The 55,741-nt window shown below is 72.0% G+C and carries 52 protein-coding genes (1 of these 52 cut by a window edge); 25 read left to right on the top strand and 27 right to left on the bottom strand.

Annotated features, from left to right (window positions below):
- Together ABTX60_RS34585 and ABTX60_RS34580 are read left to right on the top strand one after the other, a co-directional pair.
- On the top strand, positions 1–1,945 hold the 3' portion of the coding sequence (locus ABTX60_RS34585; RefSeq protein WP_352100980.1) for an NHLP family bacteriocin export ABC transporter peptidase/permease/ATPase subunit. 281 nt of this gene lie to the left of the window's left edge; only the last 1,945 of its 2,226 coding nucleotides appear in the window; its start codon lies off the left edge, out of view; the stop codon is at positions 1,943–1,945.
- A 1-nt stretch (position 1,946) separates the two neighbouring features.
- Positions 1,947–4,772, top strand: coding sequence for an NHLP bacteriocin export ABC transporter permease/ATPase subunit (locus ABTX60_RS34580; protein WP_352100979.1), 2,826 nt, complete (start codon positions 1,947–1,949; stop codon positions 4,770–4,772).
- A gap of 4 nt (positions 4,773–4,776) precedes the next feature.
- Here ABTX60_RS34580 and ABTX60_RS34575 read toward each other — a convergent pair whose 3' ends face one another.
- Together ABTX60_RS34575 and ABTX60_RS34570 are read right to left on the bottom strand one after the other, a co-directional pair.
- Positions 4,777–5,304 (bottom strand): SRPBCC family protein, encoded by a 528-nt coding sequence (locus ABTX60_RS34575; protein ID WP_352100978.1) that lies wholly within the window; start codon positions 5,302–5,304, stop codon positions 4,777–4,779.
- Positions 5,305–5,309: 5 nt separating this feature from the next.
- The gene (locus ABTX60_RS34570; RefSeq protein ID WP_352100977.1) at positions 5,310–5,651 is read right to left on the bottom strand and encodes an ArsR/SmtB family transcription factor; all 342 of its coding nucleotides are present in this window, start codon (positions 5,649–5,651) and stop codon (positions 5,310–5,312) included.
- 176 nt (positions 5,652–5,827) lie between these two features.
- Between ABTX60_RS34570 and ABTX60_RS34565 the strand changes: the two genes are divergently transcribed.
- The 6 genes from ABTX60_RS34565 (at position 5,828) to ABTX60_RS34540 (ending at position 10,801) form a co-directional block, all read left to right on the top strand.
- Entirely contained in the window at positions 5,828–7,336 is a 1,509-nt protein-coding gene (locus ABTX60_RS34565) for an MFS transporter (RefSeq protein ID WP_352100976.1), read from the top strand.
- Positions 7,337–7,495: 159 nt separating this feature from the next.
- Positions 7,496–8,503: a Ppx/GppA family phosphatase gene (locus tag ABTX60_RS34560; protein ID WP_352100975.1), complete on the top strand. Its 1,008-nt coding sequence runs from the start codon at positions 7,496–7,498 to the stop codon at positions 8,501–8,503.
- A gap of 45 nt (positions 8,504–8,548) precedes the next feature.
- On the top strand, positions 8,549–8,749 hold the full coding sequence (locus tag ABTX60_RS34555; RefSeq protein ID WP_352100974.1) for a hypothetical protein: 201 nt from the start codon (positions 8,549–8,551) through the stop codon (positions 8,747–8,749).
- Between the two features lie 179 nt (positions 8,750–8,928).
- Positions 8,929–9,936, top strand: a complete 1,008-nt coding sequence (locus ABTX60_RS34550) for an iron-containing redox enzyme family protein (RefSeq protein ID WP_352100973.1) — start codon at positions 8,929–8,931, stop codon at positions 9,934–9,936.
- A 21-nt stretch (positions 9,937–9,957) separates the two neighbouring features.
- On the top strand, positions 9,958–10,614 hold the full coding sequence (locus ABTX60_RS34545) for a HemK2/MTQ2 family protein methyltransferase (protein WP_352100972.1): 657 nt from the start codon (positions 9,958–9,960) through the stop codon (positions 10,612–10,614).
- On the top strand, positions 10,595–10,801 hold the full coding sequence (locus ABTX60_RS34540; protein WP_352100971.1) for a CDGSH iron-sulfur domain-containing protein: 207 nt from the start codon (positions 10,595–10,597) through the stop codon (positions 10,799–10,801). Before ABTX60_RS34545 ends, ABTX60_RS34540 begins: the two co-directional genes overlap by 20 nt.
- 165 nt (positions 10,802–10,966) lie before the next feature.
- On the opposite strand, the gene ABTX60_RS34535 is transcribed toward ABTX60_RS34540, so the two are convergent.
- The gene (locus tag ABTX60_RS34535; protein WP_352100970.1) at positions 10,967–11,401 is read right to left on the bottom strand and encodes a protease inhibitor; all 435 of its coding nucleotides are present in this window, start codon (positions 11,399–11,401) and stop codon (positions 10,967–10,969) included.
- 326 nt (positions 11,402–11,727) lie between these two features.
- On the opposite strand from ABTX60_RS34535, the gene abmR reads away from it, so the two are divergent.
- The 3 genes from abmR (at position 11,728) to ABTX60_RS34520 (ending at position 14,297) form a co-directional block, all read left to right on the top strand.
- The gene (abmR, locus tag ABTX60_RS34530; RefSeq protein WP_352100969.1) at positions 11,728–12,285 is read left to right on the top strand and encodes an ATP-binding transcription factor AbmR; all 558 of its coding nucleotides are present in this window, start codon (positions 11,728–11,730) and stop codon (positions 12,283–12,285) included.
- Between the two features lie 61 nt (positions 12,286–12,346).
- The gene (locus ABTX60_RS34525) at positions 12,347–13,051 is read left to right on the top strand and encodes an alpha/beta fold hydrolase (protein ID WP_352100968.1); all 705 of its coding nucleotides are present in this window, start codon (positions 12,347–12,349) and stop codon (positions 13,049–13,051) included.
- A gap of 76 nt (positions 13,052–13,127) precedes the next feature.
- Positions 13,128–14,297: a lactate 2-monooxygenase gene (locus tag ABTX60_RS34520; protein WP_352100967.1), complete on the top strand. Its 1,170-nt coding sequence runs from the start codon at positions 13,128–13,130 to the stop codon at positions 14,295–14,297.
- A 58-nt stretch (positions 14,298–14,355) separates the two neighbouring features.
- Here the strand turns inward: ABTX60_RS34520 and ABTX60_RS34515 are convergent, their stop codons facing one another.
- The 3 genes from ABTX60_RS34515 to ABTX60_RS34505 form a co-directional block, all read right to left on the bottom strand.
- A complete protein-coding gene (locus tag ABTX60_RS34515; RefSeq protein ID WP_352100966.1) occupies positions 14,356–15,981 on the bottom strand; it encodes an RICIN domain-containing protein in 1,626 nt (541 codons plus the stop codon).
- Between the two features lie 328 nt (positions 15,982–16,309).
- A complete protein-coding gene (locus ABTX60_RS34510; RefSeq protein WP_031110699.1) occupies positions 16,310–16,687 on the bottom strand; it encodes a hypothetical protein in 378 nt (125 codons plus the stop codon).
- A 3-nt stretch (positions 16,688–16,690) separates the two neighbouring features.
- Positions 16,691–16,936, bottom strand: coding sequence for a hypothetical protein (locus ABTX60_RS34505; protein ID WP_030845137.1), 246 nt, complete (start codon positions 16,934–16,936; stop codon positions 16,691–16,693).
- Between the two features lie 175 nt (positions 16,937–17,111).
- Here ABTX60_RS34505 and ABTX60_RS34500 point away from each other — a divergent pair, with 175 nt between their 5' ends.
- A complete protein-coding gene (locus tag ABTX60_RS34500; protein ID WP_352100965.1) occupies positions 17,112–18,044 on the top strand; it encodes a sigma-70 family RNA polymerase sigma factor in 933 nt (310 codons plus the stop codon).
- 48 nt (positions 18,045–18,092) lie between these two features.
- On the opposite strand, the gene ABTX60_RS34495 is transcribed toward ABTX60_RS34500, so the two are convergent.
- From ABTX60_RS34495 to ABTX60_RS34485, 3 genes are all read right to left on the bottom strand, one after another.
- The gene (locus ABTX60_RS34495; RefSeq protein WP_352100964.1) at positions 18,093–18,884 is read right to left on the bottom strand and encodes an alpha/beta fold hydrolase; all 792 of its coding nucleotides are present in this window, start codon (positions 18,882–18,884) and stop codon (positions 18,093–18,095) included.
- 76 nt (positions 18,885–18,960) lie between these two features.
- Positions 18,961–21,204, bottom strand: coding sequence for a glycoside hydrolase family 9 protein (locus tag ABTX60_RS34490; protein ID WP_352100963.1), 2,244 nt, complete (start codon positions 21,202–21,204; stop codon positions 18,961–18,963).
- A gap of 149 nt (positions 21,205–21,353) precedes the next feature.
- Positions 21,354–24,449, bottom strand: coding sequence for a glycoside hydrolase family 2 TIM barrel-domain containing protein (locus tag ABTX60_RS34485; RefSeq protein WP_352100962.1), 3,096 nt, complete (start codon positions 24,447–24,449; stop codon positions 21,354–21,356).
- A 256-nt stretch (positions 24,450–24,705) separates the two neighbouring features.
- On the opposite strand from ABTX60_RS34485, the gene ABTX60_RS34480 reads away from it, so the two are divergent.
- Positions 24,706–27,093: a SpoIIE family protein phosphatase gene (locus ABTX60_RS34480; protein WP_352100961.1), complete on the top strand. Its 2,388-nt coding sequence runs from the start codon at positions 24,706–24,708 to the stop codon at positions 27,091–27,093.
- A 233-nt stretch (positions 27,094–27,326) separates the two neighbouring features.
- Entirely contained in the window at positions 27,327–28,586 is a 1,260-nt protein-coding gene (locus ABTX60_RS34475) for an SLC13 family permease (protein ID WP_352101014.1), read from the top strand.
- 12 nt (positions 28,587–28,598) lie between these two features.
- Here the strand turns inward: ABTX60_RS34475 and ABTX60_RS43340 are convergent, their stop codons facing one another.
- Together ABTX60_RS43340 and ABTX60_RS34460 are read right to left on the bottom strand one after the other, a co-directional pair.
- Positions 28,599–31,157, bottom strand: coding sequence for an RICIN domain-containing protein (locus ABTX60_RS43340; protein WP_502992458.1), 2,559 nt, complete (start codon positions 31,155–31,157; stop codon positions 28,599–28,601).
- 372 nt (positions 31,158–31,529) lie between these two features.
- Positions 31,530–32,384 carry a helix-turn-helix domain-containing protein gene (locus ABTX60_RS34460; RefSeq protein ID WP_352101012.1) on the bottom strand — a complete coding sequence of 285 codons (855 nt, stop codon included), beginning with the start codon at positions 32,382–32,384 and terminating at the stop codon, positions 31,530–31,532.
- Positions 32,385–32,621: 237 nt separating this feature from the next.
- Between ABTX60_RS34460 and ABTX60_RS34455 the strand changes: the two genes are divergently transcribed.
- Positions 32,622–33,464 carry a phytanoyl-CoA dioxygenase family protein gene (locus tag ABTX60_RS34455; protein WP_352100960.1) on the top strand — a complete coding sequence of 281 codons (843 nt, stop codon included), beginning with the start codon at positions 32,622–32,624 and terminating at the stop codon, positions 33,462–33,464.
- A gap of 18 nt (positions 33,465–33,482) precedes the next feature.
- On the opposite strand, the gene ABTX60_RS34450 is transcribed toward ABTX60_RS34455, so the two are convergent.
- From ABTX60_RS34450 to ABTX60_RS34430, 5 genes are all read right to left on the bottom strand, one after another.
- Positions 33,483–34,451, bottom strand: a complete 969-nt coding sequence (locus ABTX60_RS34450; protein WP_352100959.1) for an aldo/keto reductase — start codon at positions 34,449–34,451, stop codon at positions 33,483–33,485.
- A 119-nt stretch (positions 34,452–34,570) separates the two neighbouring features.
- Positions 34,571–35,107 (bottom strand): flavoprotein, encoded by a 537-nt coding sequence (locus ABTX60_RS34445; protein WP_352100958.1) that lies wholly within the window; start codon positions 35,105–35,107, stop codon positions 34,571–34,573.
- A gap of 27 nt (positions 35,108–35,134) precedes the next feature.
- On the bottom strand, positions 35,135–35,593 hold the full coding sequence (locus tag ABTX60_RS34440; protein ID WP_352100957.1) for a nuclear transport factor 2 family protein: 459 nt from the start codon (positions 35,591–35,593) through the stop codon (positions 35,135–35,137).
- A 176-nt stretch (positions 35,594–35,769) separates the two neighbouring features.
- The gene (locus ABTX60_RS34435; protein ID WP_352100956.1) at positions 35,770–35,967 is read right to left on the bottom strand and encodes a ferredoxin; all 198 of its coding nucleotides are present in this window, start codon (positions 35,965–35,967) and stop codon (positions 35,770–35,772) included.
- 12 nt (positions 35,968–35,979) lie between these two features.
- Positions 35,980–37,176, bottom strand: a complete 1,197-nt coding sequence (locus ABTX60_RS34430; RefSeq protein WP_352100955.1) for a cytochrome P450 — start codon at positions 37,174–37,176, stop codon at positions 35,980–35,982.
- A 351-nt stretch (positions 37,177–37,527) separates the two neighbouring features.
- Here ABTX60_RS34430 and ABTX60_RS34425 point away from each other — a divergent pair, with 351 nt between their 5' ends.
- The gene (locus tag ABTX60_RS34425; RefSeq protein WP_352100954.1) at positions 37,528–38,160 is read left to right on the top strand and encodes a LysE/ArgO family amino acid transporter; all 633 of its coding nucleotides are present in this window, start codon (positions 37,528–37,530) and stop codon (positions 38,158–38,160) included.
- 103 nt (positions 38,161–38,263) lie between these two features.
- Entirely contained in the window at positions 38,264–38,713 is a 450-nt protein-coding gene (locus tag ABTX60_RS34420; RefSeq protein WP_352100953.1) for a nitroreductase family deazaflavin-dependent oxidoreductase, read from the top strand.
- Between the two features lie 87 nt (positions 38,714–38,800).
- Here the strand turns inward: ABTX60_RS34420 and ABTX60_RS34415 are convergent, their stop codons facing one another.
- Positions 38,801–39,721 (bottom strand): cation diffusion facilitator family transporter, encoded by a 921-nt coding sequence (locus ABTX60_RS34415; protein WP_502992459.1) that lies wholly within the window; start codon positions 39,719–39,721, stop codon positions 38,801–38,803.
- A gap of 139 nt (positions 39,722–39,860) precedes the next feature.
- On the opposite strand from ABTX60_RS34415, the gene ABTX60_RS34410 reads away from it, so the two are divergent.
- Together ABTX60_RS34410 and ABTX60_RS34405 are read left to right on the top strand one after the other, a co-directional pair.
- Positions 39,861–40,886, top strand: coding sequence for a glutathione S-transferase family protein (locus ABTX60_RS34410; RefSeq protein ID WP_352100951.1), 1,026 nt, complete (start codon positions 39,861–39,863; stop codon positions 40,884–40,886).
- A gap of 34 nt (positions 40,887–40,920) precedes the next feature.
- Positions 40,921–41,217: a DUF4235 domain-containing protein gene (locus ABTX60_RS34405; protein ID WP_031108703.1), complete on the top strand. Its 297-nt coding sequence runs from the start codon at positions 40,921–40,923 to the stop codon at positions 41,215–41,217.
- Between the two features lie 263 nt (positions 41,218–41,480).
- Here ABTX60_RS34405 and ABTX60_RS34400 read toward each other — a convergent pair whose 3' ends face one another.
- Together ABTX60_RS34400 and ABTX60_RS34395 are read right to left on the bottom strand one after the other, a co-directional pair.
- Entirely contained in the window at positions 41,481–41,873 is a 393-nt protein-coding gene (locus tag ABTX60_RS34400) for a VOC family protein (protein WP_175436367.1), read from the bottom strand.
- Positions 41,874–41,952: 79 nt separating this feature from the next.
- Positions 41,953–42,417 carry a pyridoxamine 5'-phosphate oxidase family protein gene (locus ABTX60_RS34395; RefSeq protein ID WP_352100950.1) on the bottom strand — a complete coding sequence of 155 codons (465 nt, stop codon included), beginning with the start codon at positions 42,415–42,417 and terminating at the stop codon, positions 41,953–41,955.
- A gap of 305 nt (positions 42,418–42,722) precedes the next feature.
- Here ABTX60_RS34395 and ABTX60_RS34390 point away from each other — a divergent pair, with 305 nt between their 5' ends.
- A complete protein-coding gene (locus ABTX60_RS34390) occupies positions 42,723–43,754 on the top strand; it encodes a 7-epi-alpha-eudesmol synthase (RefSeq protein ID WP_352100949.1) in 1,032 nt (343 codons plus the stop codon).
- Positions 43,755–43,800: 46 nt separating this feature from the next.
- Here the strand turns inward: ABTX60_RS34390 and ABTX60_RS34385 are convergent, their stop codons facing one another.
- The 6 genes from ABTX60_RS34385 to ABTX60_RS34360 all read right to left on the bottom strand — a co-directional run bounded on the left by ABTX60_RS34385 (position 43,801) and on the right by ABTX60_RS34360 (position 49,389).
- Positions 43,801–45,051, bottom strand: coding sequence for a cytochrome P450 (locus ABTX60_RS34385; RefSeq protein WP_352100948.1), 1,251 nt, complete (start codon positions 45,049–45,051; stop codon positions 43,801–43,803).
- Positions 45,048–45,650 (bottom strand): GTP-binding protein, encoded by a 603-nt coding sequence (locus ABTX60_RS34380; protein WP_104784387.1) that lies wholly within the window; start codon positions 45,648–45,650, stop codon positions 45,048–45,050. The genes ABTX60_RS34385 and ABTX60_RS34380 overlap by 4 nt, the downstream gene beginning before the upstream one ends.
- Entirely contained in the window at positions 45,631–46,002 is a 372-nt protein-coding gene (locus tag ABTX60_RS34375) for a DUF742 domain-containing protein (RefSeq protein ID WP_030845180.1), read from the bottom strand. Before ABTX60_RS34375 ends, ABTX60_RS34380 begins: the two co-directional genes overlap by 20 nt.
- Positions 45,999–46,409, bottom strand: a complete 411-nt coding sequence (locus ABTX60_RS34370) for a roadblock/LC7 domain-containing protein (protein WP_003994857.1) — start codon at positions 46,407–46,409, stop codon at positions 45,999–46,001. Before ABTX60_RS34370 ends, ABTX60_RS34375 begins: the two co-directional genes overlap by 4 nt.
- On the bottom strand, positions 46,406–48,160 hold the full coding sequence (locus tag ABTX60_RS34365; protein ID WP_352100947.1) for an ATP-binding protein: 1,755 nt from the start codon (positions 48,158–48,160) through the stop codon (positions 46,406–46,408). Before ABTX60_RS34365 ends, ABTX60_RS34370 begins: the two co-directional genes overlap by 4 nt.
- 284 nt (positions 48,161–48,444) lie before the next feature.
- Positions 48,445–49,389 (bottom strand): GlxA family transcriptional regulator, encoded by a 945-nt coding sequence (locus ABTX60_RS34360; protein ID WP_352100946.1) that lies wholly within the window; start codon positions 49,387–49,389, stop codon positions 48,445–48,447.
- 71 nt (positions 49,390–49,460) lie between these two features.
- Between ABTX60_RS34360 and ABTX60_RS34355 the strand changes: the two genes are divergently transcribed.
- Positions 49,461–50,411 carry an NADP-dependent oxidoreductase gene (locus ABTX60_RS34355; RefSeq protein ID WP_352100945.1) on the top strand — a complete coding sequence of 317 codons (951 nt, stop codon included), beginning with the start codon at positions 49,461–49,463 and terminating at the stop codon, positions 50,409–50,411.
- A 21-nt stretch (positions 50,412–50,432) separates the two neighbouring features.
- Here ABTX60_RS34355 and ABTX60_RS34350 read toward each other — a convergent pair whose 3' ends face one another.
- Both ABTX60_RS34350 and ABTX60_RS34345 read right to left on the bottom strand, forming a co-directional pair.
- Complete coding sequence (locus ABTX60_RS34350) at positions 50,433–51,539, bottom strand: NAD(P)-dependent alcohol dehydrogenase (protein ID WP_352100944.1); 1,107 nt, start codon at positions 51,537–51,539, stop codon at positions 50,433–50,435.
- 23 nt (positions 51,540–51,562) lie between these two features.
- On the bottom strand, positions 51,563–53,017 hold the full coding sequence (locus ABTX60_RS34345) for an aldehyde dehydrogenase family protein (protein ID WP_352100943.1): 1,455 nt from the start codon (positions 53,015–53,017) through the stop codon (positions 51,563–51,565).
- A gap of 114 nt (positions 53,018–53,131) precedes the next feature.
- Between ABTX60_RS34345 and ABTX60_RS34340 the strand changes: the two genes are divergently transcribed.
- The 4 genes from ABTX60_RS34340 to ABTX60_RS34325 all read left to right on the top strand — a co-directional run bounded on the left by ABTX60_RS34340 (position 53,132) and on the right by ABTX60_RS34325 (position 55,645).
- A complete protein-coding gene (locus ABTX60_RS34340; protein WP_352100942.1) occupies positions 53,132–53,569 on the top strand; it encodes a MarR family winged helix-turn-helix transcriptional regulator in 438 nt (145 codons plus the stop codon).
- A 205-nt stretch (positions 53,570–53,774) separates the two neighbouring features.
- On the top strand, positions 53,775–54,152 hold the full coding sequence (locus ABTX60_RS34335; protein WP_352100941.1) for an anti-sigma factor antagonist: 378 nt from the start codon (positions 53,775–53,777) through the stop codon (positions 54,150–54,152).
- Between the two features lie 105 nt (positions 54,153–54,257).
- On the top strand, positions 54,258–54,920 hold the full coding sequence (locus ABTX60_RS34330) for a DUF4230 domain-containing protein (protein ID WP_352100940.1): 663 nt from the start codon (positions 54,258–54,260) through the stop codon (positions 54,918–54,920).
- A gap of 179 nt (positions 54,921–55,099) precedes the next feature.
- Positions 55,100–55,645 carry a VanZ family protein gene (locus ABTX60_RS34325; RefSeq protein WP_352100939.1) on the top strand — a complete coding sequence of 182 codons (546 nt, stop codon included), beginning with the start codon at positions 55,100–55,102 and terminating at the stop codon, positions 55,643–55,645.
- Positions 55,646–55,741: the final 96 nt, after the last annotated feature.

Here is a 55,741-nt window from a genome sequence, read left to right as displayed (position 1 = left end):
GATGGACCTGGCCGCCCTCGCCGAGGTGAAGTCGCCGGCCATCCTGTTCTGGGAGTTCAACCACTACGTCGTCTACGACGGGATAGGCCGGCGTTTCGGCCGCCGCGGCGTCTTCATCAACGACCCGGGCAAGGGCCGCCGCTTCGTCCCCATGGAGGACTTCGACGGCAGCTTCACCGGCGTCGTGCTGGTGATGGAGCCCGGCGAGGACTTCACCCGGGGCGGCCGCAAGCCGGGCGTCCTGGGCGCGATGCCCGCACGGCTGCGCGGCACCGCGGGCACCATGCCCGCCGCGGTGCTGGCGAGTCTGCTGCTGGTGGCGGTCGGCGCGGCGGTGCCCGCGCTCAGCCGCACCTACATCGACGAGTTCCTGATCGGTAACCAGACCTCGCTGCTCGGCGTGCTGTTCGCGTCGATGGCGGCCTGCGTGCTGCTCACGGTCGTGCTGACCTGGCTCCAGCAGGCCAACCTGCTGCGCGGCCGCATCATCTCCTCCACTCTCTCCAGCGCCCGCTTCCTGCGGCACCTGCTGCGGCTGCCGGTGACCTTCTTCTCCCAGCGCAGCCCGGCCGACCTGGTGCAGCGCCTGCAGTCCAACGACGCGGTGTCCGAGACCCTGTCCCGCGATCTCGCCGCGGCGGGCGTGGACGCGGTCGTGGTCGTGCTGTACGCGGTGCTGCTGTACACCTACGACCCGCAGCTGACCTTCGTCGGCATCGGCGTGGCCCTGCTGAACATCGTGGCCATGCGGGTCGTCATCCGGCTGCGGGCGACGCGCACGGCGAAGCTGCGAGCGGACACCGCACGTCTCACCAACACGGCGTACACCGGACTTCAGCTCATCGAGACGATGAAGGCGACCGGCGGCGAGGACGGCTACTTCCGCAAGTGGGCCGGGCAGCACGCCACGACCCTGGAGGAGCAGCAGCGGCTCGGCGTGCCGAGTGCCTGGCTGGGCGTGGTCGCGCCGACGCTCGCCACCCTCAACAGCGCGCTGATCCTGTGGATCGGCGGCATGCGGGCGGTCGAGGGGCACATCTCGGTCGGTCTGCTGGTCGCCTTCCAGGCCCTGGTCACCCGCTTCACGGCCCCGCTGACCCGGCTGAACGGTGTCGCGGGCCGCATCCAGGACTTCGCCGCGGACGTGGCCCGGCTGAAGGACGTGGAGAACTTCAAGACCGACCCGCTCTACGGCCGCCCCGGCTCGGGCGAGTCGACGCGCCGTCTGCAAGGCCATGTCGAGCTGGAGAACATCACGTTCGGCTACAGCCCCCTCGACAAGCCCCTGCTGACCGGCTTCGACCTGACGGTCGGACCCGGTCAGCAGGTGGCGCTGGTGGGCGGGTCGGGCAGCGGCAAGTCGACGGTGTCCCGGATGATCTCCGGGCTGTACGCGCCGTGGGAGGGCGTGATCCGTATCGACGGGCAGCGCATCGAGGACATCCCGCGCGGGGCGCTGGCCGCCTCGGTCTCCTTCGTCGACCAGGACGTGTTCCTCTTCGAGGGCACGGTCCGCGACAACGTGGCGCTGTGGGACCCGTCGATCCCCGACGACGCGGTGGAGGACGCGCTGCGCGACGCCGCCCTGTACGACGTGATCACCCGCCGTCCGGGCGGCATCCACAGCAAGGTGGAGCAGGACGGCCGCAACTTCTCCGGCGGGCAGCGCCAGCGCCTGGAGATCGCGCGGGCGCTGGTGCGCCGACCGAGCATCCTGGTGCTCGACGAGGTCACGAGCGCGCTGGACGCGGAGACCGAGCTGGTCGTGATGGACAACCTGCGCCGGCGCGGCTGCGCCTGTGTGGTGATCGCGCACCGGCTCAGCACGGTGCGCGACAGTGACGAGATCGTCGTCCTGCAGCACGGCACGGTCGTGGAGCGGGGACGGCACGAGGACCTGGTGGCCCGCGGCGGAGCGTACGCGGCACTGGTCAGGGAGCGGTGAGATGACGGCCGTTCACGAAGGGCACGACGGCGACCTCGTGCTGGGCGCCTTCGGGCAGCTGGGCTCGCGCATCGACTGCGCCGGGTTCAACCGGCTCGACCTCGAAGGCCCGCAGGTGCTGTGGCTGGTCGCGTCCGGTGCCGTGGACCTGTTCGCGGTCGACGCGGGGCAGCAGGGTCACTGGCACCATCTGGGCCGGCTGGAGGCGGGCTCGCTGGTGCTCGGCCCGGTGCCCGGTCCGCAGCACACCCTGGTGGCCCGGCCGCTGCGGGACTGCGTGGTGCACCGCATCGGCCTGCGCGAGCTGTACCAGCCCGCGAACACGGCGACCTGGTCGTACGACGAGTACGGCAACCCGCAGTACGTGCCGCCGACGACGAGTCCGCTGGAGTACGCGCTCGCCCTCGGGGTCGGCCGCAGCCTGTCCATCCTCTTCCAGGCGCCGATGGCCACCGAACGGGCCGCCGCGCCCACCGACGACGACGTGTTCTGGATGCAGGTGCCGCCGGGCAGCGTGCAGTACGGCTCGCTGTACGGCGCGGAGGCCGCGGCCGACCTGCTGATGGACCCCGCTCTGTGGCAGTCGATGGTCGACCAGCAGTACCGGCTGCTGACCACGCTGGACCGCTGGATCGAGCAGCTGGAGCGCACCCACGAGACGCGCACGGCCGAGGGCATCAAGGCCGGTGAGGCGGTGCGTGCCCAGGCCGACCAGACGCTGCTCGCCTCGATCGGCAAGCGCTCCTCGAAGCGCACGACCTCGGCCGACGCGGACGCCACGTACGCGGCCTGCAAGCTGGTCGGGCAGGCGGCCGGGATCCGGATCACCGAGCCGACCCAGAAAGGCACCGGCGGCGACCGCCTCGACCCGGTCGAGCAGGTCGCCCTCGCCTCCCGCGTGCGCACCCGGGCCGTCCGGCTCGACGGCCGCTGGTGGCGGGACGACGTGGGGCCGCTGGTCGGCCAGCGGGCCCTGTCGGGCGCGCCGGTGGCGCTGCTGTGGCGGCGCGGCGGCTATGTCGCGGTGCATCCGTCGACCGGGCGTGAGACGCCGGTCGAGAAGGCCAACGCCGACGAGTTCGAGCCGCGCGCGGTGATGTTCTACCGTCCGCTGCCGGAGCGCGGGCTCGGCCCGCTGGGGCTGCTGCGGTTCTGCATGCAGGGCATGCGCGGCGATCTGACGGGCCTGCTCCTCAGCGGTCTGGTCACGGTGGCGATCGGCGCGCTGGTGCCGGTCGCGACCGGCAAGGTGCTGGGCGAGTTCGTGCCGAAGGCGCAGACCGGCCTGATCGTGCAGGTGTGCCTCGCGGTGATGCTGAGCAGTGTGGTGGCCGCGGCCTTCATGCTGTTGCAGAACCTCACCATCCTGCGGATCGAGGGCCGGATCGAGGCCACGCTCCAGCCGGCGGTGTGGGACCGGCTGCTGAGACTGCCGACGAGGTTCTTCACCGAGCGCTCCACCGGCGAACTGGCCAGTGCGGCCATGGGCATCAGCTCGATCCGCCGGCTGCTGGCGGGAGTCGGCCCGACGGTCGCCCAGTCGGTGACGGTCGGCGCGATGAACCTGGGGCTGCTGTTCTGGTTCAGCGTGCCGATGGCGATGGCCGCGATCGGCATGCTGGTGGTCATCGCGTCCGTGTTCCTGGCGCTCGGGCTGTGGCAGGTGCGCTGGCAGCGGCGTCTTGTGGTGCTCGCCAACAAGCTGAACAACCAGGCGTTCCAGACGCTGCGGGGATTGCCCAAGCTGCGGGTGGCCGCCGCCGAGAACTACGCGTACGCCGCGTGGGCGTCGGAGTTCGCGCGCAGCCGTGAGCTCCAGCAGAAGGTCGGCCGCATCAAGAACCTCACGACGGTGCTGGGCGCGGTGTACCTGCCGCTGTGCACCCTGCTGATGTTCATGCTGCTGGCCGGTCCGGCCAGGGGCTCGATGTCGGCGGCGGCGTTCCTCACCTTCAACACCTCGGTGACGATGGTGCTGACCTCCGTCACCCAGTTGACGGGCTCGTTCGTCTCGGCGGTGGCGGCGCTGCCGCTGTTCGAGGAGATCAAGCCGGTGCTGGACGCGACACCCGAGGTGCGCACGGCGAGCACCCGGCCGGGTCCCCTGACCGGGGCGATCGAGGCCCGGCGGGTGTCGTTCCGTTACGCGGACGACGGTCCGCTGGTCCTGGACGACGTGTCCTTCGAGGCACGGCCGGGCGAGTTCGTCGCAGTCGTCGGCCCCAGCGGCTGCGGGAAGTCGACGCTGCTGCGGCTGCTGATCGGCTTCGACCGGCCCGTGTCGGGCAGCGTGCTGTACGACGGGCAGGACCTTGCGGCCCTGGACCAGTCGGCGGTGCGCCGTCAGTGCGGTGTGGTGCTCCAGCACGCGCAGCCGTTCAACGGCTCGATCCTGGACGTCATCTGCGGCACCGAGCCGTACACGCCGGAGGAGGCGATGGCGGCGGCGGAGATGGCGGGTCTCGCCGAGGACATCAAGCGGATGCCGATGGGCCTGCACACCATCGTCGCGGGCAGCGGAGCCGTCTCCGGCGGCCAGCGCCAGCGGCTGATGATCGCCCAGGCGCTGATCCGCCGGCCGCGCATCCTCTTCTTCGACGAGGCGACCAGCGCGCTCGACAACGAGACGCAGCGCACGGTCATCGAGAGCACCAAGGCCCTCAACGCCACCCGGATCGTCATCGCGCACCGGCTGTCGACCGTGATGGACGCCGACCGGGTCGTGGTGATGGAGGACGGCAAGGTCATCCAGCAGGGCCCGCCCGCCCAGCTCCTCGCGGACACGAACGGGCGGCTGCACGAGCTGGTGCGGCGTCAGATGGCGTGAGCCGTCAGTCCTGTCCGGGCACCGGCGCGCCGGAGGGCAGACCAGCCGCGACATAGGCGGCGTAGAGGTCCTTCCAGGGTGCGCCGGGACCGGTGTGCGGACCGGTGGTCCGCTCGCCGCGTGCCCGGGCGTCCAGCATGGTCAGGCACACCTCCCAGCCGGCGCCGTTGCGGGCGGCGGTGTCCTCGGCGGCGAGGACGTTGGTGAGGGTGAAGCGGGTGCGTTTGCCGTCGGTCTCCGCCAGGTCGAAGTGGAGTTCGTCCCCGCCCCAGTCGAACGACAGGTGCCGGGGCGGGTCGACGGCGAGGACCCGGCCGGTGGAGTCCTCCATGTGCGGGTCACCGCTGAACCTGATCGCGCCGCCGGGGCGCAGCTCGATCTCGGCACGGGAGGGGAACCAGCGCTCCAGTTCGTCCGGGTCGGTCACGAACTGCCAGACGCGGTCGACGGGATGGTCGTAGACGCGGCTGAAACGGACGGCGGGGCGGCCGTCCTCCAGGGTCACATAGGTGCCGGTGAGGTCCGTGGTCACGGTGATCAGTCCTTCGCAGCGGACGGTTCGGGGGTGTCCGGCGTCTCGTCGAGGCGGCGGCCCAGCGCGTCGAGGCTCTTGCCCCACAGCGCGCGGTACGGGGCGAGCCAGGCGTCCAGGGCGGCGATCGGGCCGGGGTCCAGGGCGTAGACGCGGCGCTGGGCGTCCTGTCGCACCCGGACCAGACCCGCCTCGCGCAGCACCTTCAGGTGCTTGGAGGTGCTCGGCTGACTCAGTCCGCACGCCTCGACGATCTCACCGACGGGCCGGGGCCGCTCCAGGAGCAGGGCGACGATGGCCCGCCGGTGGGGGTCGGCGAGTGCGGTCCAGAGGGCGGCGTCGGACATGACCCCAATATGCCTCTGCCGTTATATGCGCGTCAAGGAATATGAGCGGTCACCGGGCATGCCTGAGCGAAACGTTGCCGTTTCGCTCGGGCTGGTCTAGTCTCGATGTGTACGAAACCGTTTCGTTTACGTACTCATTACCTTCCTCGTACGCCGTCCCTGAAACGGGTCCTCCCATGCCACAGACATCCCTCACCGACAGCGCGCCCGAGAGTGCCGCCGCCCGGACGACGCCCCCCGCGGCCTCGCCGAAGCGGTGGTGGATCCTCGCGGTCGTGGCCCTCGCCCAGCTGATGGTGGTGCTGGACGCCACCATCGTGAACATCGCCCTGCCCTCGGCCCAGGCCGACCTGCACTTCTCCGACGGCGACCGGCAGTGGATCGTCACCGCGTACGCGCTGGCGTTCGCCTCCCTGCTCCTGCTCGGCGGCCGGATAGCCGACCTGTTCGGCCGCAAGCCGGCCTTCCTCGTCGGCATCGTCGGCTTCGCCGCGGCCTCGGCGCTCGGCGGCGCCGCGACCGGCTTCGAGATGCTGGTCTTCGCCCGCGCCCTGCAGGGCGTCTTCGGGGCGTTGCTCGCACCGGCCGCGCTGTCGCTGCTGAACACCACGTTCACCGACGCTCGCGAGCGCGCCCGCGCGTTCAGCGTCTACGGCGCCATCGCCGGTGCCGGCGGCGCGGTGGGCCTGCTCCTCGGCGGCATCCTGACCGACGCCCTGGACTGGCGCTGGACGCTGTACGTCAACGTCGTCATCGCCGTGGCCGCGTTCGCGGGCGGCTGGCTCCTGCTGAGCAACCGCCGCGACGCCACGACCGCCAAGCTGGACGTGCCGGGCACGATCCTGGTCGCCGGCGGCCTGTTCTCCGTCGTCTACGGCTTCTCCAACGCGGAGACGCACGACTGGGGCTCGCCGCTCACCTGGGGCTTCCTGATCGCCGGCGCCGTGCTGCTGGCCGCCTTCACCTGGTGGCAGACCCGCGCCGCCCACCCGCTGCTGCCCCTGCGCATCCTGCTCGACCGCAATCGCGGTGCTTCCTTCCTGGCCGTGCTGATCAGCGGCGCGGGCATGTTCGGGGTGTTCCTGTTCCTCACCTACTACCTGCAACTCCACCTGGGCTTCAGCCCCACGAAGACCGGCGTGGCGTTCCTGCCCATGGTCGGCGCCCTGATGGTGATGGCCCAGCTGGGTACCACCGTGCTGCTGCCGCGCCTCGGCCCGAAGACCGTCGTCCCGCTGGGCTTCGCCGTCGCCACCGCCGGCATGGCCTGGCTGACCGGTATCGGCGCCGGCTCCTCCTACGCGAGCGCGGTGCTGCCGCAGCTCGTCGTGATCGGCCTGGGTCTCGGCCTGGTGATGCCGTCGGCGATGCAGCTGGCCACGGGCGGCGTCGCGGCCGAGGACGCCGGCGTGGCCTCCGCCACCGTCAACGCCATGCAGCAGGTGGGCGGTTCGGTCGGCACGGCGCTGCTGAACACCCTCGCCGCGAGCGCGGCGACCGACTACCTGGCCGGCAAGGACCCGAGCAGCAGGCTCGTACGCGCCCAGGCCACGATCGAGAGCTACACCACCGCCTTCTGGTGGTCGGCCGGGTTCTTCGCCGCGGGTGCGCTGATCACCCTGGTCCTGCACCGGCGCGGGGTGCCCCAGCAGGACCCGGAAGCGGCGCCGGTCGTGCACATGTGACCGACCGGGAGCGCCGGGGACCGTCGTGCGCAGGGCCACGGCGGTCCCCCTTCCTTGTCCCTTCTCCGCTGCCCGGCTCCCCTGCCGCCGGTGGCGCGTCCTCGCCGGTCCGCCGCCCGCGATCTGTTGGGCGGGCCGGGAAGTGGGTACCCACCGGCCATGCGAATGAGCGTGGTGGACGTGGGATCGAACACGGTCAGACTTGTGGTCGCGGACGCGGCGGACGGGGTGCCGCTGCCCGTGCACACCGCCAAATGGCGACTCAGGCTGTCCGAGCAGGTCACACCGGGGGGTCCCATCCCGGAGCAGGCCGTGGCACAACTCGTCGACGCGGTGGCCGAGGCCGACAGGACGGCCGCCCGGTGGGGTGCGGCGAGCCCGCCGGCCTTCGCGACCGCCGTGGTGCGCAACGCGCCGAACCGGCGCGAGGTGCTGCGCGCCGTCCGCGCCCGAACGGGCGTCGACCTGTGCACCCTGCCGGGCGAGGTCGAGGCCGAACTGACGTTTCTCGGGGCCCGGCGCTGGATGGGCTGGCGGTCGGGGCCGCTCGCGCTGCTCGACATCGGCGGCGGCACGCTCGAAGTCGCTTTCGGACGCGGCAGGTTGCCGGACTTCGTGGCGTCGCTGCCGCTGGGGGCGCGGCGGTTGACGCATGAGTTCTTCGAGGACGAGGACCCGCCGTCGCCGGAGCGGGTGCGGGCGCTGCGCCGCAAGGTCCGCCACCAGTTGCGGGACGTCGCGGCGCGGATCCGCTGGGAAGGCCCGCGCACCGCGGTCGCCACCTCCCGCACCTTCCAGCAGCTGGGGCGGCTGTGCGGCGCGGCGCCCGGACGCCACGGCCCGTTCGTGGACCGGCAGATGCACCGCTCCGACCTGCGGTCGGCGATCGCGCGGCTGGCCGCCCTGCCCGCCGCGGAACGCGCGCACCTGCCCGGCATCTCCGCGCCCCGCGCCGCCCAGAGCCTGGCGGGAGCGGTGGTCGGCCACACCGCGCTGAAGCTCACCGGCATCAAGGCCGTCACGGTCTGCCCCTGGGCGATCCGCGAAGGCGTACTGCTGCGCCACATCGAGGACGGCCCCTCCTGGTGGGCGGAGGTCGCCCTGCGCAGCGAGGAGACCGCCCCCGCCGAGCCGGTGCCGCTGCGCATAGCCGGCACCGGAAGCTGAACACCCCACCGTGACCGGACGAACCGTACAGGGAGAGGAGACCCCGTGACCCAGCACAAGGACCACGACCACGCCGATGACCAGCACGGCAAGCCGACCGAGACGGCACTCGAAGAGGTGCTGCGCGAGGTCGAGGACGCCGAGAACCGCACCCGGGACTCCGCCGGGGAACGCCGCCACCGGGGCGAGGCCGGGGAGGCCATCACCCCCAACACGCGTGCGCAGGAGGAGTCCGAGGGGGACTGACGGAAACCGGGCGGTCTCGGGCTACCGGGGAGGCGGCCCGAGCGCCCGCCCCGGCAGGGCTCGCGCCGGGGAGATTCTCCGCCATGGCCACCCGGGCGGGCCGTGATCTTGCCGATCGCTCCCCTGAGCAGGCGCCACTCGGCGGGTGACCTCGGCCGCCGGGTGGGTACCCGTCGCGCATGGAGCACGAAGGACCACGACTGCCCACCCCGCGCGGCCCGCTGAGCAGGGGCGTCGAAGCGTATCTGCGGGGCGCGGGCCGACTGCCCCGCCTCGAGGAGGTCGCCCGCGCCGAGGTGTACGGCGACGATCTTCAGCTCGCCCTGTACCTGTGCTACGAGCTGCACTACCGCGGATTCGCGGAGGTCTCCCCGGAGCGCGAGTGGGACCCGGACCTGCTGCGCGTCCGCGCGGCCATGGAGCACCGCTTCCTGTCCGCGCTGCGCACCGACGCACACGTCCACGACAGCGTGGACGAGGCACTGGCCGGATTGCTGGTCGAGCCCGTCGAGGGCACCGGCGTCAGCCACTTCCTGCGCGACGAGGGCGAGCTGTGGCAAGTGCGCGAGTACGCGGCCCAGCGCTCCCTGTACCACCTCAAGGAGGCGGACCCGCACGCCTGGGTCCTGCCGCGGCTGTCGGGCCGCGCGAAGGCGGCGATGGCGGCGGTGGAGTTCGACGAATGGGGCGGCGGCCGCGCGGAGCGTGTCCACGCCCGCCTGTTCGCCGACCTGATGGCGGACCTGGGCCTGGACACCGCGTACGGCCGCTATCTCGACGCGGCGACCGCCGAGGCCCTGGTCACCGTGAACATGATGTCCCTCTTCGGGCTGCACCGGGCCCTCAGGGGCGCCCTGGTCGGTCATTTCGCGACGGTCGAGATCACCTCGTCTCCGGGGTCGCGGCGGCTCGCCGAGGCGATGCGCCGCACCGGCGCGGGACCCGCCGCCGAACACTTCTACGACGAGCACGTCGAGGCCGACGCGGTCCACGAGCAGGTGGTGCGCCACGACGTCATCGGCGGGCTTCTGGAGCGCGAGCCGTATCTCGCCCCGGACATCGCCTTCGGCATCGACGCCACCGAGTTCGTCGAGGAACGCTTCGGCGCCCGGCTGCTCACCGACTGGCGTGCCTCCCGTTCGTCACTGCGTGCGCCGCTTGCCCAGGAAGCAGCTCATATCTCCTGATGGCCGGGGTACTCGGCGTCCGTGATTGCACTGGTACCCCCGGGCGTGTACGCCCCGCAGGAGGACACCGAGCTGCTGGCCGGTGCCCTGTCCGACGAGCCGCTGCCCCCGGGCGCGGAAGTCCTCGACGTGGGCACCGGCAGCGGCGCCCTGGCCCTTCAGGCCGCGCGCCGGGGCCATCGTGTGACCGCCGTGGACGTGTCCTGGAGCGCCGTGTGGGCCGCGCGCCTGAACGCCCGGCTCGCGCGGCTCCCGGTCCGCATCCGGCACGGGAACCTCTTCGAGCCCGTGCGCGGACAGAGGTTCGACCTGATCCTGGCCAACCCGCCGTACGTGCCGGCGCCGGACGGCCATCACAGACCGCCGCGAGGCGCGGCCCGGGCCTGGGACGCGGGCGCCGACGGGCGCCTGGTCGTCGACCGCATCTGCCGGGAGGCGCCCGGTCTGCTGCGGCCGGGCGGGGTGCTGCTGCTCGTGCAGTCGGCGCTCAGCGGCCCGGACCTCACCGTCGGGCAGTTGCGCACGGCCGGTCTGAAGGCCGCGGTGACCCGTCGGCACCGGATCGCGCTGGGGCCCGTGTTGCGCGGCCGGGAACGCTGGCTGCGGGAGCGGGGGCTGCTGCCCGCCGCCGATGACAAGGAAGAGCTGGTGGTCGTCCGTGCCGAACTCCCCGTCTGACCGGCCCGCCGAGCCGCGCCGCGTCACCGTCCAGCGCAAGGGCCCTCTGCTGATGGAGGGCCCGGTGGAGGTGGAGCTGGAGGACGGCTCCGTCGTCACCTCCGACCGCTTCCGCGTGGCTCTGTGCACGTGCCGCCGCAGCCGCCGCTACCCGTGGTGCGACACGAGCCATCGCGACCGGGCATAACTCCCCGGGACACACAAAAACCCAGGGGCCGGCGGGCAGCCCCACACTGCCCGCCGGCCCCCTTGTGCGAGATCGCGGCTCCTCGTGACAACGGCCCGGCTCCCCAGCCACGGCCCGCTGTGCTTCACGGTTCCAGCGCGATCCCGGTCTGTGGGCTCAGCCCTCTCAGAAGGAGAAGACGCCCGTCCCATGGGCGTTCTTCATGCAGTCGTTGGAGAAGGTGCGCTCGTAGGAGACGCGCTTGCCCTGCCACACGCCGTCGACGGTGACGACGACGGGGTCGTACTGCCTGGTGCACATCACGCCGTCCCTCGCGGTCAGGGCGTCGAAGTCGCCGCCCACGCCGCGCAGTTCCGCGCAGGCCGCCCCGGCCGCCGGGTGCGTGCCGGCGGCCGTCGGGGCACAGGTCAGAGTGACCGCGCGTTCCGGAGTCGCTGCGATCGCGCTCTCGCCGTGACCCACCGTGAGGACGAGGGCCGACGGGGCGTAGAGCGCGGTGGGGGCCTGACCCGGAGAGGCGAGCGCGGCCCCGGAGAGGGGTCCGCAGACGGCGGTGGCCGTCATGCCGATGGTCATGGCCCAGCGCGCGGTGGTCCGCATTGTGTGCATCCTTCCGCATCGATTACAGGGTGTGCCGTCCGGAGCTCGGTCGGTGCCCGGAGCGGCGAGCGCGAGTCTGCCGAGTCCGCAGCGGAAACACACATCGACCCCACGGGTTTCAGTAACCTTGCGTGTTGAATCAGTGGCGTGAAGTTACGGAATCGGAACGGGTGAAGCCCGTAACCGCACGGTTCCCGGGGGTGCGAAGCGGCCAGATGGCCGAATTCCGCGCGTTCGTTAATAGGCCTGAAACATTCCGATTCCGCTCTCGGCCGACTGCTTCGTGACCCCTTGTGTTCATGGACGGGTCGAGTAATCGTCATTACATGATTACCAACGAGCAGAGAGAGAAGCTCCGCGGCTGGTTCGCCGGCCGCCTGCCCGATGACCTCTTCGAGGAACTGACCGAGATCACGGTCGACCGCGAGGAGATCACCGTCATCGGCCGCATCCCCGCACCGCGGCTGGCCGGGGGCGCCCCGGCCACCGAACGGGACGCGGCCCTGGAGAGCCGGGCGCAGGAGTTCCGGGAGCGCACCCGTGAGGACCGGATGGCCGTGGCCCGGGAAGCCGAGCACCGGTTCGGCCGCAAGGTGTCCTGGGGTGTGGAGTGCGGCGGACGGCGGACGCTCTTCACACACGTCGCCGCGCCGGTCATGACGAGGCTGCGCCAGCCGGAACGCCAGGTACTCGACACCCTGATCGCCGGCGGCGTCGCCCGCAGCCGCAGCGACGCGCTCGCCTGGTGCGTGCGCCTGGTGCAGCGTCATACGGACGACTGGCTCGCCGAGTTGCGCGACTCGCTCGAACACGTGCAGCGCGTCCGGGCCCAGGGTCCGGACACCGAGCCGGACCACACCTCCGGCGCGGACGACCAGGAGTGACACAGGACCGACAGCCCGGCGTCCGAGCGGCGTTGTCGTACCCCTTGGTTACGTTGCCCGCATGAGCGACTTCGTGATGGTGGCAGGCACATGGCTCGGGGCGTGGGCATGGGACGAGGTGGCCGAGGAGCTGCGCGGCGCCGGGCACACGGTCCATGCGGTGACGCTGTCGGGCCTCGCCGAGCGGCGGAACACACAGCCGGCCGGGCAGCGGACGCACGTGCGGGACATCGTGGAGGAGGTGGAGCGCCTCGATCTGGGGGACGTCGTCCTGGTCGGGCACAGCTACGCGGGCATCCCGGTCGGGCAGGCCGCCGAGCGGATCGGCGACCGGCTGCGGCGCGTCGTGTTCGTCGACGGGAACGTGCCGGTGGACGGGGAGTCGTTCCTGTCGGGCTGGCCCAGTGACCACGTACGGCGGGCGATCGACGGCCACGACGGCCACGCCGGGTACTGGCCGCCGCTCGGCCCGGAGGACTACGCGGGGCAGGGGCTGACGGACCAGCAGATCGCCCGGATCGTGGGCGGCTCGACCCCGCACCCCGGCATGACGCTCACCGAGCCGGCCATCCTGGCGGGCCCCCTCGACGCGCTCCCGGCCACGTACGTGAAGTGTCTCCTCGACGGGGACGAGCCGATGCCGGCCGTGGCCGCCCTCCTGAAGAGCGACAGCTGGGAGCTGGTGACGCTGGACACCGGGCACTGGCCGATGTTCTCGCAGCCGAGCGCACTGGCCCGCGTCCTGCACGCGGCGGCCCGACCCTGATCCGCCGGGCCGCATACCGCTCGGTATCGTCGCCCGTACGGCGGTCTCGACGCGGAGACGAGAGGCGGGGCGTACGGTGGGCAAGCACTGGGCGGACTTCCAGTACGAGATCTATCTGCACGGGATGACGGGCGCCGTACCGCGGCTGCCCACCGACCTGACCCGGCTGGAGGAGCTCACCGAGCAGCGGCTCGGGCCCGGCCCCGTCGGTTATGTGGCGGGCAGCGCCGGCAACGGCAGTACGGCCCGCGCCAACCGGGCGGCCCTGGAGCGCCGCCGGATCGTGCCGCGCATGCTGCGGGACGTGCACGAGCGGGACCTGTCGGTCGAGGTGCTGGGCCGTGCCCTCCCGGCCCCGCTCGCCCTGGCCCCGGTCGGTGTGCTGTCGATCATGCACCCGGACGCCGAGTCCGCCGCGGCCCGGGCCGCGGCCGCGCAGGGCGTCCCGTACATCCTGTCGTCCGCGTCCAGCACGCCCATGGAGCAGGTCGCCGAGACGATGGGCGACGCCGAGCGCTGGTTCCAGCTGTACTGGCCGAAGGACCCGGAGGTGGCGCGCAGCTTCCTGAACCGGGCGAAGGCGGCCGGCTTCACCGCCCTGGTCGTCACGCTGGACACGCCGCTGCTGTCGTGGCGGCCGCGCGATCTCGACCAGGCCTATCTGCCGTTCCTGCACGGTGTGGGCACTGCCAACTACTTCTCGGACCCGGCGTTCCGGGCTGGTCTCGCGAGGCCGGTGCACGAGGATCCGAACGCGGCCGTGATGCACTTCGTCGGGATGTTCTCCGACCCGGCCAAGAGCTGGCCGGACCTGGCGTTCCTGCGGGCGAACTGGGACGGACCGATCGTCCTCAAGGGCGTCCTGCACCCGGACGACGCGCGCTTGGCCGCCGACGCCGGCATGGACGGTGTGGTCGTCTCCAACCACGGCGGCCGTCAGGTGGCCGGCGCCGTCGCGGCGGCCGACGCGCTCCCGCGCGTGGCCGAGGCGGTGGGTGACCGGCTCACCGTCCTCTTCGACAGCGGCGTCCGCACCGGCGACGACATCTTCAAGGCCCTCGCCCTCGGCGCCCGCGCGGTCCTCGTCGGCCGCCCCTACGTCTACGGCCTCGGTCTCGACGGCCGGTCCGGTGTCGAGCACGTCATCCGCTGCCTGCTCGCCGAACTCGACCTGACGCTCGCCCTGTCGGGCCATGCGACGCCGAGCACGATCGGCCCGGCCGACCTCGTCGAGGATCCGGCATGAGGGGTGGGCCGCGCGGCGCGTCCGCCGCGCGGCCCCGCTCAGGCCCCGGGGCCCGTCGTCACGCGGTCCGGCCGTCGGTCAGTGTCACCTGGCGGGCCGCCGGATCGTCCTGTTCCTCGATCGACAGGGAGCCGGACGTCGTCGGCAGGGGTTCGGCCTGCCATCGCTGGGCGTCGGAGGAGCGGTCGCGGACCTTGACGACGATGTCGGCGTCCGGGTCGTCGCCGGCGGGGGTGAGGGCCAGCTGCTCGTCCCAGCGGGGCAGCAACTCCCCCTGCACGGTGAGGTCGTAGCGCACGTCTGCGCCCCGCTCGGCATCCTCGTCGGCGCAGGTGCCGAGGACGACGACACCGGCGTCCTTGTGGGAGTCCAGGCACAGTCCGGGATCGGCGACGCTGCGCAGCAGCCCGTCGTCCTCGTAGGTCCACTGCTGGGTCCACACCGTCGAGCACTCCGCGAGTTTGATGCCCGAACCCTCCTTCGGCAGGTCGCGGATGTCGAGGCACAGATCGGCACCGGTGTTGCGCAGCCGCGTCACCCCCTGGGCCGCGGGCAGCCCGGCCTTGCCGGGTGGCGTCATCGAGGAGGAGCCCTTGCCGCCGGCGGCGCTGTCGGAGCCGGCCGGGTCGGCCTCCCCGCCGTCGTAGGACGACGCGCTGATGATGAGGATCGTCGCCAGCACGCCGGCCGACACCGCGCCGACGCCCGAGAGCAGTGCCCGCGAGGAGCGCAGCGCCTCCGGAACCCCTCGGACGGGCACGGGGAGCCGGGACAGCAGCCCGTACCGCCCGCCGCCCCGCCGTCCCCCGCCGCGCCGGTTCGTTCGAGCGCCCCGCGTGCCGTGGGCGGCACGTCCCGGGCGCGAGTCGAGGTAGCGGCGGGCGCCCCAGCCGAGCACCGCCTCGGCGATCAACGGCCCCAGCGGGCCCTCGAAATGGCTCAGTTGTTCTGCGGCGTTCCGGCAGTAGCGGCACTCGTCCAGGTGCTGCTGGACGTCCGGCAGGAGTGCGCCGCCCCGGCGGATCGGTACGTCGAGGAGGCGGTTGTAGAACCGGCAATCATGGGTCGGTGCGAGTTCGCGATGGGCCTGTACACAACCTCGACGGAATGTGTCCCGCGCCTGTTCGAGGGCCGCCGCCGCGATGTCGGTGTCCATGCCCAGCAGTCCGGCCGGGACGCTTAAAGGATCTGCTTCGACCTCGACGTGCCAGAGCAAACAGCGCGAGTCCGCGGGAAGTGCCTGGAATGCCCGCTCCGCGAGGGTTCGATTTTCGGGCGTCATGGACGTCGCCGCGCGCATCCCGCGCCCTCCGGCCGGTTTCTGCAAGGCGGGCAGAACGGCCGATATTCGATCGTCGGCGGACCACTCGCGGATCGTGTCGCGCACGGTCACCAGCAGCGCCGGGCGCAGCGCGACGGCGGACTCCCCGAACGCGAGGCGGTTGAGGGTCCGATGGAAGGCGGTCCCGGTCACCATCGCGGCGACCTGCGCCGACGAGGCGAGACAGATGACCGCGTAGTCGTGCACCGGCTGGTGGTGCCGCGCCATCAGCAGCGCCACGGAATGGGCGGCGACCTCGCCCTCCGGACTGCCTCTCAGTGGGGCGGCGAGTGATTCATCGGATTCCCCCGGATCCCCGCCGGGCGGGGGATACGGAGGACGAGGGGGGTGGGGGGTGGGCACTGAGATGGTTCCTTCCCACGCATGTGACACACAGACGTTCTGTCGCCGAAAAAGGAGGCCCGGTTGGTGCGTTCCTCTTTTGGCACAGCGCGGGAGGTGAGAATTCACCGACGGCGAATCGGACGCGGTCCACAAAGCACGTGCGACACCCGGCCATTCCCCCCGCACGCGCGTTTCACTCTTGCACAACCCCCACACGGCCAACAAGGCGCCCGGACAACATCCCCACCATTGACAGAAAGTCAGAAACGGGGAACGGATGCGCACGTATCGCACCTGTTTTCGACATTTTCCTGTGGCCTGTGAACCGGGCACCGGGCCCGCTTCCTCAGATCTGCCAGGAGCGCAGCCGGTCCGCGGCGCCGTAGACGTCGGTGGTGCCGGACAGCAGGTCGCGGGCGAGGTCGACGAGGGCGCCGTAGGGCGGGTCGATGCCGACGCCGCTGACGAACATGTACGCCACGGCGGTCGCGCAGGCGAAGCGGGCGTTGGCCGAGGGCAGTGGCCTGAGCACGGTGATGGTGTGCAGCAGCGCGGCGGCCCGCCAGGCCGGGTCGGAGTTCACCCCGAGGCGCGGCGGGTCGACGCGATGCCGGGCGACGGCGGCGACCAGCGCGGAGAAGTCGTTGACGGTGGGCTGGTCCGGCAGCACCTCTTCGTGGCGCTGCAGCAGCCAGGGCACGTCGATGTGGATCACGGGCGCCATGGGTCAGGCGGCCCGCCCTTCGCCCTTGGCGGGCGGCTCGTCGTCGGGGAACGCGGCGGCGAACTCGTCGGCGTGGGTGGCGAAGAACCGGCGGAAGGCTTCCGCGCCCTCCTGCAGGGCCCGATGGCGGGCTATGTCGGCCGCGGCCGCTTCCCGCACGAGCGCCTTCATGGACGTACCGCGCTCCTTGGCGATCTGCCTGAGGTCCTCAAGTTCGCGGTCGCTGAACTCCACGTTGAGAGCTGGCATGCCATCACGGTACCGCTCGGGTACTGACTCGTAAATATCCCCAGGTCAGGATGGTTTTCAGGTGGTACCACCGCAAGGGCCGACCTGAGATGTGAGTCACACCGGACCGTCCGATGTCACATTCCGGGCCCCTGTCCGGCTCGTAGGGGTGAGTACGTCCACGGGAGGCCCACGCATGACCCAGATCTCCGTACACCGCACCGACTCCCCGCTCGACGCGGCGACCGGGGTGTTCGTCGACCATCGCGAGCTGCTGTTCGGCGTCGTCTACAACATCCTCGGCAGCGTCGCCGACACCGAGGACGTCCTGCAGGAGACCTGGCTGTCCTGGACGGCCCGCGGCGGTGGTGCCCCCTTGGCCGGCGTCGGCCACCCGCGCGCCTATCTCGTCCGGGTGGCGGTCAACCACGCGCTGCGCCGCCGGGCCGTGATCAGCCGCCGGCAGGAGACCTACGTCGGCCCGTGGCTGCCCGAGCCCCTGGTCGCCCCGGAGGACACCGAGACCGCCGAGGCCCCGGCCCTGCGTTCCGAGTCGGTGTCACTGGCGATGCTGGTGGTCCTGGAGTCTTTGACACCGCTGGAGCGGGCCGTGTTCGTGCTGGGCGAGGTGTTCGGCTACCCGCATGCCGAGATCGCGGAGATCATCGACCGCTCCCCCGCCGCGGTACGCCAGCTGGCGCACCGGGCCCGGGAGCACGTGCACGCGCGACGGCCGCGGTACGAGGCGCATCCGCGGGTGCGGCGGGAGGCGACCGAGCGGTTCGTGAGGGCGGCGCTCGGCGGGGACATCGCGGAGCTGATGCAGGTCCTCGCGCCGGACGTCACGGCGTGGACCGACGCGGGCGGCAAGCGCCGGCGGGCCGGCCTGCGCCCGGTGCACGGCCGGGACAAGGTGGCCCGTCTGCTCAGCGCCGGACGGGGCGGCCCGGACCACCCGGTCTGGCGCTACCGGCGCGTCAACGGCGACGACGCGGCGGTGCTGTTCGACGGTGACGCGCCGTTCGCGGTCCTGGTCCTGGACCTCACCCCCCAGGGCGACCGGGTGCACGGCATCTACGTCGTGGCCAACCCCGACAAGCTCGCCCACCTGCCGAGGGCGGCCGAGTGAGCCCCCGGGCAGACGCATCGGGCGCGGGCGACGGGACCGCGCCGCCGGTCAGGAGTGGGCGCGGCAGAACTCCCGGACGGTCCGGTTGAACGGCTCCGGGGCCTCGATGTTGCTGAGGTGCCCGATGCCCGGGAGCACGACCAGAGTGGCCCGCGGGATCGCTTCGAGGAACTGGTGGGCCACGGACGCCACGGGTGAGCGGGTGTCGAGCTCGCCCCACAGCAGGAGCGTCGGTACCGCGATCCGCGGCAGCAGGTCCCGCTGATCGGCCTCGACCATGGCGGTGAGCTGGGTCCGCATGCTCTGGGGCCGGGTGTCGGCCGACATCACCGACAGCAGGCGTACGGCTTCGGCGGGCGGCTTCCCGGCGAACAGACCCGGCATGGTCGGTGCGAACGCCTCGGCCGGGACCGCGAGCATCCGCTCCGCCCCCTCGGCCCGGGAGCGCACCTCCGCCGCCGGCAGTGAGCCCTTCCAGCCCGCGTAGGTGTCGGCGAGCAGCAGCGTCCGGACGAGTTCTGCGTGGTGCCGGTAGAGCTCCAGGACGACGGTCCCGCCCCAGGAGGCGCCGAGGACGTGGGCGGGGCCGAGGTCCACGTCCTCGATGACGGCCGCGAGGCAGCGGGCGTAGTCCGCCAGTGTGAACGCGGGCGGGACGTCGGAGGAGCGCCCGGCGCCCGGCTCGTCCCAGGCGACGACGGTGAACTCGTCGGCCAGGTCCTCGGCCTGGGGGCGGAACAGCCGCGCGTCCGCCGTGGCGCCGTGCGCGAGCACGAGGGGCGGGCCCTGGCCCACCCGGTCGTACGCGACCTCGATGCCGTCGACCCGCACCGCTGGCATGACACCAGGCTACGCGCGCGTGCCGGAGGCGTCCTCCCGGCGGACTCCCCCGGCCCCGCGGCACCGCTGCCCGGCTCTACCCCTGGTCCGCCACGAAGGACGCCATGCGGGTCAGGGCGGCGTTCCAGTTGATCGTGTGCTCGTTGGTCGACCAGGACTGGATGTCGTCGATGTAACAGAACTGGCCGACGCATCCCTGGAGTTTGCTCTGTGCGTAGGGGTCTTGAATGCTCGAGTTCGGCCCGCCCGCGAGGGTGCCCTTCGGCGGGTTGGGCTGAGCGGGGTCGAGCTGGTGGGCGTACCAGCGGCTGTGCTGGTTCTGTGCGCTGACCTCGCCGTAGCCGGTGACGTAGGAGATGTTCAGCGCGTTGCGGCCCAGGATGTAGTCCATGCTCTGCAGCGCGCCGTCCCGGTACTTCGTGGCGCCGGTGATGTCGTACGCGGTGGCGAGGACGACGGCGTTGTTGAGGATCTGGTGGCTGGAGCCCCAGTCGTAGGTGTGGCCGTCGGGCGCGTACGGCATGCCGTAGGGGTGTGCCCTGAGGGTGGCCAGGTAGCGGTCGGCGCCCTTGACGACGGACCGGCGCACCGCGTCCCGGCCGGGCAGCCTGTTCGGCACGGTCGCCAGGTCCAGCCGCCCCGCCGGGCCGGTGCGGGCCCAGTCGAAGCCGATGGGCTTGAAGAGGTCCGCCGTGTGGACCGGGGATTTCAGGACGTACTCCTCGTACCGCTTCTCCCCGGTGGACAGGTACAGCTCGGCGGCCGCCCAGTAGAAGTCGTCGGTGACGTCGCTGTCGGGGTAGGCGCCGCCGCCGGTGCCGTCGCTCTCGGAGGCGTAGCGGTCGGGGTGCGCGAGCGCGGCCGCCCAGGCCTTGCGTGCGGCGGCCAGGGCCTTGTCGGCGAACGCCCTGTCGTAGGACCGGTACAGGCGGGCGGCCTGCGCGGCCGTGGCGGCCAGGTTCAGGGTGGCGGCGGTGGACGGCGGGTGCAGTTCGCGCTTCTGCGGGTCGTCGTGGGGCATCAGCGGCAGGCCGGTCCACTGCTCGTCGTGCATCTTGTGGTGGGCCATCCCGGCCAGTGGCCTGCCGTCGGGCACCTGCATCTTCAGCAGGAAGTCCAGTTCCCAGCGTGCCTCGTCGAGGATGTCCGGGACCTTGTTGCCGCTCTCCGGGATGGCGAGCGTGCCGTCCCGGAGCTTGTCCGCCTGCCCGGTGCGGGCGTGCCGGGCGCGTTCGTAGGTGCTGAGCAGCTCCCAGGTGGAGATGCCGCCGTTGACGACGTACTTGCCGTGGTCGCCGGCGTCGTACCAGCCGCCGCTGACGTCGAGGGTGTAGTCGCAGACGCCGGGCTGGCAGGGCACGGCGGTGTCGCCCTGGTTGGGCGCCACGCCCAGGTGTCCGGCGGGGCGGCCGTAACCGGGCCGCAGGTCGTCGCGTATCGCGAGGCCGCTGCGCTGGGTGTAGTAGTACTTCGCCGAGTCGAGGCGGAGCCGCTCGTAGGCGCTCGCGTCGATGTCGAAGGGGCGGCTGGTCTCGCCGTCGGCCACGAGTGTGAGGCCCGAGCCCTTCGTGCGGTAGGCGCCGAAGTCGATCGAGTGGACGTTCTGCCCGGAGGAGGCGTCGACGCCGCGTGGCAGGGTCGTGCCCTTGGCGACGACCCTCCCGCCGGAGTTCCTCAGCTGCCAGGGCAGCCTCGCCGTGGCGTCGGTGACCAGCGTGGCGTTCTTGGGCCCGGCCGGCAGGTAGCCGACCTGGTTGACGCGGACCCGGGGGCCTGTGTCGGGCTCGTACGGATCCGGCGCCACACCTCCGAGCAGCGAGACGTCGTCCATGCAGAAGCGCCAGGGATCCGCGCTGCCGCCGAGCTGGAAGCCCACCTGTCCCTGCGCGGTGTCGACGGGCGAGGTGAAGGTGTAGGAATAGCGGTCGCCGGAGACGCTGAGCTGCGGCGACACCTCGTGGTAGGTGTCGTAGGGCGACACCGACAGGCCCACGATCGCCCGCACCGCGTGCCCGGCGGGCGTCCCGGTCGCGCTGAAGGAGAAGCGGTACGTCTCCCCCTTCACGAGGGTGATGTCGTTCTGCCCGACGGCGGCGTCCCAGCGGTTGGTGGTACCGCCGGGGACGTCGGCGCAGAGCCGGCCGTCGGACAGGCCCGTGGTGACGTTGCTGGTCGTCCACCAGGGGGCGGTGCCGGTGTCGAAGGTGCCGTTCTCCACCTGCTCGACCTCGTCGGCCCCGGCCTGCGCCGACGGCAGCGCGGTGAGCGCGGTGGCCAGCAGGGCCGTCAGGGACAACAGGGCGGTTCTGCGTCGTTTCACGTCTGGGCTCCTCCGGGGGGTGCGGGTGGCGCTCGGCGTGGGAGCGCTCCCAGATGCGGACGCCTGCCATGGTTGTGGCAGAAGTGACGCCCCGTCAACGGTCCGGACACGACCCGCCGTTCGGCGCGTCCGGACCGTGGCGCCGGGGCTCAGGCGGCCGGGGTGTCCAGCCGGGTGATGCGGATCGCCCCCCTGGGCTCGCCTGGGTGGCGGCTCGTCAGGGCGAGCCGGACACGGGAGCCGCGGACGGCCTTGAAGGTGATCACGGTGGGTGCGTCGGAGGCGGTCGCCCAGTCGATCTCGGTGTCCCGCGCGGCCTGCCACGAGCGGCCGTCCCACACCGCCACCTCGATCGTGGCGGGCAGGCTGTGGGCGGCGTCCACGGTGAAGGAGACGTCCACCCGGTCGAAGCCGCGGGTGCGCCCGTGGTCGACCGAGACCCAGTCCCCGGCCCGCGCGCCGTCGAAGGCCGGAAGCAGAGCCGTGGCCTCCTTGAAGAAACCGTTGGACCATCCGGTGGCCGGGTCGCCGTCGAGCATGGCGGCGGGGAGGGTGTCCGGACGGCCGGAGTAGCTCGCGTCCGCGTGCGGGTGGCCGACGGGGGCCGGGTGCGCGGGCTCGAAGGCCGGCGGCGCGGTCTCGACCCGGTCCCCGGCCCGGGTGGCCCGCACGGTCGCCGTGCCCGCGCGCAGCCCCTCGGCGCGGGCGGTCGTCTTCACCGTGCCGGCCTTCGTACCGGACCGGACGATGGCGAGGGCCTTGCCGTGGAAGGCGGTCCGGGTGCTCGCCTGATAGCGCTCGGCGCTCTCCTGGCGGCCGTTGTCGAGCCCGGCGAGGGAGCCGCCCGTCACGGCGAAGGAGAGCAGGTGCTCCGCGTCCGGCACCACCACCCCGTGCCGGTCGACGACCTCGGCGGTCACGAAGACCAGGGAGCGGCCGTCCGCGGCGACGGACTCACGGTCCGCGGTCAGGCGTATCGCGTGCGGATCGCCCGCGGTGCGCACCACGTCGGTGGCGACCACCCTGCCGCCCCGCCGTGCGACGGCCTTCAGCTCGCCCGGTTCGAAGGGAACCCGCCAGGTCAGGTGGAGCTTGCCGGCGCTGCCGTTGGGGCTGGTGTAGCTGCCGGGGTGGGGGCCGTCGGTGAAGGTCTTGTCGTCACCGGTCTCCTCGGTCGTCTCCAGGTACGCGCGGCCGTCGGCGGTCTTCTTGGTGTCGAACCGCCGGACGCCGAGAGACCTGCCGTTGAGGTACAACTCGACGGTGTCGACGTTCGCGTACGCCCAGACCTCGACCGTGTCGCCCTTGTCGTGGTTCCAGGTCGTCGGCAGCAGGTGGACCATCGGCTCACTGGTCCACTGGCTGCGGAACAGGTGGTACATGTCCTTCGGGAAGCCCGCCGTGTCGACCGCCCCGAAGAAGGACGCCTTGACCGGGAACACGTCGTAGGGCGTGGGTTCACCGATGTAGTCGATGCCCGACCAGAGGAACTGCCCGGCGAACCACTTGCGGTCCCGGTCCTTCTTGTGGCCGTACTCGCCGCTCATGGTCCAGGACGCGAGGTTGTTGTCGTAGGAGGAGGTCGCGCGTCTGCCCGGGGTGTGGTTCTCGCCCGTGTTGAGATGCTCGGGCTCCTGGTAGGCGCCGCGGGTGGAGGTCTCCGAGGAGGACTCGGACTCGAAGAGGAACAGGTGCGGGTAGGCCGCGTGCAGCTGGTCCACCGACTTGGCGGTGTTGTAGTTGAGGCCGAGACCGTCCAGTTTGGCCAGCATCAGGTCGGCCGCGGAGCCCTTGGCGGGCAGGCGGCGGTACTTGTCGGAGCCGATGACGAGCGGGCGGGTGTCGTCGGCGGCCCTGATCGCCCCGATGATTCGGTCGGCCATGGCCAGACCCGCGCTGGAGGTGGAGTCGGGGACCTCGTTGCCGATGGACCAGGCCAGCACGGCGGGTGAGTTGCGGGCCGCCAGCACCATCTCGGTGGCGTCCTTCTCGCACCACTCGTCGAAGAAGCGGCCGTAGTCGTACCGGTTCTTTCCGGTGCGCCAGCAGTCGAACGCCTCCACCAGCAGGACGACGCCGAGCTCCTCGCAGACCTGGATCACCTCGGGCGCGGGCGGGTTGTGGGAGGTGCGCAGGGCGTTGACACCCATGGAGCGCATGATCTCCAGCTGCCGCCGGACGGCGTCGATGCTGACGGCGGCGCCGAGTGCGCCCAGGTCGTGGTGGAGGTCGACGCCCTTGATCTTGTGGTGGGTGCCGTTGAGGAAGAAGCCTTCGTCCGGATCGAAGCGGAAGGTGCGGAAGCCGAAGACCGTGCGGTAGGTGTCGCTGGTCCGGCCGCCGACGCGCAGTTCGGTGTGCAGGGTGTACCGGTGCGGTGTCGTGAAGTCCCACAACTCCGGTTTCTTGACCGTCAGTTCGTGACTCTCGGTGTGATTGCCGGTGACGGCCGGGGTGGTGGAACTACGCGCGACCGTCCGGCCCCTGCGGTCGGTGATCCGGGAGACGACCTCGACGTCCGCCTCCTCGCCGGAGGCGTTGACGACGGAGGTGGCCACCCGTACGACGGCACGCTCGACGGAGATCTCGGGTGTGGTGACGCGGGTGCCCCAGCGGGCCACGTGTACCGGCTCGGTGATCACCAGGCGGGCCTCGCGGTAGATGCCACTGCCCGAGTACCAGCGGCTGCTGGGGAGCCGGTTGCGGACCTCGACGGCGATCACGTTCTCGGTGGTGCCGTCGGTGTGCACCAGATCGGTGAGGTCGAGGGCGAAGCCGGTGTAGCCGTAGGGGTGGCGGCCGACCTCCGTGCCGTTGCAGTAGACGGTGGAGTCCATGTAGACGCCGTCGAACTCCACCGAGACGCAGCTGCCGGCGAGGGTGGGCGGCAGGGTGAAGGCCAGGCGGTACCAGCCCAGGCCGCCTGGCAGGAAGCCGGTGCCGCTGGTGGTGCCGTGCTCGGTGGTGGGGGTCTGCTCGATGCTCCAGTCGTGCGGGACGGCCGTCTCGCGCCATCCGGAGTCGTCGTAGCCGGGTAGGCGGGCGTCCGCGTAGGCGCCGGTCGGGTCGGTGACGCCGCCCGGGTTCACCAGCGCGAAACGCCAGCCGTCGCGCAGTGCGACGGTCCGGCGGCCGGGCGCGCCGCGGGCCTCCCCGGCGGCCCACACCTCCGGGGCACCGGGCAGCGCTCCGGCCGCGGGCGCGGCCGCGGAGGCGAGCAGGACCGATCTGCGCGTGACCGACATGGAACTCTCCCTCACGAGGGCCCAGAAGTACTCACAACTGATCGTGAACAAACAGATTCTGTCGAGGTGTCATACCCGGACGTCAAGGGTGCGGCGGGGTGCTTCTGCCCCGGCGATCACTTCGGCCGGATGTGCCCCTCGGCCCCTGCCGGGCAGGCGGCACCGGGGTTACCGGTCCACGCGGGGCGCCTACGGACTACGCTGGAACTCAACTGACTTCCCTGTTCACTGTGAGTGTCCGTATGGAGTCGCGACGATGAGTCCGGACGAGCCGTTCGACGATGGCGTGGCCGCCCGTGCCGTCATCGCCGTCGACGGCACGCTCACCGAGTGGAGCGAGGGCGCGCGCCGCCTGCTGGGGCACACGGCCGACGAGGTCGTGGGCCGCCCGGCCGCCGCGCTGCTGGCCGACGGCGCGGAGCCGCCGTCCGTGCCGGACGACTCCCGCTGGAGCGGCACACTCACCCTCCGCCACCGCGACGGCCATCCGGTGTCCCTGTGGGTGCTCGCCCACCGCAGACCGCCCGACGGAGCCGAGGCGATCGATTGGCTGGCGGTGTCCCCGCCGGAGGCCGCCGACCAGGGGCTTCCGGACGACCCGCTGGTGCGCATGGCCCTGACGCAGTCGCCCTGCGCCACGATGATCTTCGACGAACGGCTGCGGCTGCGCGGCCTCAACGAGGCCATGGCGGACCTCCTGGGACTGCCCGCCGGGCGGATGCTGGGCCTGAAGCCCACCGACATCGGCAGCCGGCCACCGAACGCCGAGCTCGAGGAGAATCTGCGCCGGGTGCTGCGGACCGGCCGGCGGCAGGACATGCAGACGTACATGAAGGCGACCGGCGAGAGCCGGGCGGCACACGCCTGGCTGGCCAGGATGGCACCGCTCACCGACGGCACCGGCCAGGTGCGCGGCGTGTGCGTGACGGCCCACGACTTCTCCGACCAGTACCGGTCACGGGAGCGGCTGCAGCTGGTCAACGAGGCGAGCGTGCGCATCGGCACCACCCTCGACGTCACCCGCACGGCCCAGGAGCTGGCGGACGTGTGCGTGCCGGCGCTCGCCGACTTCGTCAGCGTCGACCTGCTCGATCCGCAGGAGCAGGGCGGCGAGTTCGCCGGGCCGCCGATTCCGCCGCTGAGTCTGCGCCGGTCCGCCCACCAGTCGGTCAACAAGGGCAGCCCGGAGGCCGTCGCCGAGCCGGGGCAGGTGGACGTCTACCCGGAGAACTCCCCACAGTCCGCCTCCCTGGTCGCCGGGCACACGGTCGTGGCCTCGGGCGCGTCGGGCGACCTGGAGCGGTGGCTGGCCTGGGACCCGGTGCGTTTCCAGCGGATACAGGAACTCGGCATCCACTCCACGATGTCCGTCCCGCTCCAGGCCCGGGGAACGACCCTCGGCGTGGCGGTCTTCACCCGCTTCCGGCGCGCCGAGGCGTTCACCCCCGACGACGTGCTCCTGGCCGAGGAGGTCACGGCCCGGGCCGCGGTCTGCATCGACAACGCGCGCCGCTACTCCCGTGAGCGCGAGACCACCCTCACACTCCAGCGCAGCCTGCTGCCGCGCACCCTGCCGCGCACCGCGGCGGTGGAGGCGGCCTCCCGCTATCTGCCGGCCACCCGCTCCGGCGTGGGCGGCGACTGGTTCGACGTGATCCCGCTGTCGGGGATGCGGGTCGCCATGATCGTGGGCGACGTCGTCGGCCACGGCATCCAGGCCTCGGCCACCATGGGCCGGCTGCGCACCGCCGTCCGTACGCTCGCCGACATCGACCTGGCACCCGACGAACTGCTCACGCACCTCGACGACCTCGTCGTCCGGCTGTCGGAGGAGTCCGGCGGGGACGACGGCACCGGAGAGGTGGGCGCGACCTGCCTGTACGCGGTGTACGACCCGGTTTCACGGCGCTGCACCCTGGCCCGGGCCGGGCACCCCCTGCCCCTGCTGGTGCCGCCGGACGGCCCGGCGCGACAGCTCGATCTGCCCTCGGGGCCTCCGCTGGGTGTCGGGGGGCTGCCGTTCGAGGCCGCCGAGGTGGAGCTGCGCGAGGGCAGCGTCCTGGTCTTCCACACGGACGGGCTGCTCGTGAGCCGTGAGCGGGACGTCGACACGAGCGGCCGGATGCTCCGCGAGGCCCTGTCGGCTTCCTCCGGCTCCCTGGACGAGACCTGTGACCGCGTGCTGAACACCCTCCTCCCGCCGGGCGGCTCCAGCGACGACGTGGCCCTGCTGCTGGCCCGCACCCGCGGCCTGCCGTCCGCCCAGGTGGCCACCTGGGACATTCCCGCCGACCCGGCACTGGTGGCCCCCATCCGCAAGCAGGTCGTCGACCAGCTGGAACGCTGGGGACTGCTCGAAGCCACGTTCACCGCCGAGCTGGTGGTGAGCGAGCTGGTCACCAACGCCATCCGCTACGGCGCCCCGCCCATCCGGCTCCGGCTGATCCATGACGCGGCCACCCTGATCTGCGAGGTGTCCGACACCAACCACACGGCACCGCACCTGCGCCGGGCGAAGACCTGGGACGAGGGTGGCCGCGGTCTGCTCCTGGTCGCCCAGCTCACCCAGCGGTGGGGCAGCAGGCACACCGGCGAGGGGAAGACGATCTGGGCGGAGCTGGCCCTGCTCGGCGACGAGCTCTGAGCCCACGCTCTGAAGCCCCCCCGGACGATCAGGGCGGAGCCGGTCCGATCGACGGCGGTGTCCGCGGGCACGCTCCGCACCGGCAGGCGGGCGGCCGGCGCCGGGCGGCGGGCTCTCACGGTCTTCGCGAAGGGCCGCGGGCCCGGCCACGGCGGCGGGCCCGCGGAGGTTCTCTTACCAGCGCCTGGTTTCATGGGCGGGCACGACCAGATCACGCTCCGGAGGACCCCGCCCTGAACACCCCGCTCGCCGAAGTCCTGTCCGTGACGCTGCTGGCCGCCGTGCTCATCTGGGCCGTCGCCCGTCCGAAGGGCCTGCCCGAGGCCGTGCTGGCCGTGCCCGCCGCCGGGCTCGCCATCGCCCTCGGGGTGATCTCGCCGGAGCACGCCTGGGAGGAGATCCAGCGGCTCGGGCCCGTGGTCGGTTTCCTCGCCGCCGTGCTGGTGCTCGCCCACTTCTGCGACGTCGAAGGGCTCTTCACCGCCTGCGGAGCGTGGATGGCCCGCTGGGCCGCGGGTCGCCCCACACGGCTGCTGACCGCGGTGTTCGCGCTGGCCTCCGTCATCACGGCCGTCCTCAGTCTGGACGCCACGGTCGTCCTGCTGACTCCGGTGGTGCTCGCCACCGCCACCCGGATGGGCGTGCGGGCACGACCGCACCTGTACGCGTGCGCCCATCTGTCGAACACCGCCTCGCTGCTGCTGCCGGTCTCCAACTTGACCAATCTGCTGGCCTTCACCGCGAGCGGACTGAGCTTCACCCGCTTCGCGGCCCTGATGACACTGCCCTGGCTGGTCGCCATCGCCGCCGAGTACCTGGTGTTCCGCCGCTTCTTCGACGACGAACTCACGGCGCCCCTGCCCTCCCCCGATCCCGCCCCTCGTCCCGAACCGCTCCCACTGTTCGCCCTCGTCACCGTCGGCTGCACACTCGCCGGGTTCGTCGTGGCCTCCGCCGTGGGGATCGCGCCGGCCTGGGCCGCGACCGCCGGTGCGCTGGTGCTGGCCGGGCGGGCGCTGGTGCGACGCCGGGTCACGCCGCTCACGGTGGTGCGGTCGGCGCAGCCGGCGTTCCTGGCGTTCGTGCTCGCGCTCGGCGTCGTCGTGCGCGCGGTCGTCGACCACGGGCTCGCCGACGCGCTCCGGCACGTCCTGCCCGACGGCTCGGGGCTGCTCACCCTGCTGGGCGTGGCCGCGCTGGCCGCCGTCCTGGCGAACCTCATCAACAACCTGCCCGCGGTGCTGGTGCTGCTGCCCCTGACCGCCGGGTCCGGTCCCGGTGCCGTGCTGGCGGTGCTGCTCGGTGTGAACATCGGCCCCAACCTGACCTACGCCGGATCGCTGGCGACCCTGCTGTGGCGGCGGATCGTCCAGCAGGGCGGGCACCGGGTCGGGCTCGGCGAGTTCACCCGGCTCGGGCTGCTCGCCGTACCGGCCGCGCTGGTGTCGGCCGTGGCCGCCCTGTGGCTGTCACTGACCGTCGTCGGCGCCTGAGCCCACGTCCGGTCAGCGGCGGCCGCCCCCGCCGTGGCCGTACCCGTACCCGGGGTAGCCGTCGCCAGGGTTGCCGTACCGGCCGTCGGAGTCGCAGTAGTAGCCGAAGCGGTCGCAGGACGCGTCGGTGGCGGCCGGACTGCTCGGCGTCGGCTCCGGGGCCGAGGAGGCCGGGGAGGGGGTCGGTGTGGGCTCGGGTGTCTTCGACGGCGCGGGAGTGGGGGACGGTGCGGGTGCGGAGCGGACTGCCGGAACGCCGGCGTTCCAGTTGACGGCCTGCATCTGGAGGTCGGCCTTGGAGGTGTCGATCACCCAGCGCTGGACCTCGTCGTCCGTGCGGGCCTTGAGGACCAGGGCTCCCGAGCCGTCGGTCGCGGCGGGCGCCAGGGCGAGGTCCTGGTCCCAGCGGGGCACCAGGGCGCCCTGCAGGGTGAAGTCGTAGCGGATGTTCTTCGGGTCCGGCCGGGCGGCGCCCGCGCAGGGGGCCAGCCGGACCGCGTAGCCGAGCTGCGAGTCCAGGCACAGGTCCGGCGCGGCGCCGTTGCGCAGGAGTCCGTCCGTCTCGTACGTCCACTGCTGGGCGGCGTCCGCGGAGCAGGTCGTCAGCTCGGCCTCCGCGCCCTCGACGGCCTTCTTGCCGTCGAGGCCGACGCACAGGTCCGATGCGACGTTGTGCAGCCGGCCGCGCAGGGCACCCTGCCGTGCTTCGCCCGCGCCGGTCCGGGACGGATCGGTGCTGCCCTCGCCGGCGTCCGGGTCGGGTGCCTCGCCGGCGGGGCGGCCCGCGCCGGCCGGGGCGCTGTCGCCGGAGTCGCCGGTGGACCACAGGACCAGCGGCAGCACCACGAGGCCGCTGACGGTCAGGATGCCCGCGGTGAGATTGCGCCGCCGGGCGAGACGGCGGGCCGCCCTCTGGGCGGACCTGGCCGACCTTCGGGCGGCGCTTCGCGAGCCTTCGCGCCGGTGGGCCGGGGTCACGGTGGCAGTCGGCAGGGAGCGGCCCGCGCCGGCCGGAGCCTGTGCCGTTTCCCCGGCCGGGTCGCCGCTCTCGGCCCCGGGAAGGGACGGCGGTACGACCGCCGGGCCGCCCGGCTCGGTGAACGACTCCCCGACCGCGCCGGCGAGGGCGACCGGGTCCGGGAAGACCTCACGCCCCTCGCCGGCCGGCCCGGGAACTGCGTCACGCGCCGCACGCGGCGGGGCAGAGAACACCTCACCCGCAGTGCCACCCGGGTCGGAAAAGCCGTCGCGCGCCCCACCGGCCGAACCCGCAAGACCCTCGCGCGCCCCACCGGCCGAACCCGCAAGACCCTCGCGCGCCACACCGGCCGGATCCGCAAGGCCCTCGCGCGCCACACGGGCCGGATCCGTCAAGCCCTTGCGCGCCGCACGGGGATTGATCAAGCCCTTGCGTGCCGCGCGGGCCGGACCCGGCAACCCCCTGCGCGCCGCACGCGGCGGAGCCGGAAAGTTCTCGCGCGTCTCATCCGTGGGCCCCGGGAAGCCCTCACGCGCCTCACCCGTCGGCCCCGGGTAAGCCTCGCGAGCCGCACGGACCGGGTCCGGGATGATCTCGTACGCCATGCCGTGCGGCTCCGGGAAGACCTCGCGGGCCAGGGCCACCGGATCCGGGAACAGCTCGCGCGCCACGCCGGCCAGGGGCCCGGTGGCGGCCGCACCGGCCACTCCCCCGGGCCGCTCGCGCTCCGCGGCACGCCCACCCCCGGCGTGGTCCCCCTCCTCCCTGATCCGGCTCTCCGCGTAGCCCCGTCCGCCCCAGCCCAGCACCCCTTCCGACAGGGCGACACCGAGGCCGTGGTTGAACTGGTCGAGCTGGTCCGCGGCGACGCTGCAGTGCCCGCAGCCCTCGATATGCGCGCGTAGATCGGGGTCGATGTCGAGACCCCCACGCCGGTACGTCACGTCGAGCAGGCGCAGATAGCGCCGGCACTCCTCGTCGGGGGCGAGTTCGCGGTGGAGCTGGAGGCACTCCTCGCGCAGCCGGTCCCGGGCCCGCTCCAGTTCGACGCGCGCGCCCTCCTCGTCCAGGCCGAGCAACGCGGCCGGGGAGGCCGGCGGTTCGGCCTCGACCTCGACGTGCCACAGCAGGCAGCGGGCGGACTGGGGAAGCCGCTGGAACGCCCCGGACAGCAGACGCCGGTGCCGCGACGGCAGCAGACGGGAGGCGGGCCGCTCCCCCTCGCCGGTACCGGCCAGCAGCTCCGGGTGGAGCATGTCGCACCGGTGGTCGCCCGCCCACTCGGCCGCGATCCGCCGCACGGTGAGGAGCAGATGGGACCGCCACGCGGAGGTCGGGCCGTTCTGCCGGAGGGTCTCGCCGAAGAGCCGGGTGAAAGCCGCGGTGGTGAGCATGCCCGCGGAGCGCGGACCGTCGGTGCACAGCCGGGCGTAGGCGAAGGCCGCCTCCCAGTGCCGGTCCAGCAGTTCGCCGACGGGATGGAGGGCGGGGGTCGCCCCGGTCCACTTCCTGAGCTCCGCGCTCAGTTGCTCGTCCGTCGCGCCGAACCCGCGGGCCGAGGCCGGGGAATTCGACGGGCCTGCGTCTTTCACGGCTGCATTCCTCTCAAGGACATGCGGAATAAAGTCCGTACCAAGGGGTATGCCGACCGGCGGCCGCGCGCATACGAAAGAAAGGCGTGTGGGGGCACGCCGACAGGGCACACCTTTGCACAGGTCAGGGGCAGGGAACAAGAGATCTTGCGGTTTCGCGCATTGCATCGGCCGACAGCGCCTTTTGACAAGAAGTCAGCCAGTGGCGCGAAAGGCATTTACATGCCGTCTGCCCCTTTCTTTACGACTGACATTCACCCGCCCCGCCGGTCGCCCGGCAACCATTGAGTCACGCGCTGAGCAGCAGCTCACGCGGTCGGGGTCGTTTCCGTACCGGCCTTTCGATGTCTGCGGCGGAACCAATAGCGGTGCTCAGCCGGTCGCTCCGCCGTGTGTCGTGCGGTACGCCCCGGGTGGCGACCCGTAGCGCTCGTGAAAAGCGCGGTTGAAGTGGAACGGGCTGACGAAACCCGAGGCCACGGCGACGCGTTCCACGGGCAGGTCGGTGCTCTCCAGCAGCCGGGCGGCATGGCGCAGCCGCGCCTCGCGCAGGGCACGCATGGGCGAGCGGCCGAGCTGGCTGCTGAACAGATGGGCGAAGCGGGACGGCGACAGCGCGACCTCCTCGGCGAGCGAGCGGACGGTGTGCGGGGCGCCCGGGTCGGCGTCGATCAGCTCCTGGGCGCGACGGATCCGCGCGTCGAGGCCGGGCCGAGGAGCCGTGGGCCGGGCGCCGGCGGTGGCGAGGAGGACGATCTCCTCCAGTGCGCACAGGGCCAGTTCGCGGGCAGCGCTGCCGTGGGCCACGGCGACCTGCCCGTCCTGGGGCGCCCCGTCGGGCGGTGCTTCGGCGCCGGTCCAGCGGGCGTCGGCGTGCATCCGCCGGAACGCCGCCCCGACCCGGCCGTGCACCCCGGGCGGGACGGAGGTGACCACGTACATCCCGTGACCGGCGTCGTACGGCCGCAGCCACGCGGCCCAGGACGGCCGGGCCTGGCAGTGCGCCCACCAGAACCGCCAGTGCCGGGCGCCGGGTTCGACGCCGTAGCCGTGCGGTACGCCCGGGGCGAGCACGACCAGTGCGCCCGCGCACGCCGAAGTGGTCGCACCGCCCTGCCACAACCGTCCCCGGCCTGCGGTGGTCCAGGTGAAGAGCCAGCTCGCCGATCCGTGCGGCCGGTTGACGCCGTACCCGGGCGGCTGGTCGAAGTGGCCCAGCACGACCAGCCCGGGCGGCGGCGCGGGATCCCCGGTGGTCCCGGCGCCGTCGGCGTCTCCTGCGTTCCCGGTGTTCCCGGTGTCCCGGGCGGTCGCGATCCGCCTTGTCCTCCGTGTCTTCCCGCCTTCACCGGTGTTGCCCGCCGCAGCAGTCCCGGGCAATCCGTCAGCACGCACAGGCATCCTCCTCGGTGGCCCGGGGGCCTAGCGTTTCCGACCGAGGACACCTGAGCGAGGAGTGCGTTCATGACAGTCACGGGCAACGGTGCCGTCGGCGCCTCCATCCTGGACCGCGAAGGACTCCGGCGGTACCGGGAGGGTTTCGAGGAGAACGGTTTCACGGTGGTGCGGGGGCTCTTCGGGCCCGCCGAGACCGACCGGCTCTGCGGGGAGTTCGCGGCACTGCGGGCGGCCGGGCCGGTGCCCGGGCACTTCGAGCCGCGCGCGGTGGACGGACCGGGTGTGGATCCCCTGCACGTGTGGCCCCGGGTGATGCACCCGCACGAGATCAACGACCTCGCGCGTGAGGTCCTGCTCGACGCCCGGCTGCGGACGGTTCTGGAGGCGCTGCTCGGGGAGGAGGTGCTGGCCGCGCAGAGCATGTTCTACTTCAAGCCGCCGGGGGCCCGGGGACAGGCCCTGCACCAGGACAACTTCTACCTCAGGGTGGAGCCGGGCACATGTGTGGCGGCGTGGCTGGCCTGCGATGTGATCGACCGGGAGAACGGCGGGCTGGAGGTCGTGCCGGGCACGCATCTCCTGGACTTGTTCTGCCCGGAGCAGGCCGACGCGGACGTGTCCTTCGCCCGGGAGTACGTTCCGCCGCCGGCGGGGCTGGCGCCGGTACCGGTGGACATGGCGCCGGGTGACGTCCTGTTCTTCAACGGGAGCCTGGTGCACGGGTCGCAGCCGAACCGGGCGGCGGACCGGTTCCGGCGGTCGTTCATCGGGCACTACGTGGGTCGGTCGGCGGAGCGGATCGGGCGGTTCTACCGGACGCTGGCGATGAGCGGGGCGAGGGTGGAGCTGGCGGAGAGCGAGGGGGCGGGCCCCTGCGGAACGGAGTTCGCGCCGCAGGGGCCGCACTGACCCTCGGGACGTAGCCGTTCAGTGCCCGGCGATGGGGTGGGGACGGTACGGGCTCTGGAGTTCCTCCAGCTCCTTGTCGCTCAGCCGGAGCTCCACCGCGGCCACCGCGTCCTCCAGGTGCCCGGGCTTGGACGCGCCGACGATCGGGGCGGTCACCGTGGGCTGGTGCAGCAGCCAGGCGAGGGCGACCTGTGCGCGGGGGACGCCCCGCTCACCGGCGATGCGGGTGACCGCCTCGACGATGGCGCGGTCGCCCTCCTGGTACAGGCTGCCGCCGAAGGCGTCGGTGGCGCTGCGCTCGGTCGTGGCGTCCCAGTCCCGGGTGAGACGGCCTCGGGCGAGCGGGCTCCAGGGCAGGACGCCCACGCCCTGGTCCGCGCACAGGGGGAGCATCTCGCGCTCCTCCTCGCGGTAGATCAGGTTGTAGTGGTTCTGCATGGAGACGAAGCGGGTCCAGCCGTTCAGCCGGGCGGTGTACTGGGCCTTGGAGAACTGCCAGGCGTACATCGAACTGGCTCCGATGTAGCGGGCCTTGCCCGCCTTGACGACGTCGTGCAGGGCCTCCATCGTCTCCTCGACCGGGGTGTGCGGGTCGAAGCGGTGGATCTGGTAGAGGTCGACGTAGTCGGTGCGGAGGCGGGCGAGGCTCCGGTCCAGCTCGGTCATGATCGCCTTGCGGGACAGTCCGCCGCCGTTCGGTCCGGGCCGCATCCGGCCGTGCACCTTCGTGGCGAGGACGATCTCGTCGCGGCGGGCGAAGTCGCGCAGGGCCCGGCCGACGATCTCCTCGCTGGTGCCGTCGGAGTAGACGTTGGCCGTGTCGAAGAAGTTGATCCCCGCCTCGACGGCCTGCCGGATCAGCGGGCGCGAGGCTTCCTCGTCGAGCGTCCACTCGTGGGTGCCGCGGTCGGGCAGACCGTAGGTCATGCACCCCAGACTGATCCGCGAGACGTCCAGACCCGTCGAACCGAGCTTCACGTACTGCATCGTTGCTGCTCCTGCTTTCGGGAGGGTTTCACGGGGAGCGTACGTGTTCGTGTGCGCTCGAAGGCAAGGCCGGGAAGGGGCTCCTGACGGGCCGTGCGAACGCGGCCGGGGCCGGTCCGTCAGCGGCGTTCGACCAGGTCCAGGGCTCGTTTCCACCCGAACTCCGGCCGCCCGCCGTCCTCGCCGGGCTCTCCCGCGTACGGCTCCCCGAACCGCACGCCCATCCCCCGCAGCCGCTCGAGGCTGTCCCGGTAGGCGGGGTGGGCGGCCAGGGCGTCCGCCACGCACGGCAGGACGGCGATCGGCACCCCGAGCCCCGCGGTCTCGCACAGGGTGCCCAGGGCGAGGGTGTCGGCTATGCCGGCCGCCCACTTGTTGACGGTGTTGAAGGTGGCGGGGGCGACCACCACGGCATCGGGCGCCGGGAACGGGCGCGGCTCACCGGGCGTGCGCCACGCGGAGCGTATACGGCGGCCCGTCCGGGCCTCGACGGCGGCGGTGTCGAAGAAGCCGTTCATGGCGACGGGCGTCGCGATGACGCCCACCTCCCAGTCCCGTTCCTGCGCGGCGGTGATCAGTTCACCGACGTCCGCGGCGATCCCGGCGGCGCAGACGACGACATAGAGGAAGGGCTTGCGGGCGGCCTGTTCGGTCATCCGGGAACCCTAGCGACTCCCCCGGGTTCACCGGACCGGGAAGGTGTTCCCGCGTTCCGGCTCCGGCCGGGGGCCGAAGATGCGGCGCTCGTTCTCTTCGATCGGCACGTCGTTGATGCTCGCCTCGCGCCGGGTCATCAGGCCGTGCTCGTCGAACTCCCACAGCTCGTTGCCGTAGGAGCGCCACCACTGCCCGCCCGCGTCCCGGCACTCGTACTGGAAGCGGACGGCGATGCGGTTGCCGTCGAAGGCCCACAGGTCCTTGCGCAGCGCGTAGTCCTGCTCGCGCTCCCATTTGCGGGTCAGGAACCGGGCGATCTCGGCGCGGCCGGTGAGGAAGGTGTCGCGGTTGCGCCAGACGGAGTCCGGCGAGTAGGCGAGGGAGACCTTGTGCGGGTCGCGGGTGTTCCAGGCGTCCTCGGCGGCCTGCACCTTCTGCGCGGCGGTCTCGCGGGTGAAGGGCGGCAGCGGCGGGCGGTCGGTCATGGATCCTCCCTGGCGGCAGGGGAGAAGGATGGTTTCCCCGGAGCGGCGCGTCAGCCGCCGGCGCGGGCCGTCGGCCGAGGGCGCCATGGTAGCGGCGGGCCTCACCAGGAGCGCCGAGCCCGCGGCCGAGGCGCGCGAGGCGGCCCGGCGGCTCCTGGGCGCCGGGGGAACGGGGGTCAGCTCACCGTCCCGGACACGGTGATGGCGCCGACCGGGCAGGCGCGGGCCGCCTCCCGCAGCAGCGGACTGCGGCTGTCCTCGCCGCCGGGCAGCAGGGTGCTGTAACCCTCGTCGTCCTGGGTGAACACGTCCGGGGCGGTCAGGGCGCACTGGCCCGCGCCGATGCAGACGTCCTTGTCGATGTCGATGTGCATGTGCGCGGGCCCTTACCAGGTCACGGGGAGTTCCAGCATCCCCTGGATCGTGTCTCCCGGCTTGAACGGGATCCCCTCGGCCGGGGCGGCCAGGCGCAGGCCGGGCAGCCGGTCGAAGAGGCTGTGCAGGGCGATCTCCAGCTCGGCGCGGGCGAGGTTCTGGCCGAGGCACTGGTGGATGCCGAAGCCGAACGCCACGTGATGACGGGCCGGGCGGCTCCAGTCCAGCGTGTCCGGCTCGGGGTAGACCGTCTCGTCGCGGTTGATGACGGAGGTCGCGAAGACCACGCCCTCGCCCTCGCGGATAATCGTCCCCGCCACCTCGATGTCCTCGACGGCCAGGCGCAGCATGCCGTCCGCGATCGACAGCATCCGCATCAGCTCCTCGACCGCGGTCGGCAGCAGCCCCGGGTCCGCGCGCAGCTCGGCGAGCCGCTCGGGGTGCCGGAGCAGGGTGAAGGTGCCGAGCGAGATCATGTTCGCGGTCGTCTCGTGGCCCGCGACCAGCAGGATGAGGGCCATGGCGATCAGGCCCTCGCGGTCGAGGTCGCCCTCGCGCAGCTGCCGGTGGACCAGGTCGTCCAGCAGGCCGGTGCCCGGGGCCCTTTGTTTGCGGTCGATCAGTTCGCCGAAGTACGTCTCCAGCCGGTCGCGGGCGTCGAGCACGTCGGCGGTCTCCGGGCCGCGCAGCAGCCGTCGCGACTGGGTCTCGAAGAAGTCGTGATCGGTGTAGGGGACGCCGAGCAGGGCGCAGATCACCATGGACGGCACGGGCAACGCGAAGGCGCTCACCAGGTCCACGGGAGGGCCCTGGGCGATCATCGCGTCGAGGCGTTCGTCCACGATCTGCTGGATGCGTGGCCGGAGTTCGACGGCCCGTTTGAGGGTGAAGTCCCCCACGACCATCCGCCGCTGGGCGCGGTGCTCGGGGTCGTCGACGCCCAGCAGGGCCGTCCTGCGGTTGCGGATCCCGGCGAAGCGCTTGGTGGGGGCGGGGAAGCCGGGCCGGTCGCGGTTGGACGACAGACGCGGGTCGGCCAGCAGGGCGCGGGCGGTGGCGTGCCCGCTGACGAGCCAGGCCTCGCGGCCGTCGAAGAGGGTGATCCGGGTCAGGGGGCGCTCGGTGCGCAGTGCGTCGTAGGCGGCGGGCGGGTGGTAGGGGCAGGTCCGGCTCTGGGGGAAGGCGACGGGTGCGGTCGTTTCCGTCATGAAGACCTCGCAGACGAGTAGTGCGTCGTGCCGATCTTCATTAGATGCCCGAGGCATCTAACGGTGCGACGCGAAGTTCGGCCAGATCGCCGACGCCGGCAACATGGCCGGGGAATGCCGTCCTCCCGTTCGAACGACGGCGGCGGGAGGCGTGTGGTGCAGGGCCCGCGCCCGTGCCGGGGCCCGGGCGCGGGGGCGCCGCTGCGAAAACCGGTTGTCGGCACCGCCGGGCAGGCCGCAGGATCCGGCCATGCCTACGTTCGCTGTTCTCCTGCCGCTGTCCGCCGCCGCCTCTGCCGCGCACCGACAGCAGCAGTCCGGCCGCCGTGGAGGACCGACGCCGCCCCGGTCATGACGGCCGCGCTCGTCGCGGGGCTGCTCGCCGGGTACGGCATCGCCGTACCGGTGGGCGCCGTCGGGACCTACCTCGTCTCCCTCACCGCCCGCACCACCTTGCGCACCGGCGTGTGCGCCGCGCTGGGCGTGGCCACCGCCGACGGGCTCTACGCCCTCGCGGCCACCCTCGGGGGCACGGCCCTGTCCTCCGCGCTGCGGCCCGTGCTCGGGCCCCTGCGGTGGGTCTGTGTGCTGGTGCTGCTCGCGCTGGCGGCACGGGGCGCGGTGACCGCGGTGCGCGAGTACCGCGGTCACCGGCTCGCCACCCCGTCGGCCCCCGCTCCCCCGAGCCCTGCCCGGGCCTATCTGGGTCTGCTGGGAATCACTCTGCTGAACCCCACCACCGTCATCTACTTCGCCGCGCTCGTCGTCGGTTCCCAGGCCACGAGCCCGGCCGGTGCGGTGGAACAGGGCGTGTTCGTCATGGCCGCCTTCGCGGCCTCCGCGAGCTGGCAGGTGCTGCTCGCCGGGAGCGGGGCACTGCTGGGCCGGGCACTGACCGGCCGTCGAGGGCGGCTGGCGACGGCGCTGGCGGCGAGCGGGGTGATGACGGCGCTGGCCGTGCGGATGGCGCTCGCGCCGGGATGAGGCCCGTTTCCGGCCTGATCCCGCGGGTGCGGATGATTCCACGGGGCACGGGTGTTGTCGGCAGATGGCGATGAGCCTCGGACGCGACGATGGGACGGATGCCATGCCTCTCGAAGGCGAGTACGAACCCAGCCCGACGCAGTGGGTGCGCAAGCAGGTGGAGCTGTACGAGAGCTCCGGCGGTACGGAGGGGACGACGCTTCAGGGATCGAAGATGCCGGTCGTCGTCCTGACCTCGCGAGGTGCCAGGAGCGGGAAACTGCGCAAGACACCGGTGATGCGGGTGGAGCACGAGGGGCGCTACGCCGCGGTGGCCTCCCTCGGCGGCTCGCCCAAGCACCCCGTCTGGTACTTCAACATCCTGGCCCACCCGCACGTCGAGCTCCAGGACGGGCCGGTGAAGCAGGACATGACCGCCCGTGAGGTCACGGGCGAGGAGAAGGCGGCGTGGTGGGAGCGGGCCGTCGCGGCCTACCCGGCGTACGCCGACTACCAGAAGAAGACGGACCGGGACATACCGGTGTTCGTCCTGGAGCCCACCGAAGGGGGCTGACAGCGGGCCGGCTGCCCGGTGCGGGCAGCCGGCGAAAAAACTTCGTGCCCCGTGTGTGTGAACCGGCCGCGACGGGGCACGCGAGGTTCAGGCCCCGCCGCGCTCCCCCGTCGCGGCGGGGCTTTCCGCTGCCTCGCGGGCCGGGCGGTCGGTCACGTCGAGGAAGATCTGGTCGGCCTCGGGCACCGTACTGGCTATGGAGCGCTTGATGCGGACGGCGACCTCCTCGACCCGCTCGCTGTCCAGGCCCGGCACCAGGTCGACGCGGGCCGCCACCAGGGCCGTGTCGAGCCCGGTCTTCATCGTGAACAGCGCTTCCACGCTGTCGATCTCGGGCTGGGCACGCAGCAGCGCGCAGATGCGCCCGCTGGACTCGGGGTCTGCCGCCTCGCCTATCAGCTGGTCGCGGGCTTCGCGGCCCAGCCGGAAGGCCACGAAGACCAGCAGCGCACCGATCGCGATCGAGGCCGACGCCTCCCAAACCACTTGGCCGGTGACCATGTGCAGGGCCATGCCCACCATGGCCAGGGTGACGCCGAGCACGGCGGTGCCATCCTCGGCGACGACGGTCCGCAAGGCCGGATCGCGCAGCCCGGCACCCGCGCCGCCCTGGCGTCGTACCTGGTAGAGCGCCCGCACCAGCGAAGCGCCCTCCGCGAGGAGGGCGACACCGAGCACGATCAGGCCGGCCACATAGCCGCTGAGCCCCTCCGCCGCGTCGCTCGTCAGGGCCTCGAAGCCCTGGAAGAACGAGAAACAGCCGCCCATGACGAAGATCCCGACGGCCGCGAGGAGCGACCAGAAGAACCGCTCCTTGCCGTAGCCGAAGGGATGACGCCGGTCGGCGGGGCGGCGGCTGCGGCGCAGTGCCGCGAGCAGGAACACCTCGTTCAGGCTGTCGGCCACCGAGTGGGCCGCTTCGGACAGCAGGGCCGGTGACCCCGCCACCAGACCACCGATGGCCTTGGCCACCGCGATCACCAGATTGGCCGCGAGCGCCACCAGCACCGTGACGCGTGTCCTGTGATCACTTCCTTCATCAGTCACCCACGCCGATTGCCCCGGTCGGGGGTACTCACACCGTGCCGTCCACGGAAAACGGGGAACGCGTTCACCAGGGACCACGTACGGCAAGGAGGTCACCCCCATGAGCCGCGACGACGGCGACGACGGCAACACCGGCTACGGAAGGAGGGCGTTCAAACGATCCAAGGCACACTTCGCTGACCGGATCACCGCGGACGGCCGGGACGGCTGGCCGGTGGAGGCCGGGCGCTACCGTCTGGTCGTCAGCCGCGCTTGCCCGTGGGCGAGCCGGTCCCTGGTCTCCCGGCGGCTGCTCGGCCTGGAGGACGCCCTGTCCCTGGCCGTCACCGACCCGATCCAGGACGACCGCAGTTGGCGCTTCACACTGGACGAGGACGGCCGCGACCCGGTTCTCGGCATCCGCTACCTGAGTGAGGCCTACGACCGCCGGGAGAGCGACTACCCGGGCGGTGTCAGCGTGCCGGCGATCGTGGACGTGGCCGACGGCCGGCTGGTGACCAACGACTACCAGCAGCTCACCCTCGACCTCGCGACCGAGTGGACGGCCCTGCACCGGGAGGGCGCGCCCGACCTGTACCCGGCCGCGCTGCGCGACGAGATCGACGAGGTGATGGCGGACGTCTACGAGGACGTCAACAACGGCGTCTACCGGGCGGGGTTCGCCACCGGGCAGGAGGAGTACGAGGCCGCCTGCGCCGGGGTGTTCCGGCGGCTGGAGCTGCTCGCGGGGCGGCTGGAGCGGCAGCGGTACCTCGTCGGCGACACAATCACCGAGGCGGACATCCGGCTGTTCACCACACTGGTCCGATTCGACGCGGTCTACCACGGCCACTTCAAGTGCAACCGCTGGAAGCTGACGGAGAACCAGGTGCTGTGGGGTTACGTCCGCGACCTGTACCAGACGCCGGGATTCGGCGACACCGTCGACTTCGACCACATCAAACGCCACTACTACCAGGTGCACGCGGGCATCAATCCGACCCGCATCGTGCCGCTGGGCCCGGACCTGTCCGGCTGGCTGACCCCGCACCACCGCGAGGAGCTGGGCGGCCGGCCGTTCGGTGACGGCACACCGCCCGGGCCGGTCCGCGCCGAGGAGCGGATCCCGGCGGCGCACACCCCCTGACCACCTTCACCCCCTCAGCTACCAAGGAGTTCCCGTGGCAAAGAAGAAGAAGATGTCCCTCGCGTACCAGCCGCTCGGGTTCGTGCTCGGCTGGTCGGGCGGCTGGCTGGCCGGGCTCGCCTTCCGCAAGACGTGGATGGCGATCCGGCACGAGGAGGACGCGCCCGACGCGCTGGACAAGGACCGCGGCTGGGGCGAGGTGCTGCTCGCCGCCGCGATCCAGGGCGCGATCTTCGCGGTGGTCCGCAGCGCCGTGGACCGAGCGGGCGCCAAGGCCATCGAGCGTTCGACCGGCACCTGGCCGGTCGGCGAGAAGGGCGGCCGCGACTGACACGGCCACCCGGCCCCGTCCGGCGACTGCCGGGCGGGGCGGTTCGGCGGATACCGGACAGCCGGTTCGGGGCCGTCCGGCAGCCGCCGACGAGGCGGTTCGGCGGCTTCCGAACGGGCCCCGTCAAGGCCGACCGACGGCAGCCAAGCCGACCCGGTCGAGGCCGGCCGACGGCTGTCGGACGGGGCGGTTCGGCCGCACCCGAGCAGGGTCGGCCCGCTCTCAGTCCTCCCTCCGCCACGCCGGTGAGCGGCTGCCCTCGCTCAGCCCTGCTTGGGTGCCGTCGGCGCGGTGCGGCGCAGGGTGAAGGAGTGGCCTGCCGGATCGGCGTAGCCGCGTTCCTCCAGAGGGCCCGAGGGGTCCTTGGCCTCCAGGGGCCGGCCGCCGAGGCTGATGACGCGGCGTTCCACCGCGTCGAGGTCGTCCACCACGAATTCCAGGTGGGCCTGGAGGGAGTTCTCGGGACGCGGCCAGCTGGGCGGGGTCGCGTTGACGTCCCGGCGCAGGGCGATCCGGAAGCCGTCGGCGCTCTTGATCTCCACCCGGTTCGCGGTGGCGTCCGACTCCTCCCCCTCCAGCAGTTCCTTGTAGAACACGGCGAGCTTCTCGGGCTCGGCGCAGTCGAGCACGAGGACCCCCGCTTTCACCAGTGCCATGTCTCCTCCGCAGGATCGCGGCCGCGGGGCGGTCGTGCCCCACGACCCTCTCCTGTGCGGATATCCCGGTCCGGCCAATTCAGTCGGTCTTCAACCACCGTCCGTCGCGCATGAGTTCGCGGCCGTCGAGTTCGTCGGCCTCCCGCCATGCCTGCACCCGCTGCGGCACGACACGGAAGTAGAGGTACGGCGTGGCGAGCCGGCGAGGGTCGAACCCCGTCTTGGCGGCGAAGAGTTCGGCGTCCTGCTCGGTCAGCTCACCGGGCTGGACCGTCTCGACGGCGCCCTCGACCAAGACGACGTCGCGGGTCGGCCCGATGCCCACGCGGGCCCGGCCGGACGCGGCCAGGTTCCGTCCGGTGGGGCTCGACGCAGGCGTGGCGAACAGCAGGTACGAGCCGTTCCAGAGGAAAGACAGCGGGACGAGGTACGGCGCCCCCGACGCGCCGTCGGCCGTGGCGACCCAGGCGTCCACGTCGTGGCCCAGCCGGTGCAGGGTGTCCTTCTTGCGCTGCTCAGCGCTGCGTACGGGTGCGGACGTCATCGCGGTGCGCCTCCTGGTGAGTCGTCGGACGGACTCGGACCAGTGTGGCGTGCCGAGACGCCGGAGACTCGGCGGACAAGCCGGGACGGTGAGGGAGGTGGGAGTGTACGCACCTCAACCGCTTTCCGCCGTAACCGAGATCACGGTGGTGTCACGGAATGGCTTGTTCCCGCCTTGGGCAGTCTCGTACCGCTTCTCGGTTCAACGTTCGGACTGCGAAGCCGAGTTCGAGTGTGCGGCCGGTCACGACACCGTCCGCTCGCAGGGGCGGGGGGCTCTGCGGTCCGTCTCCCGGAAGGAAGCACATGCCTCAGGACGTCCGTTTCGACCTGCCCTTCGACACCCCCGTCAGTGAGCATCTGGAGTTCGCCCGGGCGCGACATCTGCGCTGGGTGTGGGAAATGCGACTGGTCCGCAGCCGGGAAGGGTTCGAGGAGTACAAGTCCTGGGACCTGCCTCTGGCCGCTGCCCGCACCTACCCGCACGCGTCGGCGGACGACATGGTCGTCCTGATGAACTGGTTCTCCCTGGCCTTCCTCTTCGACGACCAGTTCGACGCCAGCAGGCCAGATCGCGCCGACCGCATAGCCGAGGTCGCCCGGGAACTGATCGTCACTCCCCTGCGTCCGGCGGGCAGTCCGCCCCGGGTGGTCTGTCCGATATCCCTTGCCTGGGCCGAGGTGTGGAACCATCTCTCGAATGGCATGTCCCTGACATGGCAGACGCGCTTCGCCGCCTCCTGGGGACGGTTCCTCGTCGCGCACTGCGAGGAGGTCGACCTGGCCGCCCGGGGGCTGGAGGGGACGCTCGCGCTCGAGGAGTACACCGAGTTCCGGCGCCGCACGGTCGGCATCCACCACAGCATCGACGCGGGTGAGCGCAGCCGCGGCTTCGAGGTGCCGGCCCAGGCGATGGCGCATCCGGTGATGGAGCGGATGCGCGACCTGGCCGCGGACACCATCGGGTTCATGAACGACATCCACTCCTTCGAACGGGAGAAGCGCCGCGGCGACGGCCACAACCTCATCGCCGTGCTGCGCCGGGAGCGGGGCTGCACGTGGAAGGAGGCCACGGACGAGGCGTACCGGATGACGATCGGCGTTCTCGACGAGTACCTCGAACTCCAGGAGCGCGTCCCGCACATGTGCGACGAGCTCCGGCTCGACGAGTCGGAACGCGACCGGGTGCGGATGGGGGTGGAGGCCATCCAGCACTGGATCAACGGCAACTACGAATGGGCGCTGATCACCGGCCGCTACGCGGCGGCGAAGGACGGCGCGGTGGCCACGGCCGAACAGGCCGGACGCGGTTCGGTGGACGACCTGCTGACGGTGTGACACGACGGTGCCCGGCCGGACGCCGGCCGGGCACCACACGACGGCGTTATACGGCGAACTCGACCGGCAGGCGATCCAGCCGGGACTCCCACGTGGAAGCGGTCGAGGTGAGCTCCTCCGCCGGCACGGCCAGGGTGAGGCCCGGCAGGCGGTGCAGCAGGACGTCGACCGCGATCTCGATGATGGACTGGCCGATGCCCTGCCCGGGGCATTCGTGCGGGCCCGAACTGAACGCCAGGTGGGCCTGGTTGCCCTGGACCGACACTCCGGTGTCCGGCCGGACGTCGGGGTCGGCGTTGCCCGCGGCCAGGCCCAGTACCAGCAGGTCGCCCTCCTGGATCTGGTGACCGCCGAGTTCCAGGTCGCCGGCGGCGAACCGGCCCGGCAGCACGGCCAGCGGCGGGCTGTTCCACATGACCTCCTCCACGACGGCGGAGACGTTCAGCTGGCCGCTGATCAGTCCGGTGAGCCGGGCGGTGTCGGTGAGGATCATCTGGAGGACCCGGGCCAGCAGGTTGCTGGTCGTGGTGTGCGCGGCGATCAGCACCAGACGCAGATGGCTGACCACCTCGTCCTCGTCGAGACCGGCCGCGTGCCCCAGCAGGGCGGTGGTGAGGTCGCCGCCGGGTTCGGACCGCTTGCGCTCGGCCAGTTCGCCGAGGATCACCATGATGCGTTCGTTGTGCGCGAGGGCGTCCTCACCGCCCTTGAGAACCTGGGCACAGGACTCGACCAGGTTGCGCCCCTCCGCCTCCGCGAGTCCGAGGATGCGGGAGAGCACGAGCATCGGCAGGTACTCGGCGTAGTCCGACACGAGGTCGGCGCTGCCGGACCCGGCGAAGGCGTCGATCTGCTTGTTCGCGAAGTGGGTCGCGTGGCGGCGGATACCGCGGGCCGCCGCGGCCTGGAGCCCGTCGGTGACGGCGGCGCGCAGCCTGCGGTGCGGTTCGCCGTCCTGGGAGACGCAGTCCGGGCGCCAGCCGAGCATCGGGATCAGCGGCGAGGTCTCCTCGACACGCCCGTCGGCCCAGTCCCGCCAGATCCTCGCGTCCCGGCTGAACTGGCGCGGGTTGTCGAGCACCCGCCGGTTGTCGCGGTAGCCGAGGACCAGCCAGGCGGGCACGTCGCCCTCGAGCAGGACCGGCGCGACCGAGCCGTGCTCCTTGCGCAGCCGCTCGTAGATGCCCTCCGGGTCGGTCGCGGCGTCCGGGCCGTACAGCCGGGTCAGGTCCGCTCCGTGGTGGGCGACGGGGCAGCCCCGCACGGCCTGCAGGGAGGGTTCGGTCGAGTCGTTCATCGGGGCTCCAGGGCCACGGCCGAGCGTTCCTTCAGATGGTGGATCAGGGCGACGAGAACGTCCCGGCTGGAGGCGCGGTCGCGGGCGTCGAAGGCCACGACCGGCGTGTGCTCGGGGATGTCCAGGGCGTCCCGGATCTCCTCGACCGGGTAGTTCCGGGAGTCGGGGAAGACGTTCAGCGCGACGACGAAGGGGACCTCCTGCCGCTCCATCTCCTCGATCGCCCGGAAACTGGACTCCAGCCGACGCGTGTCCACCAGGACGATCGCGCCGAGCGCACCTTTGAACAGGCCGTTCCACAGGAACCAGAACCGCTCCTGCCCGGGCGTGCCGAACAGGTACAGCACCAGGCTCTCGTTGATGCCGATCTTGCCGAAGTCCAGGCTGACGGTGGTCTGCGTCTTGTCGGCGACGCCGATGAGATGGTCGACGTCGACACTGGCCTGGGTGAGGGTCTCCTCGGTGGTGAGCGGCTTGATGTCGCTGACCGACCGGACCATGGTGGTCTTCCCGGTGCCGAACCCGCCGGCGATCATCACCTTCACCGAGCGGGTGTCCCCGGCCGAGCCTCCGGGTTGGTCAAAGCCTTTCAAGTCCACTGAGTACCTCCTCAAGGAGCGCGAGGTCGGGCCCGCGGCCGGCTTCGTGGGCCGGGATGGGGTTACGGGCTTCGACGCGACCTGCGTCCAGCAGGTCCGACAGCAGCACCGCGAGAATGTTGAAGGGGAGCCCGAGGTGAGCGCCGAGTTCGGCGACCGACAGCGGGTCGCGGCAGCGGCGGAGGATCTCCTCGTGCTCGTGCTGCATGCCCGGTAACGGGGCGGCCCGGGAGACGACCAGGGTCGCCACGTCGAGGCTCGACGCCGACCCGCCCGGTCCGCTGCGCCCTCCGGTGAGGACGTAGTAGCGCTCGAGACCGGACGGATCCGACGGTCTGCGGGGAGCACTCATCCAGAGTGCTCCTCCAGGCGCGGAGTGGTGCCGAGGAGCTCACCCATCCTGCGTGCCAGGTCCCTCATCTGGTGCCCGAGCAGGCCCTGGTCGAGGCCCTCCCTGGCGAGGACACCGAGGTACGTCTCCACACCGGCGCGCACGACGAAGAGGTGCCCGCCGTCCACCTCGATCATCGCCAGGCGCAACTGCCCCGCGTACTTGGGGAACTGCTCGGCGACCGGCTGGGCCAGCGCCTGCAGGCCGGCCACCACGGCGGCGAAGCGGTCGACGTCGTCGGGGTCTTCGGCGCCGTAGGAGGTGATGGCCTTGCCGTCACTGGAGGCCACGAGGGCGAAACGGATCTCCTGGATGCTCTCGACGAGATCGCGGAGCGCCCAGCTCACGTCTGTTCCTTGTTGCGTCATGAGGACTGATCGCTCTCTTCGGTGCGGTGCTCGGTGTACTCGCGGCCGGCGAGGGTGTCGCGGTCGTCGGCCGGCTCGGAGGCCTCCGCCGCCTCGCGTCCGGCGGTGGCGAAGGCGGCGAGTCCCGAGAAGGACGCGTCCGGCGGGACGGCGGCGACGGTGACCCGCTCGCTTCGCTCGGCCGGCTTGGGCGCCTCCGTCTCGTTCCGCTTGCTGCGACGGCGGGGCAGCCCACCGGGCGTGGTCTGCCCGGTGGCGGCCTCGGCGGCCCGTGGTGCGGGCGCGGTGGCCGTCTCGCGGACCGGTGCGGCCGCGGCGGTGCGGACCTCCGGGGCGGGTGCGGCCGTGGGCAGCGGGCTGAAGTACTTGTGCGGGACCACGACCACCACCGAGGTGCCGAGCCACGGGGAGTCCGCGAAGGTGACGCGGATGCCGTAGCGACGGGCGAGGGCGCCGACCACGCGCAGGCCGATGTTGGCGTCCTCGGTGATGCCGCCGAGGCCCGCGCCGGGCGCGGTGCCCGCGAGGGCGTGCTCGGCCTCGCGCTTCTTCTCCTCACTCAGGCCCTTGCCGGAGTCCTGGATCTCGATGCCGACGCCGTTGGGCACCTCCTTGCCGGAGATGAGGACCGGCTCGGTGGGCGGCGAGTAGCGGGCCGCGTTGTCCAGGAGGTGGGCCAGGATCAGCGTGAGGTGGTCGACGAGGCCGCCGTCGACGCCGAGTTCGGGCAGGTGGCGCACCTGGATCCGGTGGAAGTCCTTGATGCGGCCGATGCCGCCGCGCACCACACTGAGCAGCCGCTGCGGCTCCTGCCACTGCCGGCCGGGCCGGTCCGAACCGCCGAGCACACCGATGCTCGCGGCGAGCGAGTCGGCTGGGCCGAGTTCCTGGTCGAGCTCCATCAGACCCCGGGCGACGGCCGGCAGCCGGCCGTGTTCGCCCTGCATCTCGTGCAGTCGGCCGCGGAGCTTGCTGGTCAGGACGTGGATGCGGTTGCCGATGCTGATCACGGCCTGCTCGGCGGAGGTGGAGCGGTCGAACTCCGCCTCCAGGCCGATCAGGGAAGTACGCAGCAGCTTGCGCAGCTCCGCCTGGAGTTCCGAACTGACCTTGGCGCACTGGTTGACGGTGGGCAGCAGGTCGTCGATGGCGTCGCCGGCGCGCAGCCTGGCCATCGCGTCGGGCAGCTGCTCGTCGGCGAGCCGGGCGACCGCGGCGAGCTGGTGGGAGAGCTGCTCCTGCCAGACCTCGGCCTGGTCGGCTAGCTGGGCCTCATAAGAGGTGGCCTGCTCGGTCAGCCGTTCCTCGTAGGCCCTGGACCTGTCGGCGAGCTGCGATTCGTACGTGGCGCTCTGGTCGGCGAGCTGTGATTCGTACGTGGCGCTCTGGTCGGCCAGGCGCCGCTCATAGGCCGCGTTCTGCTCGTTGAGCTGGGATTCCAGGCCGGCGCGATCGGCGGCGAACTTGCGTTCCAGGCCCGCGACGTGCTGCTGCCACTGCATGTTGTGCTCGGCCTGCGTGGTGCGGAAGGAGCTCTCCGCCCGGTGCAGTTGTGCCCGGGTGCGCAGCAGCAACCGCACGCACACGGCACCGGCCGCCGTCGCCGCGATTCCGGCGACGGCCGTGGTTATTCGCTCCGAGCTCATGAACGTGGCGGCAACGGTCCCGCCTCCCAGGCCCAGCGGCATCAACCACCAGCTGTACCAGGCGACAGGGGCCCGCGCCGCCGGTGGCGGAGTGGCGAGTTCCATCTGCATCCTTCGAAGCAACACGAACGAACAGGGGGGTGTGGACCGCACTCATGAGTACGCACCGCGGGTCGACTGGACGCGATCGCGTCAACTCGCAGCGCCGATCGGAACCTTATCGGGTTTGGACCCGAAAGGATCAATCTCGTCCCCCGGGCGGACGTGAGGGTTCCGTCACGCTCCCACAGAAGGAAACAGGTCGACAAATGGCTTTGCGGTCACCGGACTTGGGTGTACGTGGGGCCGCATGTCGATGGTGTGAGCCACACCGCGTGAAGCCGTGGAGGTCAGCGGGCGGTCTGGAACGTGCGGCGGTAGGCCTGCGGGGAGACCCCGATCGCCGCGTTCAGGTGCTGGCGCAGCGACGCGCCGGTCGCGAAGCCGACCCGGCCGGCGATCTGATCCACGGTCAGGTCACTGGACTCCAGCAGATGCCGGGCCCGGACGACGCGTTGCTGGATCAGCCAGCGGCCCGGGCTGAGGCCCACCTCGTCGTGGAAGCGGCGGGCGAAGGTGCGCTGGCTCATCCGCGCGTGGCCGGACAGATCGGCGAGTGTGAGCGGCTGGTCGAGGCGCTGCAGAGCCCAGGCGCGGGTGGCCGCGGTGCTCGCGGCGCCCTGCTCGGGGACGGGCTGCTCGATGTACTGGGCCTGGCCGCCGTCCCGGAAGGGCGGGACGACGCAGCGGCGGGCGACGCTGTTGGCCAGCCGGCTGCCGTGGTCCTTGCGGACGAGGTGGAGGCAGATGTCCACGCCGGAGGCGGCCCCGGCGGAGGTCAGGAACGGGTGGTCGTCGACGAACAGCACGTCCGGGTCGAGGTCGACGCGCGGGAACATGCGCCGGAAGTGGTCGGCTACCTGCCAGTGGGTGGTCGCCCGGCGTCCGTCGAGGAGACCGGCGGCGGCGAGGACGAAGGCGCCGGTGCAGATGGAGACGATGCGGGTGCCGGGGCGGATGAGCGCGAGCGCGGCCAGGACGTCCTCGGACACCTCGTCGGCCAGACGGTCGGGTGCGACAGGCGCGATCACGACCGTGCCCGCCGTGGCCAGGACCTCGGGGCCGTGTTCGACGGTGACGCCGAAGTCCGCGTTGGTGCGCACCGGACGGCCGTCGACTGAGCAGGTGAGGACCTCGTACCGGCCGTCGGCCGCGCCGAGGATCCGGCTGGGGATGCCCAGCTCGAAGGGGTACACCCCGTCCAGGGCCAGGACCACCACTCGTTCACGTCGCATGGCACGATCGTATCGAATGTTGGCAATCTTGCCATTGGCGCGGGGTCCGCGGACCGGCACGCTGGTGGACCATGAGCACACAGAACACGATGCGAGCCATCAGCCAGGACGTCCTCGGCGGCCCCGAGGTCCTGAAGAAAGTGGAGATCGAGCGCCCGGTACCGAGGCCCAACGAGGTACTGGTGCGGGTGCGGGCCGCCGGGGTCAACCCGACCGACTGGAAGCACCGTGCCACCGGTGGATTCCTGGGCGAACCGCCCTTCGTCCTGGGCTGGGACGTCTCCGGGGTGGTGGAGGCGGTCGGCATCGGCGTCGCGGCCTTCGCGCCCGGTGACGAGGTCTTCGGCATGCTGCCGTACCCCTACGGGCACGGCTCGCACGCCGAGTACGTCATCGCCCCGGTCCGCGCCCTCGCCCGCAAGCCGGCCGGCGTCGACCACATCCAGGCGGGCGCGCTCCCGCTCGTCTCGCTCACCGCCTGGCAGGCGCTGACCGAGCACGCGGACCTCCGGCCCGGGCAGCGGGTGCTGGTCCACGCCGCGGCCGGCGGGGTCGGGCACGTGGCGGTGCAGATCGCCAAGGCGCGCGGCGCCTACGTGATCGGCACGGCGAGCGCGGGCAAGCACGCGTTCCTGCGCGGCATCGGCGTCGACGAGACGATCGACTACCGCGAGACGGACTTCACCGAGACCGTGAAGGACGCCGATGTCGTCCTGGACACGATCGGCGGTGACAACGCCCTGCGTTCGCTGCGCGTGCTGCGCCCCGGCGGTGTCCTGGTCTCGATCCTCCCGGGCGGCTCGGACGACCTCTACGAGGAGGCCGAGCGGCTCGGTGTGCGGGCGCTGCGGATGCTGGTGGACGCCGACCGCAGCGGCATGGAGGCGATCGCGGACCTCGTGGAGGCGGGCAAGCTGCGCGCCACGATCGCCGGCACCTTCCCGCTGGCCGAGGCCGCCGAGGCCCACACCCTCGGCGACACCGGCCGTACGACGGGGAAGCTGGTGCTGCTGAACGGCTGAGCCGGCGTCGCGCGGGCGGTGTCAGAACGTCAGGACCGGCTTGATCGTCTTGCCGGACCTCATGTCCTGGACCGCCCGGTCGATGTCCGCGAAGGGGTAGGTGCCGATCAGGCGGTGCAGCGGGAGCCGCCCGTCCTTCACCAGGGCGACCAGGGCCGGGATCATGGTCTGCGTCTCGCTGTCGCCGAGGGTGAGGCCGACGACGCGCTTGCCGCCCAGGAGGCCGTTGACGTCGAGGGCGACCTCGGTACCGAAGGGCGGGGCGCCGACCACGACCAGGGTGCCGCGGGCGGCGAGCGCGTCGACGCCCTGGCGCAGGACGCCGACGTTGCCCGTGGTCTCCACGACCCCGTCCGCACCCTGCCCGCCGGTGATCTCGGCGAGGGCCTCGGCGAGGTCCGTGCCGCTGGTGTCGACGCTGTGGGTGGCGCCCAGCTCCCTCGCCAGGGTCAGGCGTTCGGCGACCCGGTCCGCGGCGACGATCCTGGTGGCCGGGGTGAGCGCCGCCGCCATCACGGCAGACAGGCCGACCGCTCCGGCGCCCAGGACGACGACCGTGGCGCCGGTCTCCGGCTTCAGGACGTTCCACACGGCCCCGACGCCGGTCTGTACGCCGCAGCCCAGCGGGGCGATCGACTCCAGCGGCAGGTCCGGGTCGACCTTGACGAGGCTGCGCTCGTCGGCCAACGCCAGCTCGGCGAAGGAGGACTGCCCGAAGAAGTGGCCGCCCAGCGCCTCGCCGCCCCGGCTGATGGTGCTGGTGCCGTCGGCCCGGCTGCCGCCGAGCAGGTTCAGCGGCAGCCAGGCCGCGCAGTAGGCCGGGTGCCCGCCGCGGCAGTTGCGGCAGTCGCCGCAGGAGGTGAAGGAGAGCAGGACGTGGTCGCCCGGCGTGATGCCGGTGACGGCGGAGCCGACGGCCTCGACGACGCCGGCGCCCTCGTGCCCGAGGACCCCGGGGAGCGGGAAGGGGAGTCCGCCGCTCGCCACCCCGAGGTCGGTGTGGCACAGGCCGGTGGCGGCCATGCGGACCAGCGCCTCGTGCGGGCCGGGTGCGTCGAGGACGACGTCGGAGAGGGTGAAGGGCGCGCCGCCGGACTCGACGACCGCGGCACGGGTGGTGATGGGCATCGCGATGACTCCTTGACGGTCTCTCAGTCGAGCGAGACGACGACGGACTTGACCTTGGTGTAACCGGCGAGGGCCTCGGGCCCGTACTCGCGGCCGTAGCCTGAGTCCTTCACCCCGCCGAAGGGCACCGCCGGGTCGAGCATCGCCCAGTCGTTGACCCAGACGATGCCCGCCTGGAGCCGGCCGGCGACCCGGTGCGCGCGGGCGAGGTTGCCGGTCTGGACACCCGAGGCCAGGCCGTAGGGCGTGGAGTTGGCGAGCGCGACGGCCTCGTCCTCGTCGTCGAAGGGCTGGACGGTGAGGACCGGGCCGAAGATCTCCTCCTGGATCACGCGGGAGTCGTTGGCCAGGTCGGCGATGACGGTGGGCCGGTAGTAGTAGCCGCCGTCGAGGTCGAGCCGCTCGCCGCCGCAGACGATGCGGGCGCCCTCCATGCGGGCCAGGGCGACGTACTCCTCGACCTTCTTCAGGTGCTTCTCGGCGGCCATCGGGCCGACGACCGTGACCGGGTCGCGCGGGTCGCCGACGGGTACGCCGGGCACGGCCTCGGCGAGGATGCCGAGCAGCGTCGGATACACCGAGCGGGCCACCAGCAGGCGCGGGCCGCCCATGCAGAACTGGCCGGTGTTGAAGACGAAGCCCTTGATGACCGCGCCGACCGCCTTCTCCAGGTCGGCGTCCTCGAAGACGATGTGGGCGGCGTTCCCTCCGAGTTCCATGGTGACGGGCTTGAGCGCCTCCCCCGCGACGCTCGCCACGTGACGGCCGATGGCCGTGGAGCCGGTGAAGGCGACCTTGTCGACACCCCGGTGCCGCAGCAGCGCCTCACCCGCCACCGGGCCACTGCCGGTCACCACGTTGACCACTCCGTCGGGGACGCCCGCCTCCTGGAGCAGGCGGGCCATGTAGAGGGCGCTGAGCGGGGTCTCGTCGGCCGGCTTGTGGACGACGGTGTTGCCGGCGGCCAGCGCCGGGGCGAGCTTCGAACCGGCCAGGATCAGGGGGAAGTTGAACGGGGTGATCGCGGCGACCACGCCGAGGGGCTCGCGCTTGGTGTAGGCGAGGGCGTTCATGGGGAGGTCGCGCAGGGCGCCGTCCTGGCTCTGGGCGAGGTGCGCGTAGTACTCGTAGTCGTTGGCCGCGTTGGTGACGTCGACCGCGCCGCACAGCGTGATCGGTTTGCCGACGTCCAGGCTCTCCAGCGCGGCGAGCTCGTCGGCGTTCTCCCGGATCAGCTGGGCGACGCGCTGCAGCACCCGGCCGCGCTCGCGGCCGCTCAGACCGGACCAGGCGCCGTCGTCGAAGGCCTCACGGGCGGCGCGTACGGCAGCGTCGACGTCGGCGGGGCCCGCTTCGGCGACGGTGGTGACGACCGTGCCCCGGGAGGGGTCGATCACCTCGGTGCGCGCCCCGTCGGCGGCCTCACGCCATCGGCCTCCGATGAACAGTCGCCCCGGTGTGCTCTCGAAGGTGGTCATCGCCACTCCTCAGCGTCGTCGCCAAGTTCTGCCAAGTTTTCAATAAACAGGATTCCTGTCTGTGGTGCAGTCTCATGAGAGACAGGAATCCTGTCAATGCTCTAGCCTGCCTCCATGCTGGACGCACAGGTGACCAAGGCGCCCCCTTCCCTGCTCTACATGGTCAAGCAGGTGGAGCTCGTTGTGCGCTCCCATCTGGACGAGCTGGTCAGACCCTCCGGGATCACCGCTCTTCAGTACACGGCACTGACGGTGCTGGAGCGGCACGACGGGCTGTCCGCGGCCCAGCTGGCGCGCGATTCCTTCGTCACCGCCCAGTCCATCGCGGACCTGGTCCGCTCCCTGGAAGGCCGCGGACTGGTGCGCCGGGAGCGCAACCCCCGCAACCGCCGCGAACTGCTGATCCTGCTCACCGACTCCGGCCGCGAGCTGCTCGCCCGGCACGCCGGGCCGGTACGGGAGCTGGAGGAGCGGATGGTGGGCGACCTGACCACCCACCAGACCGAGCAGTTCCGCCAAGCGCTCACCCGGGCCTGGCACGCCCTGTCGTAGCCCCGCCGTGCCGTTGCGACGCGCCCCCGGAACCTCACCCGCGCACGCCCCGGCGCGAACCTCGGCCAACTCGGCGGGAATTCAAAGACATATGTCAATCGAACATGCTCAAATTCACTCGTTGGAGGGTAACTTGCAGGGCGGGGAACGGTGTTGAGGCCGTAACCCCTCCCCACGCACGGAGCAGGCTGGAGGCGATCTCGTCGTGCGGCAGGAACCTGCACCGCTCACCCGGCATCTGCGCGTGCACCGGGAACCGGGCCACACGGTGCTGGAGTTCCGCGGCGAGATCGATCTCGCCGCGGCCGCGGAGATCGCACCGCACCTGGACCGGGAGACGGACCGCCCGGCCCCCCTGGTCGTCATCGACCTCAGCGGGATCGACTTCTTCGACTGCTCCGGACTGCGGCTGCTGTACCGCGCCCGCAGCCGGGTGCTCGAGCGGCGGGGCCGGGTGCTCCTCGTCTGCGCGCACCCGCTCACGCTGCGCGTCCTGCGGATCACCGGCCTGTCCCGGCTACTGCCTCCGCAACCGACACTGGACGCGGCGCTGGAGCAGCCGGAGGCGACCTCCCGCCCCTGACGGGTATGCGCCCCGCGTGCTTCCGCCGGGGTGGTCCCCTCCTGAACCCGGCGGTCTGGCAGGGGGCGTGGCGGGCATCCGGTCAGTAGGAAGGAGGGCCGTCGCATGACGACTCCCGTCAAGCGCCTCCCCGGGCGCATGCCCGGCTGGGCGAAAGTGGTGACCGCGCTCGTGCTGCTGCTCGTCGTGTTCTTCGCCGGGCTCCGGCTGAGCGTGATCCCGGGCCTGAAGGACCTGTTCGGCACCGAGACCCAGGACCGGTCCGGCCCCGCGCTGCTGAAGTCCATCCAGGACATCAGCCGCTACGACGCCGCCTCGGGCAACTTCCAGGTGGTCGTGGACCTGGAGAAGGACGCCAAGCTCCTGCCCGACGCGATCCGCGGCACCCGCACCCTGTACGTCGGGGCGGGCACCGTCGACGCCTACGTGGACCTGGGCAAGGTCGGCGAGAACGACGTGCGGGTCAACGGCGACCGCACGTCCGCCACCCTCCGGCTGCCCCACGCGCAACTGGGCAAGCCCGCCCTCGACCCCGACCGCTCCTACGCGGTCTCCAAGCAACGCGGTCTCTTCGACCGCCTCGGCGACCTCTTCTCGGACAATCCCAACGGAGAGCAGGCCGTGCAGAAGCTCGCGGTGCGGCACATCGGCGACGCGGCGAAGGAGAGCGAGCTGACCGCACGCGCCGAGGCGAACACCACCGGCATGCTCGAAGGCCTGCTGCGCTCCCTGGGCTTCAAGGAGGTGCGCGTCTCGTACGGGAGCTGACCGGTTCCCGGGCCACGCCATGGGGAGTGTCCGGGCGGAAGGCGGGGCAACCGAGGGTGGGAACGGTCCCGGGCGACACCGCCCGGGACCGTGTCTGGAACCTCCCCCTACGGCATCGTCGGCGCGCCCGGGGGTAACCGCCCTGTCACGCAGGGAAATTGAAGAGTGGAGGACCCCCCATGGCCAGTGCTGCCTCACGTCTCCGGACCACCGGGTCCGGGAGCGAGCGACGCCCGCTCCCGTGGCCCGTCCGGCTGCTGGCGATGCTGTGCGCGTTCGCGTTCATGGTCGCCTTCGCCGTGGTGCTGGCCCGGCTGACCCTGCAGCCCTCGCCCGCCTCGGAGGCGCTGACCCACACCAATCTGCAACCGGGCGACTCCCTGAAGGCCTATCTCGACCAGCCCGAACTGCGGGACGCGTTCAAGCAGATCGGCGGCAACATCCTGCTCGGCATTCCCTTCGGCGTCCTGGTGCCCGTGGTCGCCCCCCGCACCCGCGGCATCCTGCGCGTGCTGCTCCTGACCGCGATCGTGATGCTCCTGGTGGAGTTCGCCCAGGGGGCCCTGGTCACCGGCCGCGCCTTCGACATCGACGACGTCATCCTCAACACGACGGGCGCGCTCATCGGCTACCTGCTCCTGGGTCGCCGCCTCAGCAGGGCCGTCCACGCACGCAGGCCCCGCCCGGGCCGGGCGGAGCCGAAGCCGTCGGCCGGCAAGGTCTAGGTGTATTGATCACGAGCGTTGTTGACACTGGCCGGGCTTGATCATGGCGAAGGCCCCCGTGTGTGGTGGAGGTGTCGAATCTTCACCGCACGGAGG

The sequence above is a fragment of the Streptomyces sp. NPDC126510 genome (assembly GCF_040302345.1).
In the GTDB taxonomy this organism is placed as follows: domain Bacteria; phylum Actinomycetota; class Actinomycetes; order Streptomycetales; family Streptomycetaceae; genus Streptomyces.
This window is presented reverse-complemented; position numbering and strand designations above follow the sequence as displayed.

Coding starts and splice junctions, on each gene's coding strand:
- ABTX60_RS34580 (WP_352100979.1), top strand. CDS start 1,947: ATGACGGCCGTTCACGAAGGGCACGACGGCGACCTCGTGCTGGGCGCC.
- ABTX60_RS34570 (WP_352100977.1), bottom strand. CDS start 5,651: ATGTCCGACGCCGCCCTCTGGACCGCACTCGCCGACCCCCACCGGCGG.
- ABTX60_RS34565 (WP_352100976.1), top strand. CDS start 5,828: ATGCCACAGACATCCCTCACCGACAGCGCGCCCGAGAGTGCCGCCGCC.
- ABTX60_RS34560 (WP_352100975.1), top strand. CDS start 7,496: ATGCGAATGAGCGTGGTGGACGTGGGATCGAACACGGTCAGACTTGTG.
- ABTX60_RS34550 (WP_352100973.1), top strand. CDS start 8,929: ATGGAGCACGAAGGACCACGACTGCCCACCCCGCGCGGCCCGCTGAGC.
- ABTX60_RS34535 (WP_352100970.1), bottom strand. CDS start 11,401: ATGCGGACCACCGCGCGCTGGGCCATGACCATCGGCATGACGGCCACC.
- abmR (WP_352100969.1), top strand. CDS start 11,728: ATGATTACCAACGAGCAGAGAGAGAAGCTCCGCGGCTGGTTCGCCGGC.
- ABTX60_RS34525 (WP_352100968.1), top strand. CDS start 12,347: ATGAGCGACTTCGTGATGGTGGCAGGCACATGGCTCGGGGCGTGGGCA.
- ABTX60_RS34510 (WP_031110699.1), bottom strand. CDS start 16,687: ATGGCGCCCGTGATCCACATCGACGTGCCCTGGCTGCTGCAGCGCCAC.
- ABTX60_RS34505 (WP_030845137.1), bottom strand. CDS start 16,936: ATGCCAGCTCTCAACGTGGAGTTCAGCGACCGCGAACTTGAGGACCTC.
- ABTX60_RS34500 (WP_352100965.1), top strand. CDS start 17,112: ATGACCCAGATCTCCGTACACCGCACCGACTCCCCGCTCGACGCGGCG.
- ABTX60_RS34495 (WP_352100964.1), bottom strand. CDS start 18,884: ATGCCAGCGGTGCGGGTCGACGGCATCGAGGTCGCGTACGACCGGGTG.
- ABTX60_RS34485 (WP_352100962.1), bottom strand. CDS start 24,449: ATGTCGGTCACGCGCAGATCGGTCCTGCTCGCCTCCGCGGCCGCGCCC.
- ABTX60_RS34480 (WP_352100961.1), top strand. CDS start 24,706: ATGAGTCCGGACGAGCCGTTCGACGATGGCGTGGCCGCCCGTGCCGTC.
- ABTX60_RS34455 (WP_352100960.1), top strand. CDS start 32,622: ATGACAGTCACGGGCAACGGTGCCGTCGGCGCCTCCATCCTGGACCGC.
- ABTX60_RS34450 (WP_352100959.1), bottom strand. CDS start 34,451: ATGCAGTACGTGAAGCTCGGTTCGACGGGTCTGGACGTCTCGCGGATC.
- ABTX60_RS34445 (WP_352100958.1), bottom strand. CDS start 35,107: ATGACCGAACAGGCCGCCCGCAAGCCCTTCCTCTATGTCGTCGTCTGC.
- ABTX60_RS34440 (WP_352100957.1), bottom strand. CDS start 35,593: ATGACCGACCGCCCGCCGCTGCCGCCCTTCACCCGCGAGACCGCCGCG.
- ABTX60_RS34435 (WP_352100956.1), bottom strand. CDS start 35,967: ATGCACATCGACATCGACAAGGACGTCTGCATCGGCGCGGGCCAGTGC.
- ABTX60_RS34430 (WP_352100955.1), bottom strand. CDS start 37,176: ATGACGGAAACGACCGCACCCGTCGCCTTCCCCCAGAGCCGGACCTGC.
- ABTX60_RS34425 (WP_352100954.1), top strand. CDS start 37,528: ATGACGGCCGCGCTCGTCGCGGGGCTGCTCGCCGGGTACGGCATCGCC.
- ABTX60_RS34420 (WP_352100953.1), top strand. CDS start 38,264: ATGCCTCTCGAAGGCGAGTACGAACCCAGCCCGACGCAGTGGGTGCGC.
- ABTX60_RS34410 (WP_352100951.1), top strand. CDS start 39,861: ATGAGCCGCGACGACGGCGACGACGGCAACACCGGCTACGGAAGGAGG.
- ABTX60_RS34400 (WP_175436367.1), bottom strand. CDS start 41,873: ATGGCACTGGTGAAAGCGGGGGTCCTCGTGCTCGACTGCGCCGAGCCC.
- ABTX60_RS34395 (WP_352100950.1), bottom strand. CDS start 42,417: ATGACGTCCGCACCCGTACGCAGCGCTGAGCAGCGCAAGAAGGACACC.
- ABTX60_RS34390 (WP_352100949.1), top strand. CDS start 42,723: ATGCCTCAGGACGTCCGTTTCGACCTGCCCTTCGACACCCCCGTCAGT.
- ABTX60_RS34385 (WP_352100948.1), bottom strand. CDS start 45,051: ATGAACGACTCGACCGAACCCTCCCTGCAGGCCGTGCGGGGCTGCCCC.
- ABTX60_RS34375 (WP_030845180.1), bottom strand. CDS start 46,002: ATGAGTGCTCCCCGCAGACCGTCGGATCCGTCCGGTCTCGAGCGCTAC.
- ABTX60_RS34370 (WP_003994857.1), bottom strand. CDS start 46,409: ATGACGCAACAAGGAACAGACGTGAGCTGGGCGCTCCGCGATCTCGTC.
- ABTX60_RS34365 (WP_352100947.1), bottom strand. CDS start 48,160: ATGGAACTCGCCACTCCGCCACCGGCGGCGCGGGCCCCTGTCGCCTGG.
- ABTX60_RS34360 (WP_352100946.1), bottom strand. CDS start 49,389: ATGCGACGTGAACGAGTGGTGGTCCTGGCCCTGGACGGGGTGTACCCC.
- ABTX60_RS34355 (WP_352100945.1), top strand. CDS start 49,461: ATGAGCACACAGAACACGATGCGAGCCATCAGCCAGGACGTCCTCGGC.
- ABTX60_RS34350 (WP_352100944.1), bottom strand. CDS start 51,539: ATGCCCATCACCACCCGTGCCGCGGTCGTCGAGTCCGGCGGCGCGCCC.
- ABTX60_RS34345 (WP_352100943.1), bottom strand. CDS start 53,017: ATGACCACCTTCGAGAGCACACCGGGGCGACTGTTCATCGGAGGCCGA.
- ABTX60_RS34340 (WP_352100942.1), top strand. CDS start 53,132: ATGCTGGACGCACAGGTGACCAAGGCGCCCCCTTCCCTGCTCTACATG.
- ABTX60_RS34330 (WP_352100940.1), top strand. CDS start 54,258: ATGACGACTCCCGTCAAGCGCCTCCCCGGGCGCATGCCCGGCTGGGCG.
- ABTX60_RS34325 (WP_352100939.1), top strand. CDS start 55,100: ATGGCCAGTGCTGCCTCACGTCTCCGGACCACCGGGTCCGGGAGCGAG.